This window comes from Acetobacter sp. P1H12_c, assembly GCF_018811975.1.
GTDB lineage: Bacteria > Pseudomonadota > Alphaproteobacteria > Acetobacterales > Acetobacteraceae > Acetobacter > Acetobacter persici.
Window position 1 is genome coordinate 1 of sequence record NZ_JACRVR010000018.1, and the last position, 56,988, is coordinate 56,988.

A 56,988-nucleotide genomic window follows, 5' to 3' on the forward strand; every position below is an offset into this window, starting at 1 on the left:
GCTAGAAGTCACGTCCGGTTCGGGAACGCGCAAGATTTCGCTTCGGTATCCGAGAAGAAGGCGAAAGCTGCCTTTCTGCTTGCCGTGCGCCAACTCTCCTTCTCTGGTGAGAAGGAGAGCCGGTTCATCAGTCTACCCGTTTTGAACTTTCACCCAAAAGCGTTCTGTAGCTGACCGCCGTGGCTCCCATCCAGCCTCTTTGAGCTGAAGAGGCAATTCCTTTTCGGCGGCGTCTGGGACGGCCTTCAGGATTTCGGCGATTGTTGTCCGGTTTCGCCCCTCAAGATAGGTATCGAGACTCACAGCGGGTACCAGTGCTGAGAACGCAGGCATCGGGATTTCGTCGATCCGGATGCATTCCTCCTCCTCAAGATACTCTGCAACCCGGTGTAAGCCGAGGAATTTCACCCCGGCCAGCCCGTCTTCGGTATAGAATCCCGACCCTGCCGCATCGGCAAACATGTCCCAAAGCCTCTCCACCACTAGGGGTGGAAGATGCTGGAGCATGGTGAGCCGGTTGATCGGCTCCCACCGGAGAAGTTCATCCGGCGCACCGACGATCACTTCGATCCGATCTGTGGCGACATTGAACCGGATCCGGCCCTTCATTCGGGCACGGATTTCGTCCCGCATTTCCTGCTCATCGCGCATGATGATGTTCCTCATTGGTTTCTACGTTTCGTTCTGAACGGATCGGAGAAACTGGTTGAGGCGGCCCTGTTGGCCATGGCGTGGTGCGGACGCGCGTAATTGCCCGGCCCTCTTTCGAAGGTCGGGATGCATGTAACTGTCTGATGTGCCAGTATTTCATGGCGATCAGACGTCGATTGTGAGTGATTTATGATGGAAGTGGTTGCGGGGGCACACAACCACCGATACCCACACTCAATTCGAACAATGATATAATCGCATAATTTCAAAATCTTAACACACCTAAACCTCGCGCACGTTATTAATTCCCGCGTCACCCTCGCCGCATCAATAGGATGTGCATTGCAGAACCGCCTACTTGATATAGTCGGTCTTCTCTGAATATTATTCCCTAGCATTTTTAGGGGGAAATAATGGGTAGCAGTGGATCAGGAAATTTTAGCGATTATTCCGGCAAACAAAAAACAGAATCAGGTAATGATTCTTCTGGCGGCTCCAGCGGTTCAGATAAATGTAGTGAAGCATTTACGGCGAGCCTAGAAGACGTTGCCAGCCACGATTTTTATAAGACCCATGGCGCTCCGCCTCCAGTTGGCACTCCTCTTACAGTTGGGATAAAAGGCAGAATCATAGCTGTAGCGGGCACAGAATCTGTCGGATCTCTACCTACTCGCTTAAATTATCTAGCGGGTTGCCTGCAGGACGGATTCACATATACCGGCGTGGTAACTGCGTCTTCGAATGGTAGTCATCCCCAAGTTCAAGCCGATTTTGTCGTTAAATAAATGCCAGCGACACCTCCCCTTCTGATCGGCGAAGTCACGATTGACTTTACGATGCCGACGCGCACCAATGGCGCAAAAGTGAGACTTGGTGGTGTAGTACACGCGGCTCGCGGTCTATGGGCAAGTGGAAAAAAATACTCCGTCGGGGCATTTTGCCCCTCATACTTGGTCGAACAAGCTCGGAATTACCTAAACCAGCATGGATGCCAAGAGTTTATTCTACTCGGAGAAGTTACCGGAGCTCCAAACGTTGTCGCCATTGCTGACGTAAGAGAGATTGGACACCAAGGCTATGAAGATATTCTTCGTGACGAGAGACGAGTTGTTCCACTTTACAACGATGTTGATTTGAGTCGATTTAATTGCGTTGTTATATTCCCGGGACGCTACAATATTGAAAGTATAATTAACAAGTTCCAATCAGGAGCTAACATCACGATTGATGTGGCTTACGATATAAACGACGCGAGGTCCCTCCGAGAACTTACGAATAAAATCACCTCATTAGTAATCTCGACATCTTCGCAATTATTTTCGACACTTGCTTCTGTCGATATTGATCCATTAATAGAACTTTCCAAAAATATTGGGGTAAAAAACTTACTTTTAAAAGAAAATCGTGGCGGTAGCAGACTATTTGACCTTACAACCAACGATGTAGAATACATTACTGCCACCCTAGGCACCACCGTAAATTCCGTAGGGGTCGGGGATGTTTTCACTGCTGTATTTGGAACTCTAGAAGACAGTGCACGTGATGCGGCTTGGCGAGGCATGCAAGTCGCAACAATTTATTCCCAGACTACATGGCCAGATGATCTTCGACGCGATGTCAAACGACAACTCCAGCTTCCCATCAATATTGTCCGCAATTTAGGAGGAGTTAGTCTCCCATGGCATATACGTCCGGATCTACAGATTTATTTGGCAGCGCCAGACTTCTCATACGCAGATCACAAAGAAATCGCGGCAGCTGTAGCAGCATTAGAATATCATAACTTCCACGTCAGAAGACCTGTTAAAGAAAATGGAGAGGCTGACCGCGAATCTCCCATTGAATCTCTTGCTGTTTACTATTTTAACGATGTGCAACTGCTTCGGGAATGTTCGGTAGTTTTTGCCGTGCCAATTGAACGTGACCCAGGAACTCTAGTTGAAATTGGACTTGCAATCGAGATGGGAAAGCCTGTTATTACTTTCGATCCCCGTCACGAAAACCGAAATACAATGGTCGTTAAGGGAAGTGTTACTTATTCATCTGATCTTGATATCTGCCTGAATGGGACATTCGACGCCTTATCAAAAATTATCCACGGCACTCTTTCATGACTAAGAAGGTAATGCTTCTCGCATCTGGAGGTTTAGACTCCACAACAGTAGCTTTTTTACTGCATGCGAAAGGAGCTGATGTCAGTCCCTTATTTTTTGACTATGGACAACACTGTGTCGAGACGGAATGGCATCGAGTGAACGAGGTCCTACCTACCGGCATGCAGCGTCCAGAACGCGTCAACCTCTCTGATATTTTTAGAGGGTCAAAGTCACGCTTGATTATAGAAGCTGACCTTTGGAAAGATGATGTTCACGATGATGATTTGTACGTACCTTATCGAACTCTCTTATTTTATGCTGCTGCCGCTGCAAAAGCGCAAACGTTGGGAATTATTGAAGTTTATACGGGCTTCATCAATAGTAATCATGCTAAAGAAATTGACTGTACGGCTGAGTTCATGAATAAACTTGATGGACTCACAGAATCCATTGGTCCAGTCCGCTTTACGTCTCCGTTTAGATACTTTTCAAAGACAGAAGTCGCTCGGGAGGCTATTCGTCTCGGTGTCCCTATTGGGAGGACCTTCTCTTGCCAAGCTGCTAGCCAATTGCCTTGTGGAGCTTGTCCAAACTGCGTAGAGCGCTTAGGAGCTTTACGGCAAACTGGATTACTACAATGACGCACCACACAACTGATCGACTTGAACTGCTGAAGGCCGCACGTAAGGTCGCCGATTTTGCATCGCATCAAGGCGTTCCCTCTTCATATGGTATACGACGCGCAACCTATGAACATGCAGGTGCCCTTCTCGCGGATTCTGTCCTGCAAGCGGGACTTAATTATCGCTCAGTTGTGTTACCACGCGTTGATCGTATTCTAAGGAAATTTCCAGATGCGGATTGCATAAGTGCGCTCATTATTGTCGTTAAGAAGGGTCATTCGAGGCATCTTCTTGACTGGCAGCATCCGATAAAAGTCGGACGATTTGAACAACTGGTTAGTTTTTTCCACAAAGCCAATGTCGAGACTACGGAAGACATTCGCTTATTACTCAAGTCCGACAAGCTCTGTGCAGACCTCCAGTCACTGAACGGAATCGGCCCCAAAACAGTTGATTACATGGCTTGTTTAGTAGGAATTGAGTCGATTGCTGTGGATCGTCACGTCAGAACTTTTGCGGCAAAAGCTGGCATTAATAACGATGAATACAGTTTCTTAAAATATGTATTTTGTTATGCCGCTGATCTGCTGTCTATATCTCGACGGGAATTCGATGCATGGATTTGGACATGCGAAACCCATAAACAGTCACCTCAATTAAATCTCGCTCTCTAAAGAAATAGAGATTCCGTAATCACTCTCTTTTCCTTAAAATTTCAATCACGACGTTCATAAAAACTAAATATAATTCATAATATACCACATCAGAAAACTGAAATACTTACATAAATGAATATACCATTCGGCGAACTAACTCAACTTGATCTCTCCGATCATGATCTGTGTCGGCAGTTTCTTGCTCTAGACAAACATCGCCTCGCGGAAGGCCTGGTGATCGAAAGTCTGTTTGACCAGTATCTTGAAACATTCCCGGGCGACCAGAAAGATGTTCCCCGGCTAATTGATGCCGACACGGCAATAGCAGTCAATCCTGGAGATAAGGTTACCTATGCGTTTGTATGGGACAGGGGAAGCCCGGTGGGACTGGGACGATATCTCACTGCGCTCGGACAGCATTACCGGGTAATACTTGTCCGTTTTGACAATGCCCATAAACTTTTTACTGCTGCCGAATGTAGGGAAGGAAAGCGGGTTTCCACATGGTTCCCCCTTCCTGAACTGGCCCAAAAGCTGTCGGGTAAAAATGAGCCTTCAGCATTTGATATTGACGCATCTGTCAGGGATACAAAACGCATCAACCAGAGTTTCTGGGGTTACCTGTCAGAACATTATGGGACCGAACTCGGTCAACGCGTTATTCTGCCCAGAATATTCCTGAATTTCGGCATTCAGCCCTGGTTTAAGTATGTATGGAATGTCGATCGCATTTACCTGCAGGGCAATCAGCTCTGGCACCTCGAAATCAAGCATAAATATCCGATGTCCGGCAGGCCTCTGACCTTCGGTCTGAATGATGGCGAACTCAGAATGATCAGACAGCTGGCACGTTGCGGTCTTCGTTCGCTTCACACCATTATCGTCAAACCGCGCTGGGACAAGGAAACGGGGTCGATGTTTCTGACCAACAACATGACGGCCCGTAGTTCAGCTGCCGTAATAGGCCGTGAAATAACCTCCGGGGATGCGCTCTCCATAATGCGGCAGCCCCCACGTTATTCAGGAGCAGACACCTCCTTCACTGGTCGGAAAGGGTTAAAATTCTATCCGTTGCTGGCAACAGATTTCTCATCGTTCGGCGCGCTTGGCATGCCTCACACTGAAGTCGCGACCCGTATGGACGCATTCATGCGGGGAGAAAAAAGAGAGCCAGTGACCGATGACTGGCTGCTTAGCCTGAAGATGAAATAATCCATTTCTGTGATCCTGAAATCACTATGCGCCCTGACGCCCTCTGACAAGCCTGATAAATTCTCCAACATTCATAAGCCATGCCTGTTGCGACGGCCGGAAGGTGGCATGCAGCTTCTGCGGCAGCACAAGCTGTAGTTCCTTTACCCGCATCTCATCAGTCTGGTTTTCGGAAATACCGGGCTCCAGTGTGAGAAGGTGCTTTTTTCTGATGCGTAACGCCTCCGACAGTACCTGCCGCCAGCGGTCTTTGAGTGTCGATTTCGAACCCAGCATCGTCAGCCTGTCAGCCGGGAAAAGTGGATCAGCATAAGCCGCTTTTCCGGGGAACAGAAAATCAGGTTTATTACGGTTCTCTGTCTCGGCGCCACGTGCATACCGAAGGCCGTTGGCTTGGAATACCGCTTCAAGATGATTTTCCAGGGCGGACCCTGCGCGGGCCTTACGCCGGTTCTGCACACTCAGTGAGAATGCAAGAAAACCGTCGACATCTGCCCCCTCGGCGCACTGAAAACCTCCATTGATTTTCTCCGCAACGATACGGCGCTCCAGTCTGCGAAACAGCTGTTCTTCACGCTCCATCCACTCAACCAGTGCCCCGTCCGGATCATCGTGCGCCGAAATATCCGCCAGTGAGGAACGCGCAAGCTCGGAAAAAACACGTGTCGTGGGAAATCTGAGACCAAACGGCTCAATCAACGTATCAAGAATATCCGCCTCAGGTTCTTCCGGTTCCACTCCCAGTTCATCGAGAATGTAACGGGCCGCGAAGCCCAGCTCGGGGTCGTGCGCCCCTTCTATCTCCTGGAAAGAAAAGCTGGTTCCCGACAGGTCATCGAGCCCGAACAGCCAGAGAAGCTGATTCTGAACGGTGCTGTCTGCCGGCACAACAATCAGAAGGGCGCTTCCGTCCTGCCTCATGGCCAGAAAGAACACATCGCCCGAAGCCATGACTTCGGTCACTTCATTGGAACGGTAATAAAGCCGGTATTCGGTACGGACCGGATGTTTCCGGCGGGCGTCATACCAGCTCAGCATGCCATCAACGGAAATGGCAGCTTCTTCCTCCCCGAGCCATATGAACCTGGCTGGAATATTCCGGCGGTCGTCGTCACCCAGAAGCTTCCTTAGGGCCGTAGAACCGTTCAGTTCATGCTGATTGGACCTGTCGGGACGGGTTTCAACCTCGGTCAGTCTTTTTGCCACGACCCCTTCAAACTGATCCGAAAGCTGTCCCCGTCTCACCAGTTACCGTCCTCTTATTTCAAGTTCGGATGCGTCCGATTTCAGCCATGCTGAACAGGCTTCAAGGATGTTTTCCATGGAAAGACGTCCTTTCCCACGCATCGCGCATTCCCATACGGTTCCCACGCGCCAGCCAGCATTATGCAAAGCAAGTTCCGTCCGCACATCAACAGCCCTGTTCCGGTCAATTTTCATCCGCCAGAATTCGGTCCGGCTGCCGGGAAGACGGAAAAGGTAACAGTCGTGTCCATGCCAGAAGCAGCCATGCACCAGAATGACAGCATGGTATTTCGGGAAAACCAGATCAGGGGTTCCGGGCAGTTTCCTGTCATGCAGCCTGAACCGGAAACCAAGAGCATGCAGCCCCCGCCGCAGAACCATCTCGGGTTTTGTGTCTTTTCCCCGGATGCCGGACATCATCCGGCTGCGCTGTTCCGGTGAAACGATATCAGGCAACAGCCATGCTCTGATCATGAGCAGGTCTCATGCCTGCAGTCCCGTCTCTGCTGTCCCGGCGCTCCCGTGCCAGGGCCGAGCGTATATGGGGCTTCATGGCATTGGCCAGAAACTCGATAACCGGCACCACAACCGCATTTCCGAACTGACGATAGGCCTGCGTGTCCGAAACACCGATACGGAACCGCCTGTCACCACGATCGAAACCCATAAGACGCGCGCACTCCAGCGGTGTGAGACGGCGCGGCCGTTTGCCCTCCTGCCGGATCAGGATTTCGGACCCGTCCTTGAAATAACGGGCGGAGAGTGTCCGTGCCACATCATCCGGTCCGCACAGTCCGAAGCCGAAACCGTTACCCGCAGCAGCATGCTTGGCCTTGTAATTCTGAAGATAATTCCACAGATGTTCCGTAAGGGTATATTTTGGTTCCACCTCTGCATGCGGCAGAAGGATTGAACCCAACCTCGGACCTTTTTCTATCGGTGGCACAACCAGAGATTTCAGATCAAAATCTGTTTTTTCCCTGAATCCGACAATAAAAATACGCTCACGTTTCTGTGGCACCCATGATGCGGCACTGATCACGCGGGTCTGCACATGATAACCGAGTTCTTCCTCGAGAACATGCATGATCGTGGCAAAAGTACGTCCCTTATCGTGCCGTTCCAGGTTTTTGACATTTTCCAGAAGGAAGGCTGCCGGCCGGTGATGGGCGATGATTCTGGCTGTATCGAAAAACAGGGTTCCCTGCGTGTCACACAGGAAGCCATGAGGCCGACCTAAAGAATTCTTCTTGGAAACCCCGGCAATCGAAAACGGCTGACATGGAAAACCTGCAAGCAGAACATCATGTTCCGGAATCAGGGAGGGATCTTCTGCGAACGGACGGATATCCCCGCTGATCTCATGGTTGTCCGGATAGTTCAGAGCATAGGTCTGCCGTGAAAATCTGTCCCATTCGGATGTAAAGACACATCGACCGCCGATTTCCTCAAAACCGATCCGCAGGCCGCCTATCCCGGCAAACAGATCGATAAAACGGAAATCAACCCTGTCTTTCTCTTTTGCCCGGAGACGTTCATCAGCAATGCGGCGCAGGAAATTGAGAGAGGTCCGGCTCGCCGTGCCGGGGGTATTCTCATAACGGTACACTGTCCGTTCCCCAAGACCCAGTTCTTCAGCCGCCTGGTGCAGCGTCAGGCCTGCCCGATCGCGCAGCAGGCTGAAATCGGTCCGCGATGACATAGGCATTCTTTCAGATCAGGGTAGCACGAGGTTTATCTCTGCCCTGATGGCAGAATCTGTCCCCGAAAGCAAGCCCTGTTCCTTATATGTTCCAAGCGCAGCAACACGGTACCAAGCATCCATCAGATATGTTGGCAGGATGTCAGCATGCCCGCCGCGTTCTGCATACTGGACGTGTCACGGTTTAGTTCCGGACCATTGGTTATCTGTTAAACGACGTTGGCCGTCCACGCGGAAGGATTTCTGGAGGACGAAGATCGAGCGGAATATGGAAAATGATAGCCGCGCAATCCGGGCCCTGCCGGCCTCTGGCTGGCGGGTCGCCACGGTTTGGGAATGTGTCCTAAAGGGCCGCACCCGGCCCGACTTTTCCGAGGCTATGCAGCACCTGGTCGCCTGGATAAGATCAGCGGAGAAGACTATGACTGTTAGGGGCAGATAATTGGTCGCATCACTGGAGCAATTTTTAGATCTGATGCGCTACTATGGCGCTCATCGTATTTATGCAAAATATTTGTCGCCCAATGATAACTCGAAAAACCAAGTATATCTGGGTGGTGGCTTTGCAGCACTGAATGTCATTCCGCATGGCGAAGTCTACACTGACGCTTCTGAAAAGGCCGGCAGCGTGCGCGACCGCGCTAAGGCCGATGTCGAATTTTACTGGATCAATGAAGAAGGCAGGCACCGCGCACCCGACGCAAACCTGATCCTCTACCCCAAATATCCCGAAGTGAGGATGTCCGGCTTTCTAAAGGGCTGCAAGGGGGCACCTTCAAAGCTCCTCACCGTTCGCGATGAGGGACGAGTTATGTTCTTCGGCGTGACCCGAGACGGCGTCGTCCTGGGCTATGTCACGGATGCCGATGACCCGATCACAAAGGAACTGACGGCAGGCAACTGGCCGATGCTAGGCGTCTTCACCGAATTGCCGCTCAGCCTGGATCTACCAGCCGATCCGAAAACTATCCTCCTTGATGAACTGCGCCGCATTTATCAGCTGAACTGGATCATGTCCCAAAAGCTGGCGAAAGACGGTACGAAGGCGCCCTATGCAGCCCGCAATGGGGGCGGCTATACTCTTGAAGCCGAGCTTGGCATTACTCCCAACGGCTACGCAGAGCCGGACTTCATGGGCTGGGAAGTGAAGCAATATGGCGTGAATAATTTCACAGCCTTCAGGCCAAAATCGCCGGTAACCCTTATGACGCCGGAACCGACAGGCGGTATCTACAAAAGCGAGGGCGTGGCAGAATTTCTGAAGCGTTTCGGCTACGCGGATCAGAGCGGCAAAGAAGATCGCTTCAATTTTGGCGGCCGCTATGACTGTACTCGCGGTCACCACCATCTAACCGGGTTGCGCATGACCCTGACGGGATATGATGCTGCGACTGGCAAGATATCCGATATCGAGGGCGGCATGGCTCTGGTCAGTGCGACCGACGCTGTTGCTGCGTCGTGGACTTTCAAGAGCCTGATGGCACACTGGAACCGGAAGCATGCGCAGGCGGCCTACGTGCCCTCCTTATCCCGAACACCACCGCCGGAATATAGCTACGGGGCACAGGTTCTCCTTTGCGAGCAGACCGATTTTCTGCTGTTCCTAAAGGCTTTTTCGACGGGGACGGTGTATTATGACCCGGCTGTTAAAATCGAAAAGGCTTCGTCGGCAAGGCCGGACATCAAGCGGCGCAGTCAATTCCGGGTCGCTCATGCCGGTCTGACCCAGCTTTATCAGAAGAATGAAACTGTCCTCCTTTACTGAATAATAATTCCGGAAAAATGCACGACAGTTGGTTTGGCAGGTTCAAGCCTGATGCGGCAAGATTGTATCATTACTAAGTCGCAATAAACTTCCTCTCTTGCACGTCATTGCCAGCATGATGGGGCGCTACGGGTAAACAATGGGCCAGCACTGCCATACGGCTGGCATCGTCCAGGCCGTCGATCCATCGCCACAGCGCATCCTCATCATCCGGCAGATCATGCTTCCAGCCCTCGTTGCGCTGGCACACTGCCCGGCATGTCGGGCGAATGGACCGGCAGCGGGATTTCGCGGACATAGGCTTCCAGGCAATCCGCACCCGGTGTCTGCCAGTAAACATCGCGCACCAAGTATGCAGCAGTTCGGTCAGGGCAATATGCGGGTTCACGGTTATGGCTCTGGGATACGATGTCCCAGACCTGTTCATGGCGGGCATGATCATCGCTGATGGAAAAGGCCATCAACTGTTTCAGATTCATGCCGTCCTGCTCATAGATATCCAGCAGCTTGTCGGACACGGTCAATAAGACCCAGGCGCTGTTTGACTACCCTCGCCAAACGGATCGTTTAATTATTCAGAGCCATGTCCGCTTCCGCCCTCATGTCAGCCATTCAGTCTGCCAATCTTATTCCCCAGAGCGGACAGTCCGCCGGCACAGCGAACGGATTTCGTTTGCGTTTGAAAGGGACGTCCTTCGGCAGGTATCGGCTTGACGCGCTGGAATTTCGTCATACGAGCTTCTCCTGCCGGACTCGGATATTAGCGATCCACCTCTCCAACGTTTCGATTTCCGTTTGGATGACACTCGGCGCGGGAATCCGCGGGTTAATCTCGCCGGGCTGGCTGTGGAGTAGCGCCGAGCATCTGCCAAAGGCCTCTCGCATCGTCGTGCAATCACCATCGGTGAGAACGGTGAGCTTAATGAGGCCGGTGGTATCGACCTTACGCGACAGTCGCCGTATCACCGGGCCGACGATTTCCTCGACGGCACGCTCCCATGTCGTACGCAACTGGTCCTGAAAAGAGGTCACCTCGCGCAACCACTTGGCTTGATCGCCTCGTTCATAATGGATTTTCACGTTGGAAAGGTGCGACTTCATGCCGTCGAGCACCTTGTCTAGCGGCATGACAGTAGCGGGTGGCTCTTGATGGCAAAAGCCTGAATTGTTGGCGCCTCTGCTGACAAGACGATAGGTGACGGGTGTAGCTTCGAGATCCTTGGTAGCCCGACATGCTTCATCGAGTAACAGCAGGAAAGCCATGTCGTGAGTAAAGACTACGACCTGCCGGGACTTGCCGGCTTCGGCCAGGCGCGCCGCTACGCGATCACGATGGAGATGATCGAGCGACGAAACAGGGTCATCAAACACGATTGCGGACTGCGCGTCGATTGTGGAGAGTTCCGCCAAGAACGCAGCGAGAGCTACGCAGCGATGCTCGCCCTCGCTCAAAACCTTCCCAACTGGCTCGCTCGGCTTGTTGATGAGCCGAACCTGAAAGAAGGGGACACCGGCAGTCGTCTTTGTCTGCTGGAGCTCAATGGCGAGCCCTGCGACGCCGAGCTTGTCTACTTCAACTGCAAAACGCCCACGCAGGCGATTAGTAACGAGGGCCTGCGCAATCCTGGCGCTCTGTTTGGTGATCTTGTTTGTCGCCGTGTCCTTGCCTGCCTTTTCGAGAGTCTCTACGGTCTTGAGACGAGTGATCTGTGCGAGTACATCGGGCAGAACGACACCCAGCCACTTGCGATCGGCGAGCCCATCGCGTTCGGCGATAAGCGCAATTCGCTGAGGTGAATTTGTCTCCGACCTCAAGGCATTCATACGGGTCTCCAAGCCGGAAAGGGCGCTTCGCAAGGAATTGACAGAAACCGCAACGGCCGGCGGCAACGCTGGTACGGTTTCGAAACGATGCGTGCGCAGGATGGCGCGCAGACGCCATGCGAGAACCAAAATCTCGCGACGGACCGATGTGGCGAGGGTCTCTTGTCCAAGATCGTCCCGGATCAGCGTGATGATTGCCGGGACTTCGGCCATCGCGATACTCTTCGACGCGGCATCCTTCAGCGCATCTTCATAGACCCTCTCAGCCTCTTCCTCCCGGCGCTTGCTCTCATCCTGGACGAAGGCTTCGAAGCTGCTCAAACGTTTCGAGGCTTCTTCGCTGAGGGGCTGCTGGCAGAGAACGCAATGCGCGCCGGCGTCGGTAACGGGAAAGCCCTTCTCCGGATAGGCTGACGCACGGGAATAGTCGCGGGCTGCCTCCCAGAGCGACTTCCACACGTCTGACCCGATGTCGGGCAGCGGTTCGTCGGCGAAGAGGTTCGCGGAAGCGGAAGCGGCCGCCTGGCGTGCCGTACCAAGACGGGCATGGGCGTCGTGCAGTGCGGTCCAGGTTTCCTCAGCCACGACGGCCGCCAAACGCTCCAGATGTTCAATGGTCGTCTTGAGGCGGGTCTCTTGGCCCTGAAGCTGGCGTAACGTGCGCGCCGGATCGCTGGCGAGATCAGTGACCAGGGTCTGAAGCCGGGATTCCTCATCGACATTGATGCCCGCCAATTTCTCGACGGTTTCAGGCTTGGTCTTCCCTGAAAGGACGGCGACCAGCTTGCCGACCTCGGTTTCGGGCTTGCACTCGGGGTTGTAAAGAATGGCTGGCGTCTGCTCCTGCAAGGTCTTGATCTCGGCAGCGAGGTTAGCCTTCACGTCCAGGCAGGCCTGCGCGAGGCCAGCGAGGATGCGGAGAGGAAGAGGCGTGTAGGCAAGATCGTTGGTGTTCTCGACATGGACATTGGCGGTGCGTGAATCGAATACGCTGACCGCCGAGAGCATCGCGTCGGTCGGTGAGCCTTGCGTCCAAGAGGCATTGCGCTTCTGACCGCCAATATAAAACTCGACATGGGCGGACGGCGTGCCCCCATCGGCTGCGTAGATGTTAGGCAGGATCGCATCCCCCTTGGGAGAGCGCGCCCTGCAGAGCTGTTTCAGAACACGAGCATAGCCGGACTTGCCGGCGCCATTGTCGCCGTAGATGACTGTCAGACCAGCCCTTCCAAAGGACAGACGTTCGCCTGAAGCGAGAGCGTTGACGTTGGACAGGCCGTGCAGCGCACCGAGACTGACGACGGCATGGCTGGCGGCGGGATCTCGAACGTGGGTCGCATCGAGCGGCGAGCCTTGGTCGGCGCCCTTGCAGATGGCCACGAGCGACGTCAGGTCCGCCGGCTCCAGCTTCGCCTGGCCACATAGCCGCCGTAGGGCGTCCCGTTGCCAAGTGGGGATGTCCGCTGACCATCTGAGGATGTCAGCAAGAGCCGCCGCTTCAGTGGAGAGATCTCTACCCTGTCCGTCCATCTTTCGCCTTCATTTCAAATATATAGTCTTTCATATAGCGTATAGAGTGCCATCGTCGTCTACCGAGAGTAGTTTGCCCATATAAGCTATTGGCCTACGGTTAGCGTTCGTCACCTATTGTGTCCCGAAATCCTTGATTACGCCAATGATGTCTCGCAACCTGATACTGTCGTCGTTTCAGGACGTCCTCGCGCTCCTGCTCCAGTGCATGGGCGGTCTTTTTTTGAATGTCCGTCCGTGCTACCGCAGTCCGCGACTGAGCATGCTGCGGCCGATCTCAATGTCACATTCGCTTTTCAGGCACGCTATCATCTCCTGGAGCGTGATATCTTTCTGCGCTTCAATCATGTCGGCAATAAATGCTTCATGCGCGTCGAGACGTGACCCACGCGGCTTGCCCTGACGACGGGGCGTTAGGACAGTTCCAAATAAAACAGATCGCTCACGCCGTGGTGACAGACCTCCACATCGCACCAATCCCGCGCAGCGGGTTCGTTCTTCCCCCCATAGTTGCCATCAGACGCTTCTATCTTTCCCCCACTGTGCGCATCGTCCCACCAGCAGATAGAGCGCCGGGGTCGTGAACATGGTCTGGGTCTGGCTCACCAACAGACCGCCAATGAGAGCTATGCCGAGCGGCTGCCGCAGTTCCATCCCGTAGCCCCCCATCAGCACCAGCGGCAGTGCCCCAAGGGCGGCAGCAAAGGTGGTCATAACGATGGGTCGCAGCCGCAGCAGGCAGGCCTCACGAATGGCGCCCCGTGGCGTCATGCCGTGTTCGCGCTCGGCATGGATGGCGAAATCCACCAGCATGATAGCATTCTTGAGCGAGATGCCGGTGAGCAGCAGCATGGCGATGACCGCCATGCCGGAGAACGGCAGACCGAACAGGTCCAGCGCGACCACGGCCCCGATCCCGGCCGAGGGAATGGTGGAAAGAATGGTCAGCGGGTGCCACACGCTCTCGTACAGCATGCCCAGCGTGATCCAGACGGCCAGGATAGCCGCCATAATCAGGATTTCGCTGTCATGCGTGCTTCTGCCCAGATCCCCTTCATCGCTCTGCAATTCGCCATTGATCGTTTCTGGCAGATGCAGGCTGCGCCACTCCTGATCGATAACGGATTGTGCCTGCGACAGGCTCACACCGGACGCCAGTTCCAGCGCCAGCGAGGCGGAACTGGCGTAACCGATATGGGTGACGGCCACCGGATCGAGACTGGGGGTCATTCGTGCCACCACCGAGAGCGGCACCAGTGTCTCCGCCCCGGTCGCCACCGCCGATCCCGTCGACGCATTCGCCCCGCCCGCCAGCGAATTGGCGATCTGGTTCCGAAACGCCGTTGCACCGGTCGAGGCTGTGGTACTGGCTGTAGCCGACGTGACCACCCGGATGGTGTTGGACGCCGAACTGCCGGACGCTGACCCACCCGAGGGACTGATCCAGAACTGTTTCAGGATCTCCGGATCACGCTGGAAGCGGTTTTCCACAGTCAGCACCACATTGTATTGTCCGTGTGTCGTGTAGACGACCGATGCTGTGGTCTGGCCCAGCGCATCGGACAGGGTGTTGCCGATCACCTGTGGCGTGACCCCGACGCGGGCGGCGGTATCGCGGTCGATCGCCAGCGTGATCCCCTGTCCGGGCGGATCGACGTCCGGGTCCACGTCCGTGAACTCCGGGTGATGCCGCAGGGCTTTTGCCAGCCTGCGTGTCGCCGGTCCCAGAAGCCGGTCATCCTCGCTGCGCAGGATGTAGCTCACCCCGCTGCTGTTCGAGCCGACCCGCATCATGATGTTGCCCGGCGCCTGGGCATGATATTCGGCGTGGATGTCCTTGCCCATCCGGGCGATCACGCGGGTCGCGACTTCCGCTCCTGAAGCGCGCCCGGTGGACAGGTCGCGCAGCGTGGCAAATACCATGCCGTGGCTGGAACCCTCGCCGGTATCAAGATAGGCGATGACATGGCTGACAGCCGGGTCTTCCAGCAGCACCCTGCTGAACCGCTCCAGCCGGGCCTTCGTCTGGGCCAGCGAACTGCCGCTGCCCCGCGATCCGCCCGAGACGATGCCGATATCCTGACGCGGGAACACGACCTTCGGCATGCGGGTGAACAGAAAGACGCCCACCAGCAGGGTCAATGGCAAAAGCAGCGCCGCCTTGCCGGGATGGGTCAGGCAGACTTCCAGAATGCCGCGATACAGGCTGCCGCCGTGTTTTTCATGATCCAGAAAATCGGCGGCATCGACGCCGAGGGAATGATCTTCCGCTACGGTCGGTTGTTCTTCGTTGATGCGGGCGTCTCTTCCCTCGGAAAACCGCATGCACAGCGCCGTCAGGCACGGCGTCACCACGCAGGACAGGATCAGCGAGACGGTCACAGCGATCCCCACCGTTCCGGCAAACTCCCGGAACAGCCGTCCCGTCAGCCCCGAGGCCAGCCCGATCGGCAGAAACACCGCCAGCACCGACACGGTGATGGAGAGCAGCGTAAAGACCACCTCGCTGGCTCCGGCAATGGCCGCTTCCTCAACGGACAGACCCCGCTCACGCATGCGGATGATGTACTCGATCACCACGATGGCGTCATCCACCACCAGACCCGTCACCACCGTCAGCGCCATAAGCGAGAGATTGTCCAGCCCGAAACCAGCCAGATGCATCGGCCCGACGCTGGCCATCAGGCAGCATGGCACGATGATCGCGGCTGCGATGGATGCCGTCCACGAGCGCAGGAACACCCAGACTACGGCCAAGGCCAGAACACAGGAGGCCAGCAGTGTCACCAGCGTATGGTGCAGCGAGGAGCGGATCACCGCCGAGCCATCTCGCGCCACCTCGATATCCGCACCGGTCGGCATCAATGTGCGCAGTTGTGGCAAGCGGGCTTTCACCGCATCAACGATGCCCACCAGATTGGCCCCCGGCTGGGCACGGACCATCAGGGTCAGGGCTGGATTTCCGTCAAAAAAGGCAGCGGCATTCATGTCCTGCATGCTGTCGGTGACAGTGGCGACGTCGCGCAGCCGGATGGGACGTCCGTTCTTGTAGGCGATCACCAGATCCCGATACGCGTCGGCATGTTCCGCCTGATCGTTGACGGCAAGCTGGTAACGCTGGCCCGCCATATCGATCACGCCCTTGGGCGTATGAGCATTGGCCGACGCCAGAGCCGCCCGCAGGTTCTCGAACCCCATGCCGTATTTGAAGAACAGCAGCGGGTTCATCTCCACCCGCACCGCAGGCGCCGAACTGCCCATGAGCGTCACATCGCCCACACCCTGTACCTGCAACAGCATGGGCCGAAGCGTCGTGTTCACCAGATCATACAGCTTCGCCATAGACTGCATGCCCGGTGTCACCGCCAGGATCAGCACCGGCGTCGCGTTGGGGTTGGCACGGTGGTATTGCGGGTCCGATCCCGGCGTGGTCGGCAGGTCGCGTCGGGCAGCACGGATCGCCGCTTCCACATCACGGGCCGCGCCATTGAGATCGCGCCCCAGTTCGAAGCCCAGCGAAATTTCCGTCTCACCCCGCGTAGAGGTGGACTGCATCTGCGTGACGCCTGCAATATTGCCCAGATGCCGCTCTAGCGGGGCGGCCACGGTGCGAGCCATGACCTCGGGCGAACCGCCGGCGTTGGACGCCGAGACCGAGATCACCGGCAGGTCGACATCGGGCAGGTCCGAGACCGGCAGGAGGGGCAGCGCCATCAGTCCCGACATTACGGCGGAGATCAGCAGCAGCGTTGTCGCCACGGGGCGGTGGACGAACCAGGCGATGAATTTCAAGGAAGATGTCCCGTCCCTGCGGGAGGGCTCACTCTATAAGACGATCGATGCAGGCATTTTTTCAAAGGAAAGGCGAAAAAAGTTTTCCGCCTCCCTATTCTGTCGTCATGACATGCCCACTGACGATGTGACCGTGATGGCCGCGCCCTGCACGGCCAGTCCATGCTCGGCGGCCACCCGGCGCAGCAAGGTCGCAACTTCCGGCGCGTTGCAGGCGATCTTCCGACCTGTCCCCGCTTCCACGAAGGTGATGGCAAGGACGGCTCTGGGTTCAGGCGCCACGCTGTAGCGCCAGAGCCGATCCGGTGTGACATCACGGCGCAGGATGGCGCGCTCGACAAAAAGATTCAGATTGCGCTGGATCGACCCTTGTGACGGCGCGTGACCATGCTCCAGTATCCGGCCCAGCGTTTTCCAGATTTCGACCGCTGTCGCCCGTGGTCCGGCTTCCAGAATGCCATGGAAGAGGATGCGCCGCAGATCGGTCATCTTGATGCCGACCTCCTCGCTGCGTTCCTCCAGCCTGCGCACGGCGCTGCGGCTGGCGCCCATGCCGGGGCGGATCTGGTTCAGGGCGGGTGGTGAACGGCGGTGTTCGGAGAAAGCGGGCATGGTCTTGATCCTGTCACGATCAGAGAAAGGGAATGGGAGCGAGAACGGCGAAAACCTCAGTTCTCACCGGCATGGATGTAGAACTCGACGGGGACCGTCAGGGTGATGCGGTCTCCCGCGACACTGTCCGGCGGGATGGGTAGAGGCTGGGCACGTTTGGGGAGCTCCACCGCTTCCTGGTCCAGCAGTGGATGGCCGGAACTGCTGGCAAGCGTGACCGAGAGCACATGGCCTTTGCGGTCCATGGAGAACGTCACAGTCGGCACGCCTTCCTGATGATCAGCCATGGCGTCGGATGGATAACGCTTGAACTTTTCAAGCTGCGCCAGCAGCGCGCCCTGCCAGGTGACCGGATCGTGAGATGCCTTTGACGACGAGGCACCTGGTGCCGGGGCTGCCTGCGTTGGTGCTGGTGGCGCTTCCGAGGATGGCGGCGCGGTTGTCGCCTCTGCCGGTGGCGTCTTGTCCGGGATCGGCTTTTTGAGCATCGGCACCGGCTTGTGCTTCTTCACCAGTTTCTTGGGCTTCTCGGGCTTGGGCACCGGGATCGGCGGATTGGGTGCGGGTGATGGCGGTGCGGTGATCTTGGGTGGTTCAACCGGGGCCGGATCGGGAATGGACTGGGTCTGCTGTGGTCCCGGCGGAAGATCCGTGGGTGGCGTCGGTGTCGAAACCGGTTCCGGCGCCATATCGATGGCGATGGCCGCAGGCGGTGGTTCGGGCACGGCCATCGGTGGGGGCGGCAGGCGCATGATCCACCAGATCGCCCCGCCACCGACCGCCAGCACGGCGAGGAAAGACAGGCCCCAGCGCAAGGCGTCCTCACGCCGAGCTAACTGCTCCTGTCCTCTCTGCCAGTCGGAGAAAGACGGCTGGACCGTATCCTGAGCCACGCCAGTAGAAACCGCCGTATTCGCCATGTTCATCGCATCGCTCACGGTGTCGCTCCGGATGCGGGCGCAGCGGGAGCGACATTGCCACCGGTTGGTACTGGCGTTGAACCCGCCTCGCTGCCCTCCTCCTGCCCCTGCAGATTGACCAGCGCGACCTTGAGATAGCCAGCAGAGCGCAGCTTATCCATCACGCCCATCAGCGTGCCGTAATCGACCGTCTTGTCGGCCCGCAGGAAGATGCGCTCGTCCTTGTTGCCTTTGGTCGCAGTTTCCAGCGCGCCGGGAAGCGCATCGGCAGAAATATCGTCCTCTCCCAGCGCCAGACCATGATCGGCTTTCACCGTCAGGAACACCGGATCATCCGGGCGCGGTGTCGGCTTCTCCGTCGAGGACGGCAGGTCCACCGGCACGTTCACCGTGGTGAGCGGCGCTGTGACCATGAAGATCACCAGCAGCACCAGCATCACGTCGATGAACGGCGTGACATTGATCTCGCTCGCCTCATGAGGGCTCTCATCGGTGTGGCGGATGCGGATCATGCTGATTACTCCCCAGCCACCGTGCGGCTATCGCGCGATGCGCCAAGCCGCACCACCTGCCCGCTGGCCGTCAGCGCCTGCATGCGGCCGAGATCGCGCGAGACGAGACGCATAACCAGTGAGGTCAGATCAGCCACCTGCGCGCGGCAGGACGCCGTCTGGCGCGCGAGATGGTTGTAGATCACCACGGCCGGGATGGCGGCCACAAGACCGAGAGCCGTGGCGAGCAGGGCTTCGGCAATGCCGGGAGCGACCACGGCGAGGCTGGTCGCCTTGCTGGCAGCGATGCCGGTAAAGGATGTCATGATTCCCCAGACCGTGCCGAACAGACCGATAAAGGGCGATGTTGCGCCAATGGTGGCCAGCACACCGGTGCCGCGCATGAGCCTGCGGCCCTCGGCGGCTTCCAGCCGCCCGAGATGCAGGACAACACGCTCCTTCAGCCCCTCGCTATCGTCGGGAATGTCCTGAGAGCGTTTGCGTTCTGTCTCGGCGGCCATGACCAGTGTGTAAGCGATGGAGGACATGTCACGCGTCCACTCTTCCCCCAGATCCAGTGTGTTGGCCTCTTCCAGTGCTTTCTCTGCTTTTGTCAGCTTTACCCGCACGCGCAACAGCTCGACCGACTTCGCGATGAAGATGGTCCAGGTCAGCAGACTGGCCACGGCGAGCAGGATCATCACGCAGCGGACGACCGGGCCGGCGTTGAGGAACATGTCCCAGGGGGAGAAGGAAATCGGGGCAAGATCGGTCATGAGAGACCTCCTTTGGAAGACGGTCGGCTCCATGCCCGGATCAGGCAGACGACAGTCACAATGAGGGGAATGGAAAGGGCCGCCCACGACAGGGCCAGCCAGATACCGTGCTGGCCCAGCAGGGCGGAGAGCAGGCCGAAGATGGTGAGCAGACCCAGCGCGATCGGCCACGGCCAGACAGCAACCGGAGCACGCGAGGTCACATTTGGCGAGGGAGAGACGGCGTTCATCGAACCGTCTCCGCCGTCAGGGCAGGAACAGCCGTATCGTCTACGTCATCCAGTTCATATCCCAGCGCCCGCAGCCGGGCGTCGGTGGCGGTCCTGCGTTTACCGGCCCACAGCACCAGACCGCTGACCAGCACGCCGATCACCACCACATCGAGTAGCGCCCACAGGATACGCAGCGGCATACCGCCGTAATCGCCGAAATGCAAAGGACGGGATATTTCCAAAAAGCGTAGATACCACGGCATCGGATACGCCCCGGTCAGCTCGCCCGTGCGGGCATCAACCAGAACCGGGGTGAACAGACGCGCCCGCAGTGGCGTCGCACCACGGGTCCAGAGCACATAATGCACCGGGCTGCCGAAGGAGGCACCTGGGAAAGACAGACCGGTCACCTCATTGCCGGGAGCGGCTTTTGCCGCCGTGTCGAACGCGGCCTGCACGGAGGACAGATGGTCCTGCGACGGCACAGGCAGGTTGGCATAGGGCCGCAAAATCTGCCGCACATCGGTCACGCGCCACAGGCCGAACAGCGGTGTCTGGAGTTCATTGACCAGCCCGGTAAAGCCCACCACCGTTGCCCAGACCAGTGTAGCTGCTCCCAGCAGGTTGTGCAGGTCCAGCCAGGTCAGGCGTTTGGCCCGATCCCTCCTGACCGAACCGAACGGCAGCCGCTTCATGAAGCGGCCATACAGCACTATCCCGGACACCAGCGACGCCACGAAGACGCCGCCCATGGCTCCAAGGAACAGGCGACCTGTCAGTCCTGCGAACAGACTGGTATGAAGCTGGTTGCAGATGCCCATGATGATGCCGGTCCAGGTGCGCGGCTCCTTCGGGGCATCTGCCGGGCGCGACTGCTCCAGCACCTTGGCTGTGCGGGCATCGAACTTGATCCAGTGGCCCGAATGACGGTCGGGGTAATTCTCGTCGTCCTTCAGGGCCTGCCAGCTTGGAGCCATGGAGACCAGCACCGCCGGTTCATCGTCATCCGGATTGACGTTGGTGATGATCTGGCCGGGATAGAGCGCACGCGCCTTCTCCACAATGACGTCCAGACTGGCGTTCGGCGTTCCCGGCGGCAGAACTTCATAGGGTGGATCATCGTCGCCAACGAACGTGTCCCAGATCTGTTCGGAAAACAGCAGCGGCAGGCCGGTCACGCATACGATCAGCAGAAACAGGGTGCAGACCAGGCTCGTCCATTTATGGACCACGAACCAGCGACGCAGGGTGCGGGTGGTCATGAAAACCACGCGCTCACAAATGCGTGTAAGAGTGAGTCGCAACTCTGTTTTGCGTAAAATTCTGCCGGTTCCATTACATCTACGCGCCTTCGCATGCGTCGGAAATCGGGAATATTTCGCTGATGACCGGCTGATCACAAACGGTCCGCGACAATTCCCTCACCTAACAAAGACGATCAAAAAGCGGCTTTTTTCTCGGAGCCCTGAAATTTTTTCAGATAACATATTGAAACGCCTGCCTGTCACTTCATCGAACAAAGCGGATCATGTCGCTTGCCGCTCCGTTCCACAGCACCCAGACATTCTGGTTTATCCCAAGCGACGGCCATTTCCGGCGGCACTGTGGAATGTGAAAATATTGCGACTTTTTCTCATTTGCGTTACAGACATGAATCGCATTGACATGCTGCCCGTCTCTACGGATCAACCCCAACCCGTCATGACCGATGACATGAATGGACCAAGCACGTGACGTCCTGGAGCACACTTCTGACAACGCTTTTCCGATCTGAACAACGGAAGGTCGAGGCGCTTGCCAGGAGGAAATGTGCGGATCCGGAACAGGCTGCGGACGTGGTGCAGGATGCGTTCATGCGGCTCAGTCGGCTGGCTGAACCTGAGGCCGTCAATAACCCGGGACATCTCCTCTTCACCACGGCATCCAACATCATGCTGGATTATAACCGTCGGATCAGACGTGAACGCAACCGGGATGGAGGAGGTGTAGCGCCAGACCTACCCTGCCCCGTTCCCGATGCCGAGGTCCAGCATGCTGAAAAGCAGCGCAGGGCCATTCTGCGGGAAGCAATCGCCGCTCTCCCCGACGAAACACGTGACATCTTCATCCGCTTCCATCTCGAGGGACGCAGTTACCGTCAGATCGCGGAAGAAAAAGGGATGGACCTGCGCCGTGTGGAATATCATCTTCGTGACGCCATGAAAGCCTGCCGCCAGTACGCCCGCGACCATCAGTGACAGTCATTTACGCGTCACCGCAAACAGGATCATGGTATCCCGACCTGTCGCCTGTTACACCTGCGGAAACAATAAACGAGACAGCATGTCCGCCTTCTGGGCGGCTGGATATCTGAACGTGCAGAACAGGAATGAACCGTCAGGTGACGCATTTGATGCGGCCAATGCCTGGTATCATCGTTTGCAAGGGGACAATGTCACCGAGGCAGATCGGGATGCTTTTCGTAAATGGTGTGCACAGAGCCCTGACCATGAGGCGGCCTGGGAAGACATCCAGACTTTTGCATCGGACATCAGGATAACGCTTGCACAAAAACCACCTGTGCCCGCGCGCAGCACCATCCAACGCCCCCGAAGTTCACGCCGTTCGGCCCTGGCGTTAGGCAGCCTTGGTCTGGCCGTCGCCTGCATCGCTATGCTGTCCAGCGGGTGGAGTGACTGGCTTCAGGCGGATTACCGATCTGGCCAAGGCGAACAGAAAACGGTGACATTGGCGGATGGGTCTGTTGCAACGCTCAGCCCGAATAGCGCCCTGAAGATCCTGCCTGACACACATGGACGAGGCCTCGCCCTACTCCATGGAGAGGTATGGTTCTCCGTTCACCATGATAGCGCGCACCCGTTCTACGTTCTTGCCGGCAAAGGCCGAGTGACCGATGTCGGCACGCGCTTCGATCTCAGATATCTGGAAGGACAGACAAACGTCGCCGTGGAAGAAGGTATGGTTGACGTTGCCTATGGCCCCCCTCCCCCCGATCACGTCAGGCTAACGGCAGGACAGGATATATCCTACGACACAGGCGGTCTTGGTGGCATACAGGCTGTTGATCCTGATGACATTGGCGCATGGCGCAAGGGGAACCTCGTTTTCCGTCAGAAGCCGCTTGTGGAAGTCGTAGCGGAACTCAACCGGTATGGCACCACGAAGCTCGTGCTCGCCAGCCTTCAGGGGCGTAACAGGCCCGTTTCCGGCACGTTCGTCATCGGTCAGGAAGACACAGCCCTAAACGCCCTTCACGAGGCCTTTGGACTCAGGATTCTACGCTTCACGCGTTATCTGACCGTCCTCTACTGATCCTTCATCCAGCTTTGACACGATCAGCGGTGACCTGATCCAAAGAGCAAATACCGTTTCTGATACCGGCCAGACCTCTCAGACAGCACTCTTTTTCACATCGCAAAAAATAAATTCATAAAAATTTTCCGAAAGTGCCCAGTTCCGTCGTCTTCACAAACAAGATGCAAGTGAGAATGCTTCTCATATCAGAAAGCATTCCCGGAAGATGACAGGGAACCAGAACAGGTGAGCGGACTTCATATACACTCCAGATGCCTCCCCTCGCGATGCGGAATGGCGCGACTACTGCTAACAACGTCTCTTTGCTGCTCGGTCGGCATTGTCGCCAGCATCGGGCAAGCCAAAGCAGCAGCTACCGTCAGCCCCACCGAACAAACTTTTTCTTTTTCCATTCCGGCACAATCGCTGGATGGAGCACTCGCCGCTTTTTCAAAGATCACGCATGTCCAGACCGTCGCGGCCGGTGAATTGACACGTAATGTACGTTCACCGGGTATCAGCGGTACTATGACACCTACCGCTGCTATGAATGTCCTGCTCGGTGGCACTGGCCTAAGCCCCCGGACAAGTGGAAATATCATTATTGTTCAAAAAGCAGCAGCCAATATCACGCTTGGCCCTGTTCGCGTAGGGGGGACAGTCACCCATCAAGATCCTACCGGGCCTGGCGTCGGGTATGTTGCCACGACCACGATGGCAGGAACCAAGACGGATACTCCACTTATTGAAATTCCAAATTCTATTTACGTAGTGACTAAGCAGCTAATGCAAGATCAGCAACCACAAAACGTGGTTGAAGCATTGCGCTATACACCTGGGGTGTACTCAGAAATGTATGGGAATTATCAAAATGGCAGCGCCAATACAGGACATCCAAGCGGCGTAATGCAGCGCGGATTCAGTTCAAGTTCATTTGTTGATGGTTTGCAACTCAATAGCGCCAGCTCGGGAGAAACAGCCTTTATCGAGCGAATTGAAGCCATTAATGGACCTGCTTCCGTGATGTATGGGCAAACTAATCCAGGTGGTATGATTGGTATTAGTCTTAAAAAACCAACAGATACCCCTCTTCGTCAAATTTCTGTTGGTTTCGGGAGTTGGGGACGCTACGAGGCTACCGCCGATGTAAGTGATAAAATAACGAAAGACGGTAAGCTACGCTATCGTGTCGCGGCGATAGGAGTCACCTCTGGAACTCAGGTCGATCATATCGATTACCACCGCGTTGGAGTTCTCCCGTCACTTACTTGGGATATAGACTCCAAGACATCCCTTTCGTTGCTCGGAATGTATATGTACACCCCGGGAAACGGTACAAATTATCTACAATACACAACCTGCGGCACGCTAATACAAAATCGCGATTGCCCGCGTATCCCACGGAGCACATTTACTGGGTACAAAAGCTTTAATCGCCAAGGATCGAAAGAAGGGATGTTCGAATTTACGTTTAATCATAAATTCAATAAGTTTATTTCATTTTCACAGGTTTTCAGATATGAAGATTCTCAAAGCAATACGGACAACGTTTATACTAGCTCCTTAGTGAGTTCGGATGAAGAAAGAGTCAGGCCATGGTCTATTTTGAATCGTTCCAAAACGATAGGCCTTGATTCGCGCGTATTTGGAAAGTTTTCGACGGGCCCAGTTCAACATACGTGGGTAGTTGGATCTGATTTCAGGCAGTTGGAATATACGCAAAATGCACTGTACGACTTCACGAAAACCTATACTCAAAGCATATACAATCCAGGGACTGATACGGCAGTGTGCCTCGACATCCATTCTGCTGCATGTCGTGTCTCCGGAAGTATGGGGCCATATAACTATTTCCAAGAAGGTGTTTATTTTCAAGATCAAATAAAATGGAAAGATCTTTCTATACTTCTTGGGGGAAGAGAAGATTGGGTTAGTTATGATAATAAAAGATATAGCGTAAGCAATATAAATAAAGACCATATCTTAAAAATAACGGATAACTTCAAATCTCCTGCTCCTCAGCATGCTTTCACATGGCGGGCTGGATTAATATATAATACAAAATTCGGTCTCTCTCCGTATTTTAGTTACGCTACATCATTTATACCACAAAATGGATCGACAAATTATTTAGGACAGCCATTTTCTCCGCTGACAGGAAAACAATTCGAAGCTGGACTGAAATATAAAGTTCCAAACAAAGATATTCTTATTACAGCCGCCGCGTTTCATATTGACGAAAATCATTATCTTATAAGTGATCTGGAACATTCGGGATTCAGTACCGACGGTGGAAGAGTAAGATCTCAGGGTTTTGAGGTATCAGCGAATGCTAATGTTACTCGTGACCTAAGAGTCGTCGCATCATACACGTATACCGACTTGCGCTTCGCGAAGACTAACGAGACCGCACAACGTGTCGACTTTTCGGGGAATAGCTACGGGAGCGCGGTATCAGAATCCGGCAAGGTGGTCCCCTACATGCCCCGGAATATGTTTTCGATATTTGCAGATTATACATTACCGGCAAAAATCGCAAAAGGACTTGGTATTAATTGGGGAATGAGGTATGTTGGATACAGTTATGTAGACAACGTCGAATCATTTAAGACGCCATCTTATATTTTATTTGATATCGGAGCGCACTACGACTTTGGGCAAATGACGCCAGCCTTGAAAGGCTTGAAGGCGCAACTTGCTGTGTCCAACTTAACAAATAAATATTACTTAACGAGCTGTGATGGAGAATTTTGTTACGTGGGCCAAGGTCGCCGACTGTACGGAAACTTGACCTACAATTGGTGAAATTTCCCGGCCCGAAACTACACCGACTTTCCTTATTTAAAATCAACGCATTGCCCCTCGTCTCGATGCCAAAGTCGAGGGGCAGCATCGCTGCAACTTCCGAGAGGCATCCCATGCAACAATCATGGGTTATCCCCGGCAAGATCCGAGGGGCCATCCATGCCAAACTCGTGGGACGCTCCTGTGCAAGACCCGTAAGGTTACACGGCAACAGGCGCAGGATGCGCTCCCCGCCCCAAAAACTTTCGCGAAACTGGAGAAACCTGTTCGGAGACACGTCCTGTGGGATCACACCAGAATGATGCGCAGAACGACAGGAACATGCTCTTCCGCCTGATCGTCAGCGGCCAGATATCCCTTACCTCACTGGTTGAGGCTCTCGCCGTGGCGGAACACCGTAATTTTCGAAAGGCCGGTGAAACCTTACAGATTTCACAATCTTCTATCAGCAATCGGATCGGCACTCTTGAAGATATTATCGGTTTCCGCCTGTTTGAACGCCGCAACGGCGTGCATGTCACCTACGAGGGACAGCAGTTTCTCTCCGTCATCAATGAAGCCGTCAGTCTGATTGACCAGGCACTCCGTCCCACCCGCCTGCTTCCAGTCACCACTGAAAGCAGGCTTATGGTCGGTGTCCAGTCTTCAAGCGCGGGAGGTTTTCTGCGCAATATCCTCGATCGTTTCGTAAGACATTCGCCTTATGTTCGGCTGATGTCGGGCGAATTCGCCCCTGATCTGCTGATCTCCGGACTGCGACGACGCGAAATCGATATTGCCTTTACCCCTGACGTTCCGCCACGTCGGACACTGGCCCATGATATCCTGTGCGTCATGCCATTATGGACCGAAACCATGATGGCGGCGCTTTCGGAGCATGACCCCGTGGCGATGCAGGAAGCCGTGACATGGAATGATCTTGCGGATCATACCTTTTTGGTTCGCCGGGAAGGCATGGGATCGTGGCTGATGGCGCAGGCCCTTCCCTATCTCGAACAACATGGCGCACCACCCCGGATCGAACACATGGTGGTTGGACGAGACACCCTGCTGGCCGATGTCGTGCGCCGCCGGGCAGTGGCCCTCACCTCCGCCGCCACAACAAGCCTGTCGGTTCCGGGCGTGCGCCTACGTCCTCTTGCAGGTGATCCCATCACCCTGACATTTCATGCCCTGTGGTCACGCCAGAACCACAACCCAGCGCTCCAGACGCTTCTTAAACTGGTGAGGACGGTAAATCCCCCGAACGCTTCTGACGCCACCTGAGAAAAGCCCTGTCGGAGAGGATGAATTTCTCGATCATTGGGGCTATCAATTTCTGTGGCGTGACACTCTGCTGGTGCAGGGCGTTCATGGCGTCCGCATAAGCCAGAAGATCACGATGCACAGATGCGGGCAGATCAATTGTAAGCCGAACCGGTTTTTCATCGGGGAGAGCACTGATTTTCAGATCACTCATGATCGGTTTCTCCTTTTACATGCCATGGTCGGACGACCAGATCCCGATTCAGGATGACGGTGAAGGGTAGTCCCGGCCTGTCGGTCAGGGTGGGCTGGACGTTCAGGCTGCGATCGATCAGGCGGTTGCCGACCATAGAAAAGCCGTTGCTGGCGCCGGAGCGGATCGCCTGGGCCAGATTGTTTTCGCTCAGGCTGGTTCCCGCCTCTGACCCCACGCTGAGCAGGGTGGTGACCAGAGCGGCTTTGAAAAGCTGGCCCCAGTGATTGTTCACCTCGTCAGACAGACCGGACTGGCCGATGGCGTCGCCGCCGGGGAGTTTTTCCAGCACCAGGCTTTCCCCGTTCGGGAAAATGAGCCGGGTCCAGATGATCTGGGTGCGCTGCTGCCCGAAGGAGACGCTACTGTTATAGGCTCCGAACAGGGTGCTGCCCTGCGGGATCAGGAGATAGCGCCCGGTCGGGCTGTCATAGACGTTCTGGGTCACATGGCCGGTAATCTGGCCTGGCAGGTCGGAGCTGATTTTCGTGTTGAGCGCGCCAGCGATCACCGTCCCCGCCTGAAGGATATAGGGGGACGCAGGCGGCATGATACGATCCGGGCTGACAGTCATGCGGTCCGGCTGGCCCGCCAGAAAGGCACGGTTGCCAGATTGGGCGTCGGCCGCAGAGGCCGCTGGTCCCTGAGAGGCAGGAGCGCCCGACGCGGGCGGCATCGTCTGTTCGCCGGCGCGGTCACGTTCCCCCGTCTGCACGAACAGCCGGCTGGCAATCGCCGCTTCGACCTCCTGCGCGGCCCGCCGGTCCTCCCCGCCGGATGCGGCTTTCCCCTGCCCCTGTGCCTTCAGGATGGTGTGTCCCAGATCGCCGGGCAGCGCGGGACCGAGCTTCGGGACGCCATTGCCGACATAGTCCGAGGGCAGCCCCGCCAGCCCATCGGCGGACGGACGCACATCCGTGTCCTGGCTGGCGGCGAGTGGCGCTTTGTGGCTGCTGTTCTCCAGCGCGTAGCCAAGAGCCAGACCAATGGCGAGCATCCCTACTCCACCGAGCGCCCAGACCACGGTGCGGTTAAGACGAACCACACGCGGTCGTTCCGACCGCAGGCGCAGATCTGGCGGTGGTGATGCTGCGGAATTTCCCCCTGTGGCCGGATCTGCTGGATTTTCGCCCACTGTCGGCGCCTGCCCGGTCATGTCCGCCGTCCGTCGGTACGGACGATGCGCACCCGCTGCTCGCTGTGTTTATCCCCGAGCCGCAATTCGGCCGCCGCGAACAGGCGATCCACGATCATCCAGCTCTGCCGGACCCGATAATTGACCAGTTCCGGCCCGCCATCCGCCCCCAGCACAAAAAGCGGCGGCAGTTCGCCCTGCCCGATCCCGGACGGGAAGGCGATATAGACCTTGTGACCATCATCGAACGCCCGGCCGGGCAGCCAGGGCGGCGTGCCGCCTTTCACAGGCTGGATGGCATAACGGAAATTCAGCGCGTTCAGGTCCAGCCCCGTGTCCACTGGGCTAGCGTCATCGGCCTCATCGTTCTGCCGGTGCAGGGCGATCAAATCATTCTCGGGATAATCCCACGACACCGACGCCATGTAGGTAGCCGGTGTAGAACGTAGTTCCGCGAGATAGGTCCGCCGGTCGGTGTTGACGATCAGGTTGGTGGTGAGGTCCGGCCGCGTCGGTTTGACCAGGATATGGATGCGTTTTGTCGCCCCTGCCCCGCTTTCGGTATCACCGATGATCCAGCGCACCGTATCACCTGCCGCCACGGGTCCGGTTCCCACCAGCTTTTCACCCTGCTGGAGCATAATGTCGGTGATCTCGCCGGGCGAGGTGTAGACCTGATAGAGAGCACCGGGGGAATAAGGATAGACCTGCACCGCATTGATGAACCCGGCTCGCGTGGGCTGAATGCGCGCCGCCAGATTGGCCTGTGTTACACGCGTGGTCGGATCGGCAACTTCGGGGGCCGGATGTATGATGCGTCGTGGGGGCAACGGCTTGAGCTGGCCCGGCAGGGGAAGTGGCTGTGGCACCTCCACCACCCGCACCGGTTTCGGTGGATCCGGCAGACGTGTCGCCTGAACAGCGTCATCATAGCGGATGACCGGCGGGTGGTAATGCTGCGCGCAGCCAGCCAGAGGCAGGATCAGCAGCGGCAGGACACGAAAAGCGCGACGGATCATTGGCCCAGCTCCTTCGACCAGTTGATGGCGGAGACGTAAATACCCAGAGGGTTTTTCCGCAGGTGATCGGCATCACGCGGCGTGCGCAGAACGACCGAGACGATCGCGGTCCAGCGCTCGGTGCCGGTGAATGCACCGTCGCGGTAATGGCGCTCGGTCCAGGCCACGCGGAAGCTGCCGGGCGAGGCCCGGATGACCGAGGCGATGTCCACCTCGACCTGCTCGTGCCCGATGCGCGAGAACGGATCGTTGAGGCGGGCATAGTCATTGAGCGCCTGCGCACCGGACGTGGTGGTGAAATCATAGGCACGAAGCCAGTTCTGCCGGACCACCACGGGGTCCGACGACAGGCCACGGACATCACCAATAAACTGCGTCAGATACCAGGCGATCTGGGGATCGGCGGGCATATAGCCTGCTGTCGCGGGGGCTACAACCTGCGTCTGTCCCAGCCGGTCCACCTGCACCACCCACGGCGTGATGGTGCCGCGCGCGGACTGCCAGACCAGCCCGGCCCCGAGCCCCACTGACAGAAACAGGCTGCCAAAGGCCATCAGCCGCCAGTTGCGGGCCTGGATACGGGCAGAGCCGATCCGTTCATCCCACGCCTGCGCTGCCTTTTGATACGGTGTCACGGGTTCGGGCGTGGTCCCGTAGCGTGTGGTCGAGCGGCGGAACATCGTCCTCATTCCTTTTCCGACAGATCGATGGAGGAAGATCCGCCCCCGCCGTCGGCGGAGCGGATGACATGGGCGGCCTCGGCGGCATGGGCTGCGGCATTGCGGCGCTTCATCTTTTGCGCCCAGCGGGGCGGTTCGCCGGAGCCGCCACCAGAAGGACCGCCGTTTCCACCGCCATCACCTCCTCCAGCCGGGCCACCGCCTCCAGAAGGTGCCGGTCCACTACCCCCGGCTCCGCCTTCGCCGCCTTCGCCCCCCTCCCCCATCCCGCGCGCGGCCCAGCGTCCACCGGCGGCATAGCTTTCCTTGAGCGATGAACCGGCACGTGAGGCCGCCCCTTTGACGGCATTCGCGACGTTCCCGCCGACGGCCCGGCCCATACCTCCGATCCCGGCGGCCATGCTGCCCGCACCACCTGATGCGCCAGCAGCACCAGCCGAATAGGCGGACGTGGCTGCCCCGACGATCGCGGCCCCGCCCCGAGCGGCAGCAGCGGTCGCACCGAGGGCTGCGGCACCACCGGATGCGACAGCCCCGACACCGGCTGCCGCAGCAGCACCCATGGCACCCACCGCCATGCCGGTACCGACGGCTGCACCGGTCCCAAGTTGCGGTGCGCCGGAGATCAGCCCGTTGGCGATGCTGCCGCCAAAAATGGACAGGCCGACAATTGCAAGCGAGGCCAGCACCACCGAGACGGACTGCCCGATCGTGGGAACGTCGCTGCCGTAGGAGGTTGAGAACTGGGCGAACAGAACCGACGCGATGGCGGAAATGACCGCCAGCACCATGATCTTCACACCGGACGATACGACATTGCCCAGCACCTTCTCGGCAAGGAAAGCCGTGCGGTTGAACAGGGCGAAGGGGATCAGGATGAAACCCGCCAGCGTGGTCAGCTTGAATTCGATCAGCGCCACGAAGAGCTGCACGGCGAGGATGAAGAACGCCGCCAGCACGATCAGCCACGACAGGCAGAGCACGAATATCTGGATGAAATTCGTAAAGAAGGCCACAGGACCAAGGAGATTATGAACCGAGTCCAGTAAGGGCTGCGCCGCATCGAAGCCCGTGGATGCCAGTCGACCGGGCCGCAGGAAGTCTCCGAGAGCCAGACTGCCGCCACCGACTTTCAGGCCAAGGACCGCAAAACTGTCAAAGACGGTCTTCGACAGACTGGAAAAATTGCTGATCAGGAAAGAAAAGAAGCCGATATACAGCGTCTTCTTCACCAGACGCTGGATGATGTCCTCATCCGCAGCCCAGGCCCAGAACAGGCCAGCCAGTACCATATCCAGCACGGACAGTGTTCCGGCCAGTGAGATCACATTCCCCTTCACCAGACCGAAGCCGTTGTCGATGGTGGTGGTGAAGGTATTCAGGAAGGTGTCGATAACGCCCACATTGCCCATCGCCATGGCGGTCAGTTCCCGCTGCTGCCGAACATCGACACCGTGCCCGGCACATAGGCGTCATGCTGGGAAAAATGCTGATACTGGGCTTCACTTTCTGCTTCCGTCGCCGCATCGCGCGCCTGTTGCAGGGCTGTGGCGCGGCCGTTGGCGGCGAGTTCGGCCTGAATGTCGGATAACTGACGGGATTGCAGGGCCAGAATCTGGTTTCCAGCCTGCGCCGCCTGCAACGCCCCGGTCGATGTCTGGCTGGCCGAAACCAGTTGCGTCATGGCTGAACTGTCGCTGGGGATGTTTCCTACCACCCGAGCCTGAAGTTTCAGCGCGTCCTCAAACCCACCGACGGAATTCTGCCACCGCGTTTGCGCCTGGCTGAACAGGGCGCTGTCGGACATGCCAGACGAGATTGAGGTGTACGCCTGCTGGTATTGCTGCTCGACGGACTGGACGCTGTAGGCAATATTCTGCGCCTGCGCGAGGAGTGCCGTGGTCTGGGAAATCGTTGATTGCAACGATGACAATGTCGAAAGCGGTAGGCTCGCCAGATTGCGACCCTGATTGACCAGCATCTGCGCCTGATTGGCGAGAGACGTGATCTGATTGTCGATCTGCTGGAGGGTCCGTGCCGCAATGAGAACATTCTGGACATGGTTGGCTCCATCATACACAGCCCACTGGGCATGGGCCGGATGCAAGGGAGAGAACGCCCCGCCGACAGCCAGCATTGCAGAAGTGAGAAGGACACCTGGGCGGAAATGTTTTTCGCTCGCACGACCGAAAAATTCAGTCCAGAACGGTAAAGATTTTTCCGTCATGGCACGCCCTCCGGTCCACGATCGTCGCGCAACAGATCTGCCGCCCATGACACGCCACGCGCGTCAAACCACGCAGGGAGAAAACCGTCCCGCCCGTGTTCCACCAAAACCGCATCAATCAGTCTGTGGTCGTCCTTGCCGGATGCGGCGCACAGGGCGAGTGCGACAGGCCCGAGCCCCAGTTCAAACAGGCGGTTTCCCCGCTGGGTCTGGCAGTAATAGTCCCGCTTGGACGCCGCACGCGCGATAATCGCGATCTGCCGGTCATTCAGACCGAAATTACGATAGAGCGCCATGATCTGCGGCTCGATCGCCCGCTCGTTGGGCAGGAAAATCCGCGTGGGGCTGCTTTCCACCACCGCCGGGGCGATCGGCGAATTGGCAATATCCGACAGGGACTGTGTGGCGAAGATAACGCTGGCGTTCTTCTTGCGCAGGGTTTTCAGCCATTCCCGGAGTTGACCGGCGAAGTTCCCGTCATCCAGCACCAGCCAGCCCTCATCGATGACCAGCAGCGTCGGACGGCCATCCAGACGGCCCTCGATGCGGTGAAACAGATAGGACAGCACGGAAGACGCCGCGCCGGAGCCGATCAGGCCCTCTGTCTCGAACACCACCACATCGGCATCTCCCAGCCGCTCGGCATCGGCATCAAGCAGGCGGCCATAGGGTCCGCCGAGACAGTAGGGCGCCAGGGCCTGCTTCAGGGCATTAGACTGAAGCAACGCCACCAGACCTGAAAGAGTCCGTTCATGGCTGGGCGATGACGCCAGGGAGTTCAGAGCCGACCAGAGGTGAGACTTCACCTCCGGAGTGAGCGTTACGCTTTCACCGGCAAGGATCTGCCCCAGCCATTCACTGGCCCATTTGCGTTCCTCAGGATCATCAATCCGCGCCAGCGGCTGCAGGACAATCCCGAGAATATTCACCTCACTTGTCGACAGGTTTTCACCCAGATCGTGCCAATCGCCTCCCATTGCCAGCGTCGCGGCCCGCATCGACCCGCCGAAATCAAAGGCAAAAATCTGCGATCCCGCATAGCGACGGAACTGGAGCGCCATGAGCGCCAGCAGCACGGATTTACCTTCCCCGGTCGGTCCTACGACCAGCGTATGACCCACATCGCCGACATGCAGGGAAAACCGGAACGGTGTGGCACCCGCCGTCCTGCCGTAGAAAAGCGGCGCTGCCCTGAAATGCCCATCCTGTTCCGGCCCGGCCCACACGGCAGAAAGCGGAATCATATGCGCCAGATTCAGGGTCGAGACCGGGGGCTGACGCACATTGGCGTAGACATGGCCGGGCAGGCTCCCCAGCCAGGCTTCCACGGCGTTGAGGCTTTCCGTCATGCAGGTGAAATCGCGACCCTGGATGATCTTTTCGACCAGACGCAATTTTTCCGCCGCGATACTGGCGCTGCCGTCCCAGACCGTGACCGTGGCTGTGATGTAAGCCTGCCCGACATCATCCGCGCCCAGCGACTGGAGCGCGAGATCGGCATCGGCCGCCTTGTTGGCGGCGTCATTATCCACCAGCACCGAGGCCTCGTTGGTCATGACTTCCCGGACAATGGCCGCGATGCTCTTGCGCTTTGCGAACCACTGCCGACGGATCTTGGTCAGCACCTTCGTCGCATCCGTCTTGTCCAGCAGGATGGCACGGGTGGACCAGCGATAGGGCATGGCCAGACGGTTCAGGTCATCCAGAATTCCGGGGAAGGTGCGGCTCGGGAAACCCGTGATGGTCAGGGTTTTCAGATACGCATCGCCGAGTTTCGGCTCCAGACCGCCCGAGAGCGGCTGGTCCACCAGCAGCGCATCCAGATGCATGGGAATTTCCGGCACGCGCACGCGCTGGTTCCGCGTCGAGATCGTGGAGTGCAGATAGGTCAGCGTCTCCCCGTCATCCAGCCATGCCGCTTCGGGCATGAACCCATCCAGTAGGGCCAGAAGCCGGTCGGAGCGATCGGTGAAGGAATTCAATATGCTATGCGGGTCCGGCCCATCGTGCTCCCGGCCCTCATAGAGAAATCGTTCAGCACGGCCTGATGATTCCGCAGGCGGCAGCCAGACCAGGGTCAGGAAATACCGGCTCTCGAAATGCGCGCCCTCATCCTCGAACTGCTCCTGGCGTTCCAGATCAACCATATGCGAAGCGGCATCCGGGAAGTCGCTGTCGGGATACACTGTCGCCGGGACGCGTTGCGCCTCCACGAACACCGCCCAGCCGGAGCCAAGGCGACGCAGGGCATTGTTCAGCCGTCCTGTCACACCCACCAGTTCGGCGGGTGTCGCACTGTCCAGATCGGGGCCGCGTATCTTTGCCGTGCGCTGGAAGGAACCGTCCTTGTTCAGGACCACGCCCTTTTCGACCAGCGCGGCCCAGGGCAGGAAATCAGACAGCAGGGAATTCCGGTTGCGATATTCGCCAAGGGACATCATCGCCCTGCCCTCCCTATGCCCGCAGCCAGGCGGGATAACGGAGATGCCGCCGCCCCACTTCGATGAAGAACGGATCACGCTTCGCGCCCCAGACGGCGAGCCCGTGACCCACGATCCAGAATGCGGCTCCGATCAGCCACAGCCGTAAACCGAGGGCGATCGCCGCCGCCAGCGTGCCGTTGGCGATGGCGACGGCACGGGGTGCCCCACCCAGCAGGATCGGGTCGGTCAGCGAGCGATGCACCGGGACATGAAAGCCCGGCACCGCGTCATCGTCATATCCCGCCATCAGATCAGTGCTCCGCCCGAGAAGCTGAAGAACGAGAGGAAGAAGCTGGACGCTGCAAAAGCGATGCTGAGTCCAAAGACAATCTGGATCAGACGGCGGAACCCGCCGGATGTTTCCCCGAAGGCCAGCGTCAGACCGGTCACGGTAATGATGATGACCGAGATGATCTTGGCGACCGGCCCCTGCACGGATTCCAGAATCTCGTTCAGGGGCGTTTCCCACGGCATGCTGGATCCCGATGCCCAGGCCGATGACGCAAAAGCAAGTGACAGCAGCATGGATGTTCCGAACACGCGAAGATCCGGCACATGCCGGTCAGGACGTGCGACAGCGCACACGATGGCGCGCAGACGTGAAGGCGGCATCATGATGATTCTCCATTGTCAGAACTGGATGTTTCTGGAGACGAGAGGCTGACCGGGCGGATGCGATAGGCGCCCGTCACGGGATCGAGGCCGTCGATTTGCGCCAGTTCGGACAGACGGCGTGCCGTGCCGCGTCCGGACAGCACGGCGATGACGTCGATGGTTTCGGCGATCATGGCGCGTGGCACTGTGACCACGGCTTCCTGGATCAGCTGTTCCAGACGATACAGGGCAGCGAGCACCGATCCGGCATGCAGCGTGCCGATACCGCCCGGATGGCCGGTGCCCCATGCCTTGACCAGATCAAGGGCTTCGGCCCCACGCACCTCGCCAATCGGGATACGGTCGGGGCGCAGACGGAGACCGGACCGGACAAGGTCTGACAACGTAATGACACCCTCACGGGTCCGCAGGGCGATGAGATTGGACGCCGTGCATTGCAGTTCGCGCGTATCCTCGATCAGCACGACGCGATCGCCGGTTTTGGCCACCTCGGCCAACAGGGCGTTGACCAGCGTCGTCTTGCCCGTGCTTGTGCCGCCAGCGACGAGGATGTTCTTCCGCTCGGCGACAGCACGGCGCAGAAATACCGCCTGCCCCACCGTCATGATTCCGGCGGCGACATAATCGTCGAGGGTGAACACGGCCACGGCGGGCTTGCGGATGGCGAAACTCGGGGCGGTCACAACGGGCGGGAGCAATCCCTCGAACCGCTCCCCGGTCGGGAGTTCCGCCGAGACACGCGGGGAACTGTCATGCACCTCCGCCCCGACATGGTGCGCGACCAGGCGTACGATGCGCTCGGCATCGGCCGGTGTGATGGTTTCGCCAGTGTTGGCCATGCCCTCGGACAGCCGATCGATCCACAGCCGCCCATCGGGGTTGAGCATCACCTCGACCACAGCCGGGTCGGCAAGGTGCCCCGCAATCGCCGGTCCCATCGCTGTGCGCAGCATGGAAATCCCACGCTGTCGGGCACCACTCTCAATCGGTGTAACTGCCATGGGAATCCCCGTTTTTACGGATCATCCGGCCTGCCCGGACGACGACGGGGATTATTAGAAGGGAGCGGATTTAGACGCTGGCAACAAGGATTTCGGGTAATGCGGTAAAAGCGTATGTGATTGGGAGCATTCAGGCGGGATCGGTGCCCGACGGATCCTGTCGTGCCGCGACATCGCGCTGACGGTCGCGCAGGAATCGATCCCCCGTCGCCAGCCGACGTTCCAGCGCGGTCAGGAAGCCTTCGAACCGTTCAAGCCCCATGGCGCGGGCTGATGCCCGCGCGTTCTCCGGGAGTGGTGGCGTGCTGGTCAGCCAGAACCGGACGAACAGGCTTACCGTCTCCGCCAGGATCGAAAGATCTTCCTCCAGTCCGGCCATCTGGCGTGACAGCCGGTCGAGGCGGCGCGAGGTCGCGGCCTCCTGCCTCTCAGTGGCATCGTCCGTCAGGAACGACAGCACCGCCGTCTCCACCAGGGCGGACTTTGAAATATCCCGCCGCACGGCACGGGCCTCGAGCTGCTTATGGATATCGGGATCGAAATAGACGTTCAGGCGTCGGCTGCGCTTGTGCATGGTCAGTTTCCTCCCAGTTCCAGACCGTCATTCCGATCCATGCCGGCCTGACGGATGATATTCCCCTGTCGCCGCAACTCCGCCGCGCGCTGCACCTCGGCCTCGGGATCGCTGTCGGGAATTTCGAACTCGGCGGCCGGGTCAGGCCGCTCGGGCGCGATATCCTCATGCTCTGGCAATTCCGGCTCACGGCGGACGCCACTGTTGGCGTCGTCGGTATCTTCGGCATTGGATCCGGCCTCCGGGGGCGACGACACACCCGGCGTGTCCCTTGCGACCACCCGTGCAGACCACACATCGATTGCGGGATCCCCGTCCCGCACCAACGCTGCCAGATCGGGGGGCGGCAGGATGCGCGTGGTAAAGCGACGATCCTGATAATAACGGACCTTCAGGGCGCGGATCGGCGGGCAGCCCGATAGCATGACCAGTTCCTCATGGTCGGGTAACTGCTGGACCTCGCCCACGGTCAGAAGCGGCCTGGCGGTTTCCTGCCGGGAAACCATGAGATGCCCCAGCCAGGGCGACAGGCGATGCCCGGCATAATTCGTGGAATCCCGCTGCTCCGTTGCCGTGCCCAGAGCATCCGACACCCGTCTGGCAGTCCGTTCGTCATTGGTCGCGAAGCTGACCCGGACCTGGCAATTGTCCAGAATACTGTTGTTCGGCCCGTATGCCTTCTCGATCTGGTTGAGCGACTGGGCGATCAGGAAGGCCCGGATCCGGTACCCCGCCATGAACGCCAGGGCACTTTCGAAGAAATCCAGTCGCCCGAAAGCCGGAAATTCATCAAGCATGAGAAGCAGGTTGCGCCGGGTGGCCGCCGCCTCCAGATCTTCCGTCAGACGGCGTCCAATCTGGTTGAGCATCAGCCGGATCAGCGGCTTGGTGCGGCTGATGTCCGAGGGCGGCACGACGAAATAAAGCGAAACCGGCTGTACCGAGGAAACGAGATCCTCAATCCGCCAGTCACATCTTCTGGTAACCGTGGCCACCACCGGGTCACGATAGAGCCCGAGAAACGACATGGCGGTGGAGAGCACGCCGGAGCGTTCATTGTCCGATTTATTGAGTAGTTCCCGCGCGGCGGAGGCCACGACGGGATGTGGCCCTCTCTCCCCCAGATGGTTTGTCCGCATCATGGCGGACAGGGTCGTCTCGATCGACCGCTTCGGGTCGGAGAGGAATTTCGCCACACCGGCGAGCGTCTTGTCGGCTTCGGCATAAAGTACGTGCAGGATCGCGCCGACCAGCAGGGCGTGCGAGGTTTTCTCCCAATGGTTGCGCCGTTCCAGAGCACCATCCGGGTCCACCAGGATATCGGCAATGTTCTGCACGTCGCGGACTTCGTATTCGCCCAGACGGACCTCCAGCAGAGGATTGTAGGCGGCCGATGCCGGATTGGTCGGGTCGAACAGCAGCACGCGCCCGAAGGTCGCGCGAAATCCCGCCGTAAGCTGCCAGTTCTCACCCTTGATATCGTGGATGATGGCCGAACCGGACCAGGTCAGCAGGGTCGGAATGACCAGCCCCACTCCTTTGCCGGAGCGGGTGGGCGCAAAGCACAACACGTGCTCGGGACCGTCATGCCGGAGATAGACCCGGCGGTATTTACCCAGAACGACCCCGCTCTCGCCCAGCAATCCCGCTGTGCGGATATCGCGGGAAGTGGCCCAGCGGGCCGAACCATAGGTTTCGACCCGACGCCTTGCCCGCGCCCGCCAGATCGACAGGGCGAAGGCCACGAGGACGGCCAGAACAACGCCCGCCACACCAATCCGCGCGCCATGCACGAAAATGCCGGGCGCATAGGCGTCGAATTCATACCACCACCAAAAGAAGAGCGGCGGCGCATACACAGGCCAGCGATGCCCGAGCATGAACCAGGGCGCCCCAAGCTCGGGCTGGAACCCGAGACGCCAGGCCGTCCACTCGGTTGCGGCCCACCAGAACAGCGACATGATTGTGAAGACCAGGATCACCTGGCCCCAGGCCACACGGGACGCGGACATGAAGACCTCCGTGACAGGATGATGATCCGTCCGTCAGGAGGAATAACCACGCGCGAGGCAAGGTAATTCAGGAGCCGTGCGGCAATCGGCGGTCTTTGTGTAAGAAATCGGATGGAGCGTTCAATGCGGCGTCTTGCCGCCGGGAACGGTCAGGAGCTGGCGATAGCCGGTGTCACGCATCCAGCGCGCCCGCGCCATATGCGAGTCCCAGCATCGCCGCGCGCCGTCCCTGTCGGCTGCCGGGTCGCGACCGAGTACGATCCGCGCCACCTCGTGCCAGTCCGCGCCTGCTTCCTCGGCATCGAGGAGGCGGAGATAGGTGACATGATGAAGATGGTCATACGCCGTCAGCAGCGGACAGTCCGGCGCCTCATCGGCTGGAACGGCTCTGTTCTCGGGTTGAGACGTCATGATCCTGCCCTTTCCTTCAGGTCCACAGATCATATCCTGAAATGGGATAATCCCGATACGGGATTATTGGGACGGTTCCTCAGTTTCAACTGGAACCGCACCCTATGCCGAAATCGCTGCGCTCTCCGCGACAGCACCGTCTCATGGAATTGCTGATCGCAGCAAGGCGCGGCGAGGGACTGACCCAGGCCACACTGGCGGAGCGGCTCGGCAAGCCCCAGTCTTACGTTGCAAAATACGAGACCGGCGAGCGTCGGATCGACGTGATCGAATTCCTCGACATCACGACCGCCATCGGACTCGATGCCGCTGACATTCTTGCCAGCCTTATGGAAGATCACTGAATCGGTTTGGCCCCATTCGGTCACTGTTCCGAAGCATCGTCCCCATCGGGATCTCGCAGCCACCCCGGAATGTCCTGATGGGCATGCAGGACACGCCAGACATCCAGATGGTCCTCGCACTCAACATAGAAAACCACGAACGGCCAGTTCCGGAGAGTGAGTGCGCGGAGCCCCGGAAGATCAAGTTCATACCCACAACGCGGCGAGCCGATGCCGGGATACTGCCCGATCAGGCTCATCGCCTCTTCGAGCGCCCCGACAAACCGGTCGGCCACAGCACCTCCGGCTTTCCCGACATAATCGTCAATGATCCGATCAATATCCCGCTCGGCCTGCTCGCGCAGCACCGCGCGTCTGGTCGTCATGATGATCAGACGCCGCGCACACGCGATCGCAGGCGCTCGAAATATGGGGCATCCGCCGTGGAGCCCGGTGCGGACTGGCCTCCTTCAAGCAACAGGCCCCGCAGACGCTGTCTGTCCTGATCCTTGCGGATCAGTTCACGCACATACTCGCTGCTGGTGCCAAACCCACGACCGGCAACCTGCTGGTCAACGAAGCTTTTCAGGGCTTCTGGTAGAGAGATGTTCATGGTGCTCATGCGAGGAGGATAGTCGTGTATGGCAAAAATTGGCAATATGATTCATGCCTGTCCCGCATCACAATCCCAGCCCCCGCTGCCGCCCGAGGTGCCAGTCCATGGCGCCCCCGCGCATGACGCCGGTGATCTCCTGGCCGATCCGGTTCTCGATGACAGGCTTCCAGGGCACCAGCACGAACTCCTGGGCGTTTTCGACCAGCGCGTAGGTTCCGCTCGCCAGCCGGACCTTCTCCTTCAGCGTGCCACGCATTTTCTCCCCGTCCGCCATGGTGCGGTAGGACGTGCCATGTGAGGCCGCCAGATCACCGCCAACACGGTCCAGTTCCCGCCGTTCCTGCGTCGCCAGCAGGCCCTTGCGGTAGCGGACGTCCCCCTCCCTGTCGCGCCAGGCGTCGCCCCGTTCGATCAGCACATCCTGACGCTGTTTCCGGGCCTCGATCACCTGATGACCGAACCCGGCATCGACCAGATTCGACCTGCCGCGCGAGACCAGCCCCCGATCCAGCCATGTCGCACCATCCGCCGTGATCTGGGCCTCGAGATCGATATTGGACAGGACGCGCGCGGACATCTGTTTCGCGCGGCTCGTATCATACGCCGCAGCCCGTTCCAGATAGTCGCCAGGGATCTGCCACCGCCCATCCTCGATCCGCTCGACAATTCCGGCGCGCCGCAGGGCCTCCAGGCGACGCACATGGGAGGCGACATAGGCGTCGGCATCGCCTCCGGGAATACGTGGCATGAAACGTGCCTGCGCAAGATGCGCGTCCGCGCGATAGACACCGTCACGGCCTGCGACCGACACGATTTCCCGGTCGGCGGGACGGGGGCCTGTGACCTCCGGGCCGACTGCGACAATGCTCCCGTTTCGCACCCCGTCCAGGGAAACCGGGTCAATCCCGGCGACATGATGGGTGCGCCCGTCCACCCCGTCGATGACCAGCCCAATCTGCTCGCCCAGCTCATCGGAGAGATGACGGTCAAGGATCCGCCCCTCCACCGTGTCGCGTGAAGCCGCGCCATGGAAGACGAACAGGCCGGGATCCGGCGCTCGCCCCTGCTCGTGCATCGCCCGGTTCATGGCGCGGATGATGTCGCCCCGCTCCCCGAGTTCGCGCAGCGTTTTCTCCGTCTCCGGCGCGAGCGTCCACACACCAGGCTCGGTCTGGCTGGCGAGGCCCATCCGCTCCAGTTTCACAAGCCGCCGTTGCCGCAGGACATGATCACCGCCCTGCTCGCCACGCATGTCGATCGGACCATCTTCCGCCAACGCCAGCAACTGCCGGTCGATCCGCGTGAAGCGGTCCTGCCCGACCATGCTCTCCAGCTTGCGGCGTTGTTCCAGCGCCGTCTCCGGACCCAGCTCCAGCGTCACCAGTTCGGTCGCCCGTTCGCGCACCCCCTGAGTGATGTAATCACTGGCGATGACCAAATCCTCACCATGGTCGTCATGGCCATGGATGACGATATGGACGTGAGGATGACCCGTGTTGAAATGATTGACAGCGACCCAGTCGAGCTTCGTGCCGAGATCCGCCTCCACCTGCGTCATCAGGTCACGCGTGAAAGCGGTCAGATCCTGCATCTGCTCAGCGTCCTCCGGCGAGACAATAAAACGAAACTGATGCCGGTCGTCCTGCCCGCGTTCGAGGAAGGCGTCGCCGTCGGCGCGATCGGTCTCCGGCCCGTAAAGCTGCCCGCGCTGACCATCGCGGGACGTGCCGTCACGCTGGATGTAATTGAGGTGAGCGCGCGCCCTGCCATCACGGCCGGGCGCACGGATCATACGCGACTTCAAGATAACGCGGCGACTGCCCGCCTTCGCATGAGTCCAGCCCGCGATCTGCCGCGCCCGCACGAAGGACGCGCCACGTCCTTTCCGGACGCCGGATCGCCCGCTGCGACGTGGGGCGGTACCCCGGGAACCACCGGGCGCATTCGTCCCAGACCCGCCGTGAGTTCGGAGCGAGCGGGACGCCCCCGACCGCCGCATGGTGGCGCGCATCCGCGAGAGAAAACTCCGGTTTTTTTCACCCCTCCTGTCACGGATGCGACCGGGCCGGACACGAAACCGCGTGTCATCGTCAGACGACATAGCCAGCACCGCAAATCACCGCCGTTTCCCGCACAGTGCCGTGGGGGATGACGGAAGACTGCCTGTTTCCGGAAAACCGGCGCACTCCACGCGAAAAATCGACAGTGCTGCAAAGCGGGACGCCAACCCCATGTGCAGACAGAGAAAACCGCAGGTTCGGGCCGGACGGAGTGCCGCGCCCTTTAATCTTGCCGTGCCTCCCTACCCCTCTTCCCTTGCCTGATCTCATGGTTTCATGACCTCTGCCCGCACATCGCCCTCCTGCTCTGGCGCAGAGCGAGCGACGAAAAAATCGGCACGCCGCGAACCATCCCGCATCGGAAGAAATTCGGCCGGAAAGGGATGGAGTTGGACGGCATTTTTCTCCATGGAAACCGGGATCGGCCGGACGGAGTTCGGGACCGTTTTCCCTGCCGCGATGAAGAGCGATCCGGCACGCCAGTCGGCCACGATTTTCGGCAGGACTCCAGCGGTGGAAACGATCGGGTCTCCAATCAAAGTCCGGACCTGCGCGACATAGGAAACCGTCTCGGCGGGCAACGGTCGGCCGCTCGCCAGATGGTCGTCATAACGACCGGGACCAGCGTTATAGGCGGCAAGGAAGCCTGCATCGCCATAACGGTCGTGCAGCCATCGCAGATAAGCTGCACCTGCCGCGATATTGTCATGTGGGTCGAAGGGATCGACCCCCAGATTGAGCGTGCGCCGGACATCCTTCCATGTGCCGGGCATGAGCTGCATCAGCCCCATCGCACCGGCGCCGGAAACCGCATGTGGATCGCCAGCGCTTTCAGCATGAAGGACGGCCCTCACCCACGTTGCCGGGATCGCATTCTGCTCCGCTGCCTGACGCACGAGATCGTCGAAATCCTGAGCGTAGACCGGAACGGGCGAAAGCGGCAGCGCGAGCACGGCCAGCATGCTGCCGGGCAGGAAATGCCGGCGCCTCATTCCCGACCTCCCGGACGCTTCGCGGGCCTGTTCCACACCAGTTGCCACTCACGCCCACCGCGTCCCGCCTGGAACAGCGTAGCGCGGATTGGCTGCATGAAAGTGGGATCGTCCAGAAGCACGGAAACATACTCGCCGGCACGTTCCCCAGTGCGTTTCCATCCTGCGCCCAGCTCGGGGCCAGTATCCCCGTCACCCAGGTGGATACGATAATCCGGCGCATGCTCCGCGCCATTGTTTTCCGCTGGCACGAAGGTCAGTTCGGCGTCCAGCGACAGGGTGCGCAGACGCCCGGCAAATCCATCGGCGGTGCGGGTGAAAAATCCGATCTGGCTCATGGGAAAAATCCTTTCGGGAGTATGAAAATTCAATGGCTGGCAACTATCATTGGATGGGTAGCTCGCCCCGTTTCACAGGCATCATGGGCGGTGCCAGAAGCGGTCGCTCCCGGACCGGAGCGCCGAGTTCCGGGAGCGGATCAAAATGCGGCGCAGGTGGCTCGGCCTCGCCTGTGCGAACATGAATCGGCACGGCGCGACCGATGACGGTGTCCATCGGCAGGACACCGAAATACCGTCCGTCCAGACTGGTCGGCACGGCGGCGTTCATGACGAACACCTGCCCCGGTTCGAGGCGTTGGCAGCCCTGCCAGACCGGCAGCTTCCGACCCCGATGATCGACGGTCTTCGCATTACCGACAGACTTGCCGTCGATCGTGACGTGGATGCCGATGCGGCAGACACTCTGGCCCGCCAGCGCTGCCACAGGCTTGAGCAGCGGCACGCCGAACGGCAGGTAGCCGCGTGTCGCCAGCAGCGTCGCCTCGCGCTCGGGAAGACGGAGCGCAACGATGTCACCGACACGGACCGGCACGGTGGGCTGGATGCGATACAGCCCGACAGGAACGCTGGCCGTCTCGTTCCAGACCCAGCGCGGCGTCGGATGAAACGCCAGCGAAGCACCCACACCGAGCACGGCGAAATACGTGGTGAAGAACCAGGCGCGCCGGGTCATGACACAGCCCTCCGACGCAACCATCCTTCATGCCGTTCGCGCGTGTAGGGACGCGGCTCCTGCGCTGCCGTGAGCCGGTGATGCAGATGCCGCCAGTGATCGGGACAGGCAGCCGCAGGATCAATTCCCAGCGCCTCCACGCCGTCGATCGCCTCCAGCACGCGCCGCACCTTCGGCCAGCCGCTCTGGCGCAGCAGGCTCTCGCCACCAGGGCGCACGAAGGGCACGGTCTGGCAGGCTTCCTGAGCCCCGACCGCGCGCACGATGTCGATGCAGGACACCACGGTGCCAAAATCGTTCGCGGCCCAGCGGATGAACGCGAACACGCTGCCCGGCGTGAAGCTCATCAGCCTGCGCCGGCGATCGAGAATGCGATCCTCAACGGGACGACCGAATCGGACCCAATGTTCGATGCGCTTCTCGATCCAGGTCAGTTCGACCGTGGTGAGAACATCGCCCTGCGATCGGAAAGAGCGGGCGGTCATGGGACACCGACCATGCGATCCGCGACCGCTTCCCGAGCCTTTTTTCCATGTCCCGACCGACCTATCGGGAAGGTGTCTGAAAGACCGAAATTCCCTACATAATAAGTTATTATATTAGTTATATAAGTTACGGGTCCATTTTCTCCTTTTGAATCAGATGCTTCGACGGGTTTTTGCACCTGTAGCAACGGTAATTCCGCACCTGCACCAACGGTATAATCCGCATCTGCAGCAACGGTAGGATCCACATGGTTTTCCCCAGGCACTGTGGATCGACCCGTTGGAACAATGCGCAGGACTCCCGGTTTTCCGCCTGAAATGAGCTGAAAATCGTATCCTGGAATACTCTGGCGGCGCACGATGGTGCCGATATCGATCATGAAATTGCGCAACGGGGTGAGACTGCCGGAACGGGCATGAAGCTCCGCCACATTGAACGTCCACCCGGTCTTCTGCCGACCGGCATGGCGGCGCGCCAGCCGGTAAAGCCAGCGTTCCAGACCACCGGTCAGCCGGAAGTAGGCGGGGTCGAGGGTGAGGACGCGGGAGCAGTCGCAAACACCTTCCATGAACCAGATCGGTAGGGTCAGCGACACACCCTCCGATCTGGAAATTCCCAGGTCGCTGATCCAGGCGAAGGATTGCGCCGGCCAGTCAGGAGGGGTGCGTAGGCTGGTGGCGACCCGCGTGGTCTCCAGACGCACCAGGGCACCGCGAAGACGGCGGTACTGGTGCGCACCGTCTGCCCAGCCAAGATCGTGGAACAATTGCCAGGGCGTGAAACGGACATGGCGTGATACCCAGCGGCCATGATTGAGAGCCTCGACAATCTGGCCTGCGAGCCAGAGCAACACGTCGGCATCCCAGATTGTGGCCATACCTTCGTCCGCCGATGCCCGGACGATCACTTTGATCTGTCGGGACCGGTAACGGATCGGCTCAAAGCGCGGGCGTCTCGCCAGTGCGAAGAATGGTCGGCCCATCAGATCGCGCTGGTCACGCGGGCTCGCCGGTCCGCTGACCACGAAGCGACGGTCTGGCTCCCGCCAGCTTTCATCGGTGGCCATCACAGGCTCTCCCGTTCTTCGGGGGTCAGTGGGCGCGCCGGAAAGACACGGCTCGACGTCGTTTCCGACGGTGAATGGCGCGCGCCCCCGGCGGTCCAGGCCATCATGTCCTCGACGGAATACAGAACCCGCCCGCCGACTTTCCGGTAGAGCGGCCCCGTGCCATAGGTGCGGTGTTTTTCGAGCGTGCGGAGCGAGATACCCAGAAACCGGGCCGCCTCACGAACACGCATCAGGCGTGGTGCGATCGCCATGACCATGTCTCCCTTCAATGCAACACCCGGCGGAGAGCGGGGTGTATGGAGGGACGCTGGTGGATAATCGGCGGCTCAGGGAATGGACGTTTTTATCGACGACAAAAGCGTCCACGAAACGAAACAGGAACCAGTCCTTTTTACCACCCGAACACCGCCGTTTGCCGCACACCTTCGAAAATACGTTTCGGCAAAACAGCTTTTTGTGCTTCGCTGTGATCAGGGAGTCGTCATGGGAATCAGAGGCAAAACAATGCGGACGGATGCGGCCCTCCACTCACCTGCGGCGCGACAATGGATAGCCCATGAGATCGCGGTAACCACCATCAATCAGCCGGTCCGCCAGATTCTTGAGACGACGGAACCGCCCGCGCCCGGAAATATCCGGCCAGTCATAGGCGCGCACCGTCGGTTCACCGAGAAGATGATCGGCGATCACCCTTTCGCTGACGCCCATGGCAAGAGCGTCTTTGACACGAAGGGCGAGAATGTGGCGCGCGATGGACTGCGCCGACATCCTGTGCCAGGGACCGGGATCCGGGAAACCCGCGAGCACCCGCCAGAAGCGGATTGTCTCGTGAGCCCGCAACGGCGTGAAGCTGTCATAGGTCAGTTCGAAAACATAATGGTGCGGCCCCGGCCATTGGTGTTCCATCCAGAGTTGCCAGGTCACGCCAGCACAGACACAACAGATGTAGATTCCATCGTGTGTTTCGACGAAACGCACATCGGACAGCGCCTGGAGATCGAGACGGCGTGGGGTCAGCGTCTGAGCTGGCGGCAATGGCCGGATGACCAGGATCGTCGGCAGGGCCAGACGCGACCAGAGCGCGGTCAGCGCACTGAAGCGCTGATCAGGATCGGCGGCGAAATCGCGGACCCCAGCGGCGGGCGAATTCCGCCTGGGCGGGATCGTCGGGAGAGAGGTCCGCGCAGGCGCGCTGTTCGTCGCGATAGCGACGATTGCGCCGAAGATATTCCCAGCCGAGTTCCGCCGGGATCGCGTTGCGCAGATACTCGTACCGCGCCTGGTCGTGCCAGTGTGCTCCGGGCATGGCGCCCTCCCTCGTTTGTCTGAGAACGGGTGGCGACGCCTGCCCGGACGTTCAGTATCCACGGCGCGTCATCCAGTGAGAAGACGGCAATTGGAGATCATATGATCGCGCAACATGAACGGCATTGATGCCATCGCGTAACCCGTGAGCAGGAACCCTTCCCGGCTGAGCTGGGAAGGGCCAGTGTGGGGTGGTCAGTCCCCGTTGCGCGGGCGCTGACGGCTCCAGACCAGGTTGTAGGCACCACCTTCCTCTTCGAAGAGGCTGGCAAAGATCGGACCGGGAAGGGTCGGATCGTCCAGCTTCACGCTGAGATATTCGCGCCAGTCCGTGGTGTGTTTGATCCAGGCCGCCCCGGCTTCGAGTTTGCCGATCTGGACCCGGAAGTTTGGAACATTGTCGCTGGCCCGGTTGGCTTCGGGCACGAAGCGGATACCCCGGATTTTCTGTGTCAGGGTGACGATTTCGCCTTCGTACCCCTCGCCGACCTTTTTAAATGAACCGATGATCATTGTCCTGTCTCCTGGCTTTTATCGGGCCGCGACCACCGTGGCCTCGATGGCCATCGACAGCCCGGAGACGACCGGCGGCGCACCCGAAGGGCCGGAGCAACGCGGAGGACGGCGGCACGGAACTTTCTTGTTCCGCGCGGAATGGGCGCAGCACAGGGGAAGAAAGTTCCGTGACGCCGTTGCGCCAGAGCCGGGCGAGGCGAAGCCGGTTTTCGGGCAGATCGGCCATATCGAGAGGCCATGGTGTGCGGCGCCGTCAGCCCTGTGGAGAAACAGGTCAGTCAGTCGTGTTCCATGACAGGGGCGTGGGTTGTCAGGAGATATCCGTTTCCAGCATACAGGTCGTATCGTATCCGCCGCCGGGATAACCCACTGGCTGGCACCATGTTCCCTGCCCTTCCAGATCAGGAGACTGAAGCTGACGCCGGGGCGCCAGTCACGCCGACAGCACGACATGCGTTTTCTGCACCGAATCTGGCCGACGCTTCGCGCCAGTCGGGTCTGTGCTGAGCATCTCGCTCAGAAGGAAAGGTGCTGCCCGATCCTGAACCCTGATCCGCCCGCGCAACGAGGACTGACCGCCCCACGCTGACCTTTTGGACCTGGCCGAAACTGTGATTCTGCCACCGGGAACTTACGCAGGCTGGATGGCGCAGAGCCGTGTCCATGCCGCTCCACCGACGCACAACGCCCCGAACGTCGCGAAAAGGTAGGCCGGAATAGTGCTCATAGCTCCCATGCCACAGAAACCCAGCGTCATGCCAAACCCGGCCAGTGCGGCCGGGAGGGCGAGCAGGAACGACACCAATGTCCGAAGCGCGGGATCGCGCGAGAACGCCAGGATCGCCTGACCGGACGCCAGCACCATGACTCCGGCGGCGATGCCCGTGAGGATGGCATGGGCACCGGACAGCACATCATGATCATAGAGCAGAGTGCAAACCATCGCCGCCACGAACAGCGGTGCGGCATAGACCGCACAGAGAAACAGCAGCCAGCATAGAAAGCCGATACTGGCGAAGCCAAGGACAATACCAAGACCGAGCAGCATGGATCGCGTCCTTTCCACGAGGAGGAACACCACACACATGCCGCGACGATTCAGGAATATCCACGAAATAGAATTGGGTTTTCTGGATCTGTTTTCACGATTTCGACAGCGCGCGGAGCGCGCCGGATCATGACCGAGGCGCCCCCTGTTGGCGCCTTCCGCTCGCGCCGTGGACGCGGCGCGTTGTCCCGGCAACGTTGGGGCCACGGCACCAGGGACGTGCCTTTCCCGGTCAAACCATCCGCGAGCCGGCCATGCCGGCGAGCGCCGCATGCGCCGGTCCATCGGGACCGGCACGATTTTCTGGCCGTTGGGTAGGGTGACGAAAGAAAGGGGCGGCTTACGCCGCCGCCCTCCCCGTCCCGTGCCAGGCCAGCCGACGGGTTGCCGTGGCCGCGTGGTCCGGGTCCAGTTCCATCCCCAGCCAGTCGCGGCCAAGATGTTGCGCCGCCACCAGCGATGACCCCGAACCCGCGAACGGGTCCAGAACCAGCCCACCCACCGGGCAGAAGGTTTCCACCAGGGGAAGGAGTGCCGCCACCGGCTTTTGCGTCGGATGCAGCTTGTTGCCGCTATAGGGCATGTCGATCACGTCCGGAATGGGGCTTGCCGGAGGTGTCACGTTCCCCTTGGCCAGCAGGTAGGCGCTCTCGTGTTCATACCGAAGAAACCGGGAAGAGGACGAATACGACTTGCGAAAGACAATATGCCCAACCATGCGGAACCCCGCCGCCTTCCAGGCATCGGCAAACAGGTCGATGCGGTTCCAGCCATAGAACGAAACGGCAAACCCGCCCCATTTCAGGACACGGTGCATCTGGTTGAAGGCGGGTCGGAGCCAGCGGGAATTATCGTCGTTGCGGACCCTTCGCCCGTCCCTGCCCTGATAGTTCACCAGGTAAGGCGGGTCGGTCAGAATGAAGTCCACCGCATTGCGAGGAAGTGCGCGCATAAGCTGCACGCTGTCGCCGTTGAGAATGGTGTTGCGGAAATCGGTCGCCGTGGTGGTGTTGCCGGTCATGGCCTTTGCCCTTTGTTCCGCGAGGAACAGCCCCCGCTGTTCCTCTGCCTCGCGGCGAGCAGCGGGGTAGCAACGGCAAGGGCGACCGATGGGGAGGGGTATCGCCCGGTCTGCACGGAGCGCAGCGCAGGAAGATCGGGGAAACCCCATCGGGCGGCGTCAGCGCGCTGACGCGCACCCTTTCCGGCGCGAGGGCGGAGCCATTAGCTTTTTCCTCTTTTTCATGGCAACGGCATTTGATTGCGTCCCCTGTGTCACTGTTATAATCTGCATTCATGGCCCGCACTCCTTCTACAAAACCTGCCACCCGCAAATCCGCAGCATCCGCGAAAGTCGGCACGACCGTCACGAAAGAAAATCTGGCAGCCCTTGGTGCGGATCGGCTTGCAGACCTTCTGGTCGAACTGTCGGAACAGGATGCCGTGCTCACCCGGAAGCTGCGCATGGCGCTAACTGCCATTCATGCGAAAGACAAACTCGGCAAGGAGATCGAAAAGAGGCTGCGAACGATCCAGCGTTCCCGTGGCTTCCTGCCCTGGGACCGGATCAAACCCCTTGCGGCCGAACTCGATGCCTTGCGGCGCTCCATTCTCAACGATGTTGCAACGACGGATGTCGGACAGGCCATTTCCGCGATGCGTCTTCTCGTGGAACTTGCTCCTTCCGTCTATGAGCGCTCTGACGACAGTTCCGGTTACCTGTCAGATGTGTTTCGCGAAGCGACCTCTGACCTCGGCTCCCTCTGGGGACGACAGGCTGGCCGGGATCCGGCTGTCACAGTCAGGGATCTGCTCACGCTTCTCGATAACGACGGGTATGGCACGTGTGACCACCTGATCGCATCATGCGGCGAGGCACTGGGGGCTGCTGGCGCGGCCATACTCAGAAGCACGCTTCTTGCACGATTGCACGACCTTCCCGCCTCAAAGGTGAAGGGAGACTATCGTACCGACATCGGGCGCATGCAGACCCTCGGTCACCTGAAGGATCTGGCCGACGCGATGGATGACGTCGATGCCTATATCGAAGCAGTCAACCTGAGTGAACGTCAATCCGCCTCTATCGGCGATGTTGCACGCCGCCTTCTGGACAAGGGACGCGCCCAAGAGGCGCTCGAATGGCTGGACCGGGAGACCGATGAGACGTCCCGGTTTCGCTGGGAAAACGACGATCTGCGGATTGAAGCCTGTGAGGCTGTGGAAGACCGCAACCAGGCCCAGTCCCTGCGATGGAAAGTCTTTCAGGAACGCCTGAGCCTGCCGCACTGGCGGGCATACCAACGCCATCTCAGCGATTACGATGCGATTGATGCTGAAGAGCTGGCACTCAATCACATCCGTAATTTCCCGGTCAGGGGCGTAGCCCTTTCCACTCTTCTTGAATGGCCAGCGCTCGATGCCGCTGCCCGTCTCGTGCGGGAGCATACAACAGAGTTGGACGGGCGTGATTACGGGACACTCCGTCCGGCTGCCGATCGTCTGTCTGAATCATATCCCAACGAGGCGACACTTCTTTACCGTCTGCTGGTCGAGGCCGTGCTGGATAAGGCGCTTTCCCGTTACTATCCCTACGCCGCCAAGGATCTCGCCTCCTGTCGACTGCTTGCACCAATGCTGACAGCGCCAAACGGCATGGAAACCCACGAAGCCTTTATGATCCGCTTGAAAGCGCAGCATAAGCGCAAGCTGGGATTCTGGACGCTGATCGGTGAATAGTTAAAGACCGCAATGGGGGGGAACCGGCTGGTCCGCTTTACAGAACAAAAGCTTCGAGGGCGGACATCTTCGGCAACTCTGGCGCGGTTCAATCTGCCGCCCATGCGCCTGTCTAATGCTCATTCAGAATCTCGATGATCTGATCCTGCGTGAAATGTAATCTCACCATTGCCTGTCTCCGGTTGGACAGACCTTACGCAAAAACGAGGGCAGTCCAGGGACTGGGTCAAGCAGGCTTTCTGCTCCGTCAATCTCCGATCGGAAAGAGATACGCATCGCAGAATGCCGTGTCGCTCTTGGACACGACAAAAGTGCAATCTTCGCACTTGTCATCGGCTGGGTGCCACTGCACTCCGTGCTCCCTGTATGGAGCAACCAGAGGTGCCTTTCTGGTTGCCATTATGGCCGGAGAGAGTGGTCGAAAAATCCTTTTGCGCAGTAGCTCGGCTTCAACGCCATGCTTGCGCGAGAGCCTCAGCACAACCTCATCTACCGGGACTACGAGATTTCTTTGCAAGGCAGCGATGATTCCATCAAAGAGAATTTTCACACATTTGGCGGGATTTTTGGGCGGGGTCGGGCAGGATAGAGCTACGTGGATGCCAAACCGTCCGGGTAGCAAGCCGGTCGAGAGAAGCTCACCGTTGACTGCTGCCCACCAGATATCGAAGACGCTGCGAAAGCCAGGATATGCAAAACGCAGGTGAACCATCGCGTTCGCGGGTGGCGTAGGCGTATCGATTAGCATGTATCGCAAGGTATGACTGAAGGCCGTATCTTCGCGATTAGATCTGTCGCGTCGCGCCCTGATGCCGTTGATGGCACATTTGTTGAAGGAGGCCGTCTCGATGTTGTAAATAACTACGTTCTCAACATCGAAATAACCTTCGACGTTCGAAGAGTAGACGCCTTCGATGATCTGATCGCCACGAGGTCTGATCATTTGCAGCGCTCCCCTAAGCGCCTTGCGAGCCTCGTCCATAACGGTGTGTCTTGAGGAATGGGGCATCCGCATTTTGCTGCGGAGCGTCACATGGTCAGAGCCGCTTTCGAGAGCCCATATTTTTAAGCTGTCATGATCATTCAACTGGCTATCTTCCGCCTTCGGTGTGAGCCGCCCCGATATTGACGGAGACCAATCTTCGCGCGGCATGTTGCTACATCCTCTACTGAGAAAAATTATACCGCGTTCTGACGTCTGAAAAAGGCGTATCCCGCTTGTCTGCCTCATATTCCTTGAGCAGATAGGCCGCGCAGGGGGGGGGAAAGCGGACCGTCAGGTATCGGATGACTAAGCTGCGAAAGTTACCCTTCCTTCATCAATGAACATCGGTGGCAAATTACTTCAGTCTAAGAGAAGGCCATGAGGGCCTCCGTATGACGGCTGCGATATTCGGACCGGTTGGCTAAGCTTCCACACACTGACTATGATGCGGCAATACAAAGTGGGGAAAACATGGCACGGACGATTGAAGCATATGCGACATATCATCGTAAGAAAGAACTGCTGACTGACCACCTGCAAGTAGCAACAGCGGGACTGTCTTTACTGAAACGGAACATTCAAACCTCCAATGCGCCGGTATTGCTTGGGTCATTAGTAGACGCTTGCTCGGTTGACCATTGGGGGAAAGGAAAACACTACAAGAATGCCGATGAAAAGGTCGATTTTGCCTTGGCGAGTCTAGCGGAACAAGGTATCATCCAACACGTCGCAGCCTTCGACCTTTTTACCCGCAATCTCGTACAAGATATTGTGCGGTTTTCGTCGCGTGCCCGCGCTACGCTCCCCCACTGCAACCACGATCATCAGCTTCTACGACTTAGCCCCGCCCATCGATGGGTCAGCAATCATTGCTGCCATGATCTTTCGGGCAAGTTGGACACGCTGTCAAAACGCCTAGACGAGTTGAAACTTTGGCTCGGATGGAGACCTAGCGCAAAACTGGCTGTGACTTTACCTTTGTTTGATTTGATACGCAGCATCAGGAACCGGATTGCCCACGACGACGGGATGATCGGCTCTGACCTTCAGAAACTTGCAGCCAGTGAAGAGGTAAAGACAGCATTTGCTATGTTCCGTGCTGAATACGCGAAACGCGACCTCCCGGTTCTTCCTGCGTTCAAGCGAGGCCAGCGCCTAAACATGAAGACCGTACATGCCATTCTTTTCGGTGCGTTCTTATACGAAATCGCCAAAGAGCTTAATGTCCATGCCACAACGCTTCTCAACGACGAGGAGTATATCGATATGGCCTTCTATTACAGCTGTGTCGTCGAGGAGCACCCATTTCGCACGCGACGCCACAGATCGGCCGCCAACCGCATTGCCTACTTTCTCGCTGAACGATACTGGCGCGATAGAGTAGCCCCTGGAACATCCGCAATAAGAAACCGGCTTGATGGTGAGGCGCTGGTTGATATTACACAGCCCGAGTTCAACACTTCTTACTGGAAAGTCGCTCTATCACGACACCAAGAGCTTTTATAGCGATCTGCATGCTCCCTTTGCATCGTGACTCCGATCAGTTCCGCTGCGGGCCTCAAAAAGAAAAATTATAGAACAAAAGTAAAGATTTCCGACCAGAAGGTTATTCGTCTTGGAGACAACACGGAACTCGCGGATGTGCTGGAAGGTGGCAGCTATCGCAAGCACATGCTGGAGATCCTTGCGGCGTTTGGAAAAATCCCGAAAAACAGTCATGCACAAACTGGCGCGGTTGGGTATACGCCCCTGGGCTGTGCCGAAGGGAGGGTTTTATCTCTGGTGCAGGCTGCTGGATGGGCAGGATTCAACAGACATCGCGTTAAGAAGCATGGCTGATAAAATCATTCATGCTCCGGGCAAGGTCTTCAGCGTAAGCCAGTCTGCGTCTCCCTTCATGCGCTTCAATATTACGCAATGTGAGGACGAAAGGGTTTTTCGTTCTCTAGGAATGATGCTCACAGAGAGACCGCCGAACACTTTAACGCACAACGAAGGCTAACTGAAATCGGGATGACAAATATCCACTTTTCGGTTCGTATCTCAGTGTTTCGAATGTCTTGAATAAGGACGGCTCCCACCTATCCGCGCAGTTTCCGTCGAACTGACTGGGGGGGGCTGCGGGGCAACCGACAGTCCGCTTTCGGCCGCCTCAGCGATTAATGGGGTAGACAAACAAACCGCTAGGCTACAGGCTCAAGGAAAAAATCGTTCTCTCGAATTTTCGATAACCGCTTGGTGGTCTTTGTTGGATGGCAGATTTATTCGTTTCGTACGCATGGACATCACCGGCTCATCGTGAGTGGGTGCGATTGCTCGCGAGCCAGCTTCATCTTCTCGGTTATGACGTGAAGATCGACGAACAGGTAGATTATGGATCTAGCCTTACTGGCTTCATGCAAGAGGTAACAAGTGCAACCCACGTCTTGCTGATCGTCGATGAAAACTATGTTCTGCGTGCAGATACGATGCCGGATTCTGGCGTCGGGATTGAAAACATGTGGATCAGTGGCGCATTTAACAACAAACCGCCAACTTGGTTGTCGCTCGTGTTTGTGCAAAACTCGTCATTCAAGGTTCCAGCGTGGCTCAAAAGCCATTCTCCCAAGGGTTTCGATTTCAATTCAACGCCGGAGAAAAATGTATTCCCAGGATCGGTGCAGATTGATGAGATATGGCGTTGGGTTGAGGGACTGCCCGCCTCGAAAGATCATGCCACCTCTCTGGCCATGGTCCGCAAACGCGCAGCGCGTATCGAGCGTATCGACGCCGAACGTGATCCGGCCAATTATGCCAGCCCTGCTCTCAAAGGTCGCGTCACCTTCGAATACAAAAAAAACGGTTATTACAAAATTGGCAATGGTGAATACGAGTTCAAGGTCACTTTCAGTAACTGCTCAGGAAATAGCGTTTACATTTACACTGACAGCGGCCTTAAAGCGATTGGCCTAATAACAGCTTCCAATTACGACCCCCTCTCCGTCGAAAAATTTCTCACGCTCTCGCGAACTGCGACTCCGATTGTTGGGCAAAGCGTTGTCTGCATGAATGGTCATGGGGCACTTTGTGTCCTTACCATTGACGAGGTGCAACCGGAGGTAAACGCTTCGAACTTTGTGCCTCCGCACGTCACATTCTCATATGAAGTGCTGACCGCCGACTGAAAAACAGAGGGCAGGAAGTGGGGCCTGCTTATGGTTGTTCATGTCGAACGTCCGCTTTTGGCCGGCCGGTTCGTGGAACTGAATGTCCCATTAGAGGCGAAAGCGGTCGCGCGCTGCGCATACCGGTTTCGCCTTCATCTGAACGCTCATGGCAGCAGGATCCATTAAAACTGGAACCATTACCGACCGCGACGTATCACTACATCTCCCCATTGATGTTGATCATCCATCCTATTACTTACACAAATACCGCCGATGACCGCATAGGATGATTTTGTTCTTTTCCATGACGCATAACCCTGTCCAATGGCTCCAGTATCGTCTGGAGAAACCGTCATGGACGCACGAAACAGACAGGCGCGGATCGAGATCATTCTTCCCGACGACGAGGCAGCCGCACCTTATGTGACCGATGCCTGCGTGCTCCGCCTGGCGCGGCTCATCGGTCGCCAGATGGCTCGCGAGGATCATGAGCGTCAGAAGCGCCGCCGACGCCACACCCGCCATCCAGCAGGGTCTGCCCGAAAAACGTGATGGCGACGCCAACGAATTGACTACCACCCAGCGGGTGGAAGCAGGGTAAGCTCTGACACCCTCTCTTTTTGGAAGATGATGCCCGGAGTCCTGCCATGGTCCGTGTCGCGCTCTATGCCCGCTATTCCTCCGATAATCAGCGGGCCGCCTCAATCGAAGATCAGTTCCGCATCTGCCGCGAGCACGCCAAACGCGAAAAATGGAAGGTCGCCAGCGCTTATAAAGACGCAGGCATCTCCGGTTCCAGCATGATCCTGCGGCCCGGCATCCAGACCCTCC

57 protein-coding genes and 1 pseudogene (1 of these 58 only partly in view) are annotated in these 56,988 nt (G+C 58.3%); 17 read left to right on the forward strand and 41 right to left on the reverse strand.

From position 1 onward, the window contains the following. Positions 1-132: 132 nt before the first annotated feature. A complete protein-coding gene (locus tag KP699_RS10090) occupies positions 133-651 on the reverse strand; it encodes a hypothetical protein (protein WP_252346946.1) in 519 nt (172 codons plus the stop codon). Positions 652-1,064: 413 nt separating this feature from the next. Here KP699_RS10090 and KP699_RS10095 point away from each other — a divergent pair, with 413 nt between their 5' ends. The 5 genes from KP699_RS10095 to KP699_RS10115 all read left to right on the forward strand — a co-directional run bounded on the left by KP699_RS10095 (position 1,065) and on the right by KP699_RS10115 (position 5,238). Next, positions 1,065-1,436 (forward strand): hypothetical protein, encoded by a 372-nt coding sequence (locus tag KP699_RS10095; RefSeq protein ID WP_215762506.1) that lies wholly within the window; start codon positions 1,065-1,067, stop codon positions 1,434-1,436. A gap of 51 nt (positions 1,437-1,487) precedes the next feature. After that, positions 1,488-2,765: a nucleoside 2-deoxyribosyltransferase gene (locus KP699_RS10100; protein ID WP_215762507.1), complete on the forward strand. Its 1,278-nt coding sequence runs from the start codon at positions 1,488-1,490 to the stop codon at positions 2,763-2,765. Further along, positions 2,762-3,388 (forward strand): 7-cyano-7-deazaguanine synthase, encoded by a 627-nt coding sequence (locus KP699_RS10105; protein ID WP_215762508.1) that lies wholly within the window; start codon positions 2,762-2,764, stop codon positions 3,386-3,388. The genes KP699_RS10100 and KP699_RS10105 overlap by 4 nt, the downstream gene beginning before the upstream one ends. Beyond that, positions 3,385-4,044, forward strand: coding sequence for a hypothetical protein (locus tag KP699_RS10110; RefSeq protein WP_215762509.1), 660 nt, complete (start codon positions 3,385-3,387; stop codon positions 4,042-4,044). The genes KP699_RS10105 and KP699_RS10110 overlap by 4 nt, the downstream gene beginning before the upstream one ends. A gap of 114 nt (positions 4,045-4,158) precedes the next feature. After that, the gene (locus KP699_RS10115; RefSeq protein WP_215762510.1) at positions 4,159-5,238 is read left to right on the forward strand and encodes a hypothetical protein; all 1,080 of its coding nucleotides are present in this window, start codon (positions 4,159-4,161) and stop codon (positions 5,236-5,238) included. A 24-nt stretch (positions 5,239-5,262) separates the two neighbouring features. Here KP699_RS10115 and KP699_RS10120 read toward each other — a convergent pair whose 3' ends face one another. Genes KP699_RS10120 through dcm form a run of 3 tightly spaced genes read right to left on the reverse strand, consistent with a single transcriptional unit; the run spans position 5,263 to position 8,185 of the window. Beyond that, on the reverse strand, positions 5,263-6,483 hold the full coding sequence (locus KP699_RS10120; protein ID WP_215762511.1) for a type II restriction endonuclease: 1,221 nt from the start codon (positions 6,481-6,483) through the stop codon (positions 5,263-5,265). A 3-nt stretch (positions 6,484-6,486) separates the two neighbouring features. Beyond that, on the reverse strand, positions 6,487-6,957 hold the full coding sequence (locus tag KP699_RS10125; RefSeq protein WP_308164909.1) for a very short patch repair endonuclease: 471 nt from the start codon (positions 6,955-6,957) through the stop codon (positions 6,487-6,489). Continuing rightward, entirely contained in the window at positions 6,932-8,185 is a 1,254-nt protein-coding gene (dcm, locus tag KP699_RS10130; RefSeq protein WP_252346947.1) for a DNA (cytosine-5-)-methyltransferase, read from the reverse strand. Before dcm ends, KP699_RS10125 begins: the two co-directional genes overlap by 26 nt. Positions 8,186-8,627: 442 nt before the next feature. Here dcm and KP699_RS10135 point away from each other — a divergent pair, with 442 nt between their 5' ends. Continuing rightward, a complete protein-coding gene (locus KP699_RS10135; protein ID WP_215762513.1) occupies positions 8,628-9,950 on the forward strand; it encodes an MvaI/BcnI family restriction endonuclease in 1,323 nt (440 codons plus the stop codon). Positions 9,951-10,083: 133 nt separating this feature from the next. Here the strand turns inward: KP699_RS10135 and KP699_RS10140 are convergent. The 9 genes and pseudogenes from KP699_RS10140 to KP699_RS10180 form a co-directional block, all read right to left on the reverse strand. Beyond that, positions 10,084-10,347, reverse strand: a pseudogene (locus tag KP699_RS10140) (chromosome partitioning protein ParB); the annotation flags it as partial. Positions 10,348-10,679: 332 nt separating this feature from the next. Beyond that, the gene (locus tag KP699_RS10145; protein ID WP_215762514.1) at positions 10,680-13,304 is read right to left on the reverse strand and encodes an AAA family ATPase; all 2,625 of its coding nucleotides are present in this window, start codon (positions 13,302-13,304) and stop codon (positions 10,680-10,682) included. A gap of 516 nt (positions 13,305-13,820) precedes the next feature. Continuing rightward, complete coding sequence (locus KP699_RS10150; RefSeq protein WP_215762515.1) at positions 13,821-17,096, reverse strand: efflux RND transporter permease subunit; 3,276 nt, start codon at positions 17,094-17,096, stop codon at positions 13,821-13,823. A 105-nt stretch (positions 17,097-17,201) separates the two neighbouring features. Beyond that, positions 17,202-17,708 (reverse strand): Fur family transcriptional regulator, encoded by a 507-nt coding sequence (locus KP699_RS10155; RefSeq protein ID WP_215762516.1) that lies wholly within the window; start codon positions 17,706-17,708, stop codon positions 17,202-17,204. A gap of 56 nt (positions 17,709-17,764) precedes the next feature. Next, positions 17,765-18,628, reverse strand: a complete 864-nt coding sequence (locus KP699_RS10160; protein WP_215762553.1) for an energy transducer TonB — start codon at positions 18,626-18,628, stop codon at positions 17,765-17,767. A gap of 14 nt (positions 18,629-18,642) precedes the next feature. Beyond that, positions 18,643-19,140: a TonB system transport protein ExbD gene (gene exbD / locus KP699_RS10165; protein WP_215762517.1), complete on the reverse strand. Its 498-nt coding sequence runs from the start codon at positions 19,138-19,140 to the stop codon at positions 18,643-18,645. 5 nt (positions 19,141-19,145) lie between these two features. Further along, on the reverse strand, positions 19,146-19,895 hold the full coding sequence (exbB, locus tag KP699_RS10170) for a tonB-system energizer ExbB (protein ID WP_215762518.1): 750 nt from the start codon (positions 19,893-19,895) through the stop codon (positions 19,146-19,148). Then, positions 19,892-20,125 carry a hypothetical protein gene (locus KP699_RS10175; protein ID WP_215762519.1) on the reverse strand — a complete coding sequence of 78 codons (234 nt, stop codon included), beginning with the start codon at positions 20,123-20,125 and terminating at the stop codon, positions 19,892-19,894. Before KP699_RS10175 ends, exbB begins: the two co-directional genes overlap by 4 nt. After that, positions 20,122-21,369 (reverse strand): PepSY domain-containing protein, encoded by a 1,248-nt coding sequence (locus KP699_RS10180; RefSeq protein ID WP_215762520.1) that lies wholly within the window; start codon positions 21,367-21,369, stop codon positions 20,122-20,124. The genes KP699_RS10175 and KP699_RS10180 overlap by 4 nt, the downstream gene beginning before the upstream one ends. Between KP699_RS10180 and KP699_RS10185 the strand changes: the two genes are divergently transcribed. The 5 genes from KP699_RS10185 to KP699_RS10205 all read left to right on the forward strand — a co-directional run bounded on the left by KP699_RS10185 (position 21,368) and on the right by KP699_RS10205 (position 27,472). Further along, positions 21,368-21,841 (forward strand): hypothetical protein, encoded by a 474-nt coding sequence (locus KP699_RS10185; protein ID WP_215762521.1) that lies wholly within the window; start codon positions 21,368-21,370, stop codon positions 21,839-21,841. The genes KP699_RS10180 and KP699_RS10185 overlap by 2 nt on opposite strands. Beyond that, on the forward strand, positions 21,838-22,344 hold the full coding sequence (locus tag KP699_RS10190) for an RNA polymerase sigma factor (RefSeq protein ID WP_215762522.1): 507 nt from the start codon (positions 21,838-21,840) through the stop codon (positions 22,342-22,344). The genes KP699_RS10185 and KP699_RS10190 overlap by 4 nt, the downstream gene beginning before the upstream one ends. Positions 22,345-22,375: 31 nt before the next feature. Beyond that, positions 22,376-23,419 (forward strand): FecR family protein, encoded by a 1,044-nt coding sequence (locus KP699_RS10195; protein WP_215762523.1) that lies wholly within the window; start codon positions 22,376-22,378, stop codon positions 23,417-23,419. A 276-nt stretch (positions 23,420-23,695) separates the two neighbouring features. After that, entirely contained in the window at positions 23,696-26,206 is a 2,511-nt protein-coding gene (locus KP699_RS10200) for a TonB-dependent siderophore receptor (RefSeq protein WP_215762524.1), read from the forward strand. 282 nt (positions 26,207-26,488) lie between these two features. Then, the gene (locus KP699_RS10205) at positions 26,489-27,472 is read left to right on the forward strand and encodes a LysR family transcriptional regulator (protein ID WP_215762525.1); all 984 of its coding nucleotides are present in this window, start codon (positions 26,489-26,491) and stop codon (positions 27,470-27,472) included. Here KP699_RS10205 and KP699_RS10210 read toward each other — a convergent pair. The 13 genes from KP699_RS10210 to KP699_RS10270 all read right to left on the reverse strand — a co-directional run bounded on the left by KP699_RS10210 (position 27,423) and on the right by KP699_RS10270 (position 39,894). Continuing rightward, positions 27,423-27,665 (reverse strand): DUF2274 domain-containing protein, encoded by a 243-nt coding sequence (locus KP699_RS10210; protein WP_215762526.1) that lies wholly within the window; start codon positions 27,663-27,665, stop codon positions 27,423-27,425. The two genes, KP699_RS10205 and KP699_RS10210, sit on opposite strands and share 50 nt — an antisense overlap. Beyond that, the gene (locus tag KP699_RS10215; protein WP_215762527.1) at positions 27,658-28,860 is read right to left on the reverse strand and encodes a TrbI/VirB10 family protein; all 1,203 of its coding nucleotides are present in this window, start codon (positions 28,858-28,860) and stop codon (positions 27,658-27,660) included. Before KP699_RS10215 ends, KP699_RS10210 begins: the two co-directional genes overlap by 8 nt. Further along, complete coding sequence (gene trbG, locus KP699_RS10220; protein ID WP_215762528.1) at positions 28,857-29,858, reverse strand: P-type conjugative transfer protein TrbG; 1,002 nt, start codon at positions 29,856-29,858, stop codon at positions 28,857-28,859. Before trbG ends, KP699_RS10215 begins: the two co-directional genes overlap by 4 nt. Further along, complete coding sequence (trbF, locus tag KP699_RS10225) at positions 29,855-30,538, reverse strand: conjugal transfer protein TrbF (RefSeq protein ID WP_215762529.1); 684 nt, start codon at positions 30,536-30,538, stop codon at positions 29,855-29,857. The genes trbG and trbF overlap by 4 nt, the downstream gene beginning before the upstream one ends. Positions 30,539-30,543: 5 nt before the next feature. Further along, the gene (trbL, locus tag KP699_RS10230; RefSeq protein WP_215762530.1) at positions 30,544-31,956 is read right to left on the reverse strand and encodes a P-type conjugative transfer protein TrbL; all 1,413 of its coding nucleotides are present in this window, start codon (positions 31,954-31,956) and stop codon (positions 30,544-30,546) included. Positions 31,957-31,961: 5 nt separating this feature from the next. After that, a complete protein-coding gene (trbJ, locus tag KP699_RS10235; protein ID WP_048848466.1) occupies positions 31,962-32,765 on the reverse strand; it encodes a P-type conjugative transfer protein TrbJ in 804 nt (267 codons plus the stop codon). Beyond that, positions 32,762-35,206, reverse strand: coding sequence for a conjugal transfer protein TrbE (gene trbE / locus KP699_RS10240; protein WP_215762531.1), 2,445 nt, complete (start codon positions 35,204-35,206; stop codon positions 32,762-32,764). The genes trbJ and trbE overlap by 4 nt, the downstream gene beginning before the upstream one ends. 13 nt (positions 35,207-35,219) lie before the next feature. Further along, the gene (locus tag KP699_RS10245) at positions 35,220-35,495 is read right to left on the reverse strand and encodes a VirB3 family type IV secretion system protein (RefSeq protein WP_010516001.1); all 276 of its coding nucleotides are present in this window, start codon (positions 35,493-35,495) and stop codon (positions 35,220-35,222) included. Then, positions 35,495-35,863 (reverse strand): TrbC/VirB2 family protein, encoded by a 369-nt coding sequence (locus KP699_RS10250; protein ID WP_081434701.1) that lies wholly within the window; start codon positions 35,861-35,863, stop codon positions 35,495-35,497. Before KP699_RS10250 ends, KP699_RS10245 begins: the two co-directional genes overlap by 1 nt. Then, positions 35,860-36,864, reverse strand: a complete 1,005-nt coding sequence (gene trbB, locus KP699_RS10255; RefSeq protein WP_215762532.1) for a P-type conjugative transfer ATPase TrbB — start codon at positions 36,862-36,864, stop codon at positions 35,860-35,862. The genes KP699_RS10250 and trbB overlap by 4 nt, the downstream gene beginning before the upstream one ends. 130 nt (positions 36,865-36,994) lie before the next feature. Further along, entirely contained in the window at positions 36,995-37,438 is a 444-nt protein-coding gene (locus KP699_RS10260) for a CopG family transcriptional regulator (RefSeq protein ID WP_215762533.1), read from the reverse strand. 2 nt (positions 37,439-37,440) lie between these two features. Beyond that, positions 37,441-39,450: a conjugal transfer protein TraG gene (locus KP699_RS10265; RefSeq protein ID WP_215762534.1), complete on the reverse strand. Its 2,010-nt coding sequence runs from the start codon at positions 39,448-39,450 to the stop codon at positions 37,441-37,443. A gap of 120 nt (positions 39,451-39,570) precedes the next feature. Next, entirely contained in the window at positions 39,571-39,894 is a 324-nt protein-coding gene (locus KP699_RS10270) for a DNA -binding domain-containing protein (protein WP_256442341.1), read from the reverse strand. A gap of 71 nt (positions 39,895-39,965) precedes the next feature. Between KP699_RS10270 and KP699_RS10275 the strand changes: the two genes are divergently transcribed. After that, positions 39,966-40,205, forward strand: a complete 240-nt coding sequence (locus KP699_RS10275) for a helix-turn-helix domain-containing protein (protein WP_215762536.1) — start codon at positions 39,966-39,968, stop codon at positions 40,203-40,205. Positions 40,206-40,225: 20 nt separating this feature from the next. On the opposite strand, the gene KP699_RS10280 is transcribed toward KP699_RS10275, so the two are convergent. From KP699_RS10280 to KP699_RS10345, 14 genes are all read right to left on the reverse strand, one after another. Next, positions 40,226-40,570, reverse strand: a complete 345-nt coding sequence (locus KP699_RS10280) for a type II toxin-antitoxin system RelE/ParE family toxin (protein ID WP_215762537.1) — start codon at positions 40,568-40,570, stop codon at positions 40,226-40,228. Positions 40,571-40,575: 5 nt separating this feature from the next. Further along, positions 40,576-40,797, reverse strand: coding sequence for a type II toxin-antitoxin system ParD family antitoxin (locus KP699_RS10285; RefSeq protein WP_215762538.1), 222 nt, complete (start codon positions 40,795-40,797; stop codon positions 40,576-40,578). A gap of 67 nt (positions 40,798-40,864) precedes the next feature. Further along, positions 40,865-42,592, reverse strand: coding sequence for a DUF3363 domain-containing protein (locus KP699_RS10290; protein WP_252346948.1), 1,728 nt, complete (start codon positions 42,590-42,592; stop codon positions 40,865-40,867). Positions 42,593-43,126: 534 nt separating this feature from the next. After that, complete coding sequence (locus KP699_RS10295; protein ID WP_252346949.1) at positions 43,127-43,852, reverse strand: lytic transglycosylase domain-containing protein; 726 nt, start codon at positions 43,850-43,852, stop codon at positions 43,127-43,129. Further along, positions 43,849-44,190 (reverse strand): DUF736 domain-containing protein, encoded by a 342-nt coding sequence (locus tag KP699_RS10300; protein WP_215762540.1) that lies wholly within the window; start codon positions 44,188-44,190, stop codon positions 43,849-43,851. The genes KP699_RS10295 and KP699_RS10300 overlap by 4 nt, the downstream gene beginning before the upstream one ends. A 46-nt stretch (positions 44,191-44,236) precedes the next feature. Further along, positions 44,237-44,866 (reverse strand): S26 family signal peptidase, encoded by a 630-nt coding sequence (locus KP699_RS10305; protein ID WP_215762541.1) that lies wholly within the window; start codon positions 44,864-44,866, stop codon positions 44,237-44,239. Beyond that, the gene (locus tag KP699_RS10310; RefSeq protein ID WP_215762542.1) at positions 44,863-45,351 is read right to left on the reverse strand and encodes a DUF2840 domain-containing protein; all 489 of its coding nucleotides are present in this window, start codon (positions 45,349-45,351) and stop codon (positions 44,863-44,865) included. The genes KP699_RS10305 and KP699_RS10310 overlap by 4 nt, the downstream gene beginning before the upstream one ends. Then, a complete protein-coding gene (locus KP699_RS10315) occupies positions 45,348-46,418 on the reverse strand; it encodes a replication initiator protein A (protein ID WP_215762543.1) in 1,071 nt (356 codons plus the stop codon). Before KP699_RS10315 ends, KP699_RS10310 begins: the two co-directional genes overlap by 4 nt. Then, a complete protein-coding gene (locus KP699_RS10320) occupies positions 46,418-46,678 on the reverse strand; it encodes an AlpA family transcriptional regulator (RefSeq protein ID WP_215762544.1) in 261 nt (86 codons plus the stop codon). The genes KP699_RS10315 and KP699_RS10320 overlap by 1 nt, the downstream gene beginning before the upstream one ends. Before the next feature lie 271 nt (positions 46,679-46,949). Then, the gene (locus tag KP699_RS10325) at positions 46,950-47,456 is read right to left on the reverse strand and encodes a DUF2285 domain-containing protein (protein WP_215762545.1); all 507 of its coding nucleotides are present in this window, start codon (positions 47,454-47,456) and stop codon (positions 46,950-46,952) included. 70 nt (positions 47,457-47,526) lie between these two features. Continuing rightward, a complete protein-coding gene (locus tag KP699_RS10330; protein WP_144032620.1) occupies positions 47,527-47,727 on the reverse strand; it encodes a transcriptional regulator domain-containing protein in 201 nt (66 codons plus the stop codon). A 194-nt stretch (positions 47,728-47,921) separates the two neighbouring features. After that, entirely contained in the window at positions 47,922-48,239 is a 318-nt protein-coding gene (locus tag KP699_RS10335; RefSeq protein ID WP_025861645.1) for a DUF736 domain-containing protein, read from the reverse strand. Between the two features lie 634 nt (positions 48,240-48,873). Then, positions 48,874-49,290, reverse strand: a complete 417-nt coding sequence (locus KP699_RS10340) for a hypothetical protein (protein WP_215762546.1) — start codon at positions 49,288-49,290, stop codon at positions 48,874-48,876. 340 nt (positions 49,291-49,630) lie between these two features. Then, positions 49,631-50,311 carry a DNA methyltransferase gene (locus KP699_RS10345; RefSeq protein WP_215762547.1) on the reverse strand — a complete coding sequence of 227 codons (681 nt, stop codon included), beginning with the start codon at positions 50,309-50,311 and terminating at the stop codon, positions 49,631-49,633. Positions 50,312-50,586: 275 nt separating this feature from the next. Here KP699_RS10345 and KP699_RS10350 point away from each other — a divergent pair, with 275 nt between their 5' ends. Next, positions 50,587-52,026, forward strand: coding sequence for a DUF6880 family protein (locus KP699_RS10350; protein ID WP_215762548.1), 1,440 nt, complete (start codon positions 50,587-50,589; stop codon positions 52,024-52,026). 247 nt (positions 52,027-52,273) lie between these two features. Here the strand turns inward: KP699_RS10350 and KP699_RS10355 are convergent, their stop codons facing one another. Next, positions 52,274-53,179: a hypothetical protein gene (locus KP699_RS10355; RefSeq protein ID WP_215762549.1), complete on the reverse strand. Its 906-nt coding sequence runs from the start codon at positions 53,177-53,179 to the stop codon at positions 52,274-52,276. Between the two features lie 303 nt (positions 53,180-53,482). Here KP699_RS10355 and KP699_RS10360 point away from each other — a divergent pair, with 303 nt between their 5' ends. The 4 genes from KP699_RS10360 to KP699_RS10375 all read left to right on the forward strand — a co-directional run. Next, a complete protein-coding gene (locus KP699_RS10360; RefSeq protein WP_215762550.1) occupies positions 53,483-54,517 on the forward strand; it encodes a hypothetical protein in 1,035 nt (344 codons plus the stop codon). A gap of 24 nt (positions 54,518-54,541) precedes the next feature. Next, a complete protein-coding gene (locus KP699_RS16450) occupies positions 54,542-54,850 on the forward strand; it encodes a hypothetical protein (protein WP_252346950.1) in 309 nt (102 codons plus the stop codon). 413 nt (positions 54,851-55,263) lie between these two features. After that, positions 55,264-56,175 carry a toll/interleukin-1 receptor domain-containing protein gene (locus tag KP699_RS10370; RefSeq protein WP_215762551.1) on the forward strand — a complete coding sequence of 304 codons (912 nt, stop codon included), beginning with the start codon at positions 55,264-55,266 and terminating at the stop codon, positions 56,173-56,175. A 629-nt stretch (positions 56,176-56,804) separates the two neighbouring features. Then, positions 56,805-56,988, forward strand: partial view of a recombinase family protein gene (locus KP699_RS10375; RefSeq protein ID WP_215762555.1) — the 5' portion only. It continues 1,505 nt past the right edge of the window; 184 of the gene's 1,689 nt are visible here — the first part of the coding sequence; the start codon lies at positions 56,805-56,807; its stop codon lies beyond the right edge, outside the window.

What these genes read in the sequence shown, in the direction of transcription:
- KP699_RS10090 (WP_252346946.1), bottom strand. Translation starts at nt 651, where the DNA reads ATGCGCGATGAGCAGGAAATGCGGGACGAAATCCGTGCCCGAATGAAG.
- KP699_RS10095 (WP_215762506.1), top strand. Translation starts at nt 1,065, where the DNA reads ATGGGTAGCAGTGGATCAGGAAATTTTAGCGATTATTCCGGCAAACAA.
- KP699_RS10100 (WP_215762507.1), top strand. Translation starts at nt 1,488, where the DNA reads ATGCCGACGCGCACCAATGGCGCAAAAGTGAGACTTGGTGGTGTAGTA.
- KP699_RS10105 (WP_215762508.1), top strand. Translation starts at nt 2,762, where the DNA reads ATGACTAAGAAGGTAATGCTTCTCGCATCTGGAGGTTTAGACTCCACA.
- KP699_RS10110 (WP_215762509.1), top strand. Translation starts at nt 3,385, where the DNA reads ATGACGCACCACACAACTGATCGACTTGAACTGCTGAAGGCCGCACGT.
- KP699_RS10115 (WP_215762510.1), top strand. Translation starts at nt 4,159, where the DNA reads ATGAATATACCATTCGGCGAACTAACTCAACTTGATCTCTCCGATCAT.
- KP699_RS10125 (WP_308164909.1), bottom strand. Translation starts at nt 6,957, where the DNA reads ATGATCAGAGCATGGCTGTTGCCTGATATCGTTTCACCGGAACAGCGC.
- dcm (WP_252346947.1), bottom strand. Translation starts at nt 8,185, where the DNA reads ATGTCATCGCGGACCGATTTCAGCCTGCTGCGCGATCGGGCAGGCCTG.
- KP699_RS10145 (WP_215762514.1), bottom strand. Translation starts at nt 13,304, where the DNA reads ATGGACGGACAGGGTAGAGATCTCTCCACTGAAGCGGCGGCTCTTGCT.
- KP699_RS10155 (WP_215762516.1), bottom strand. Translation starts at nt 17,708, where the DNA reads ATGCCCGCTTTCTCCGAACACCGCCGTTCACCACCCGCCCTGAACCAG.
- KP699_RS10160 (WP_215762553.1), bottom strand. Translation starts at nt 18,628, where the DNA reads ATGGCGAATACGGCGGTTTCTACTGGCGTGGCTCAGGATACGGTCCAG.
- exbD (WP_215762517.1), bottom strand. Translation starts at nt 19,140, where the DNA reads ATGATCCGCATCCGCCACACCGATGAGAGCCCTCATGAGGCGAGCGAG.
- exbB (WP_215762518.1), bottom strand. Translation starts at nt 19,895, where the DNA reads ATGACCGATCTTGCCCCGATTTCCTTCTCCCCCTGGGACATGTTCCTC.
- KP699_RS10175 (WP_215762519.1), bottom strand. Translation starts at nt 20,125, where the DNA reads ATGAACGCCGTCTCTCCCTCGCCAAATGTGACCTCGCGTGCTCCGGTT.
- KP699_RS10185 (WP_215762521.1), top strand. Translation starts at nt 21,368, where the DNA reads ATGAAAACCACGCGCTCACAAATGCGTGTAAGAGTGAGTCGCAACTCT.
- KP699_RS10180 (WP_215762520.1), bottom strand. Translation starts at nt 21,369, where the DNA reads ATGACCACCCGCACCCTGCGTCGCTGGTTCGTGGTCCATAAATGGACG.
- KP699_RS10195 (WP_215762523.1), top strand. Translation starts at nt 22,376, where the DNA reads ATGGTATCCCGACCTGTCGCCTGTTACACCTGCGGAAACAATAAACGA.
- KP699_RS10200 (WP_215762524.1), top strand. Translation starts at nt 23,696, where the DNA reads ATGGCGCGACTACTGCTAACAACGTCTCTTTGCTGCTCGGTCGGCATT.
- KP699_RS10210 (WP_215762526.1), bottom strand. Translation starts at nt 27,665, where the DNA reads ATGAGTGATCTGAAAATCAGTGCTCTCCCCGATGAAAAACCGGTTCGG.
- KP699_RS10215 (WP_215762527.1), bottom strand. Translation starts at nt 28,860, where the DNA reads ATGACCGGGCAGGCGCCGACAGTGGGCGAAAATCCAGCAGATCCGGCC.
- trbG (WP_215762528.1), bottom strand. Translation starts at nt 29,858, where the DNA reads ATGATCCGTCGCGCTTTTCGTGTCCTGCCGCTGCTGATCCTGCCTCTG.
- trbF (WP_215762529.1), bottom strand. Translation starts at nt 30,538, where the DNA reads ATGTTCCGCCGCTCGACCACACGCTACGGGACCACGCCCGAACCCGTG.
- trbL (WP_215762530.1), bottom strand. Translation starts at nt 31,956, where the DNA reads ATGGCGATGGGCAATGTGGGCGTTATCGACACCTTCCTGAATACCTTC.
- trbJ (WP_048848466.1), bottom strand. Translation starts at nt 32,765, where the DNA reads ATGACGGAAAAATCTTTACCGTTCTGGACTGAATTTTTCGGTCGTGCG.
- trbE (WP_215762531.1), bottom strand. Translation starts at nt 35,206, where the DNA reads ATGATGTCCCTTGGCGAATATCGCAACCGGAATTCCCTGCTGTCTGAT.
- KP699_RS10245 (WP_010516001.1), bottom strand. Translation starts at nt 35,495, where the DNA reads ATGGCGGGATATGACGATGACGCGGTGCCGGGCTTTCATGTCCCGGTG.
- KP699_RS10250 (WP_081434701.1), bottom strand. Translation starts at nt 35,863, where the DNA reads ATGATGCCGCCTTCACGTCTGCGCGCCATCGTGTGCGCTGTCGCACGT.
- trbB (WP_215762532.1), bottom strand. Translation starts at nt 36,864, where the DNA reads ATGGCAGTTACACCGATTGAGAGTGGTGCCCGACAGCGTGGGATTTCC.
- KP699_RS10260 (WP_215762533.1), bottom strand. Translation starts at nt 37,438, where the DNA reads ATGCACAAGCGCAGCCGACGCCTGAACGTCTATTTCGATCCCGATATC.
- KP699_RS10265 (WP_215762534.1), bottom strand. Translation starts at nt 39,450, where the DNA reads ATGTCCGCGTCCCGTGTGGCCTGGGGCCAGGTGATCCTGGTCTTCACA.
- KP699_RS10270 (WP_256442341.1), bottom strand. Translation starts at nt 39,894, where the DNA reads ATGATCTGTGGACCTGAAGGAAAGGGCAGGATCATGACGTCTCAACCC.
- KP699_RS10275 (WP_215762536.1), top strand. Translation starts at nt 39,966, where the DNA reads ATGCCGAAATCGCTGCGCTCTCCGCGACAGCACCGTCTCATGGAATTG.
- KP699_RS10280 (WP_215762537.1), bottom strand. Translation starts at nt 40,570, where the DNA reads ATGACGACCAGACGCGCGGTGCTGCGCGAGCAGGCCGAGCGGGATATT.
- KP699_RS10285 (WP_215762538.1), bottom strand. Translation starts at nt 40,797, where the DNA reads ATGAACATCTCTCTACCAGAAGCCCTGAAAAGCTTCGTTGACCAGCAG.
- KP699_RS10290 (WP_252346948.1), bottom strand. Translation starts at nt 42,592, where the DNA reads ATGATCCGTGCGCCCGGCCGTGATGGCAGGGCGCGCGCTCACCTCAAT.
- KP699_RS10295 (WP_252346949.1), bottom strand. Translation starts at nt 43,852, where the DNA reads ATGAGGCGCCGGCATTTCCTGCCCGGCAGCATGCTGGCCGTGCTCGCG.
- KP699_RS10300 (WP_215762540.1), bottom strand. Translation starts at nt 44,190, where the DNA reads ATGAGCCAGATCGGATTTTTCACCCGCACCGCCGATGGATTTGCCGGG.
- KP699_RS10305 (WP_215762541.1), bottom strand. Translation starts at nt 44,866, where the DNA reads ATGACCCGGCGCGCCTGGTTCTTCACCACGTATTTCGCCGTGCTCGGT.
- KP699_RS10310 (WP_215762542.1), bottom strand. Translation starts at nt 45,351, where the DNA reads ATGACCGCCCGCTCTTTCCGATCGCAGGGCGATGTTCTCACCACGGTC.
- KP699_RS10315 (WP_215762543.1), bottom strand. Translation starts at nt 46,418, where the DNA reads ATGGCCACCGATGAAAGCTGGCGGGAGCCAGACCGTCGCTTCGTGGTC.
- KP699_RS10320 (WP_215762544.1), bottom strand. Translation starts at nt 46,678, where the DNA reads ATGGTCATGGCGATCGCACCACGCCTGATGCGTGTTCGTGAGGCGGCC.
- KP699_RS10330 (WP_144032620.1), bottom strand. Translation starts at nt 47,727, where the DNA reads ATGCCCGGAGCACACTGGCACGACCAGGCGCGGTACGAGTATCTGCGC.
- KP699_RS10335 (WP_025861645.1), bottom strand. Translation starts at nt 48,239, where the DNA reads ATGATCATCGGTTCATTTAAAAAGGTCGGCGAGGGGTACGAAGGCGAA.
- KP699_RS10340 (WP_215762546.1), bottom strand. Translation starts at nt 49,290, where the DNA reads ATGCTGCTCGGTCTTGGTATTGTCCTTGGCTTCGCCAGTATCGGCTTT.
- KP699_RS10345 (WP_215762547.1), bottom strand. Translation starts at nt 50,311, where the DNA reads ATGACCGGCAACACCACCACGGCGACCGATTTCCGCAACACCATTCTC.
- KP699_RS10350 (WP_215762548.1), top strand. Translation starts at nt 50,587, where the DNA reads ATGGCCCGCACTCCTTCTACAAAACCTGCCACCCGCAAATCCGCAGCA.
- KP699_RS10355 (WP_215762549.1), bottom strand. Translation starts at nt 53,179, where the DNA reads ATGCCGCGCGAAGATTGGTCTCCGTCAATATCGGGGCGGCTCACACCG.
- KP699_RS10360 (WP_215762550.1), top strand. Translation starts at nt 53,483, where the DNA reads ATGGCACGGACGATTGAAGCATATGCGACATATCATCGTAAGAAAGAA.
- KP699_RS10370 (WP_215762551.1), top strand. Translation starts at nt 55,264, where the DNA reads ATGGCAGATTTATTCGTTTCGTACGCATGGACATCACCGGCTCATCGT.